The organism is Brevibacillus brevis, from assembly GCF_001039275.2.
Classification (GTDB): Bacteria; Bacillota; Bacilli; order Brevibacillales; family Brevibacillaceae; genus Brevibacillus; species Brevibacillus brevis_C.
The window spans coordinates 2227672-2285342 of sequence record NZ_CP030117.1; the positions used below are offsets into that span (position 1 = coordinate 2227672).

59 protein-coding genes and 1 other RNA gene (1 of these 60 running past the window's edge) are annotated in these 57671 nt (G+C 47.3%); 42 read left to right on the forward strand and 18 right to left on the reverse strand.

What is annotated here, in order from left to right; translation table 11 throughout:
* Nucleotides 1-148 precede the first annotated feature (148 nt).
* Both AB432_RS11255 and AB432_RS11260 read left to right on the forward strand, forming a co-directional pair.
* Nucleotides 149-790, forward strand: coding sequence for a deoxynucleoside kinase (locus tag AB432_RS11255; RefSeq protein WP_048035769.1), 642 nt, complete (start codon nt 149-151; stop codon nt 788-790).
* 42 nt (nt 791-832) lie between these two features.
* On the forward strand, nt 833-1525 hold the full coding sequence (locus AB432_RS11260; protein WP_048032347.1) for a deoxynucleoside kinase: 693 nt from the start codon (nt 833-835) through the stop codon (nt 1523-1525).
* 69 nt (nt 1526-1594) lie between these two features.
* On the opposite strand, the gene AB432_RS11265 is transcribed toward AB432_RS11260, so the two are convergent.
* Both AB432_RS11265 and AB432_RS11270 read right to left on the reverse strand, forming a co-directional pair.
* Complete coding sequence (locus AB432_RS11265) at nt 1595-2185, reverse strand: TetR/AcrR family transcriptional regulator (RefSeq protein ID WP_048032348.1); 591 nt, start codon at nt 2183-2185, stop codon at nt 1595-1597.
* Nucleotides 2186-2218: 33 nt separating this feature from the next.
* A complete protein-coding gene (locus tag AB432_RS11270) occupies nt 2219-2644 on the reverse strand; it encodes a VOC family protein (RefSeq protein ID WP_048032349.1) in 426 nt (141 codons plus the stop codon).
* Between the two features lie 176 nt (nt 2645-2820).
* On the opposite strand from AB432_RS11270, the gene AB432_RS11275 reads away from it, so the two are divergent.
* The 7 genes from AB432_RS11275 (at nt 2821) to AB432_RS11305 (ending at nt 6986) form a co-directional block, all read left to right on the forward strand.
* A complete protein-coding gene (locus tag AB432_RS11275) occupies nt 2821-3558 on the forward strand; it encodes a class I SAM-dependent methyltransferase (protein WP_048032350.1) in 738 nt (245 codons plus the stop codon).
* 76 nt (nt 3559-3634) lie between these two features.
* On the forward strand, nt 3635-3919 hold the full coding sequence (locus tag AB432_RS11280; protein WP_048032351.1) for a 4a-hydroxytetrahydrobiopterin dehydratase: 285 nt from the start codon (nt 3635-3637) through the stop codon (nt 3917-3919).
* Nucleotides 3920-4030: 111 nt separating this feature from the next.
* Nucleotides 4031-4351, forward strand: coding sequence for a hypothetical protein (locus AB432_RS11285; RefSeq protein WP_048032352.1), 321 nt, complete (start codon nt 4031-4033; stop codon nt 4349-4351).
* Nucleotides 4348-5112 (forward strand): DUF3109 family protein, encoded by a 765-nt coding sequence (locus AB432_RS11290; RefSeq protein WP_048032353.1) that lies wholly within the window; start codon nt 4348-4350, stop codon nt 5110-5112. Before AB432_RS11285 ends, AB432_RS11290 begins: the two co-directional genes overlap by 4 nt.
* A gap of 56 nt (nt 5113-5168) precedes the next feature.
* Nucleotides 5169-5678, forward strand: a complete 510-nt coding sequence (locus AB432_RS11295; RefSeq protein ID WP_048032354.1) for an acyl-CoA thioesterase — start codon at nt 5169-5171, stop codon at nt 5676-5678.
* A gap of 76 nt (nt 5679-5754) precedes the next feature.
* Nucleotides 5755-6675, forward strand: coding sequence for an aldo/keto reductase (locus AB432_RS11300; RefSeq protein ID WP_048032355.1), 921 nt, complete (start codon nt 5755-5757; stop codon nt 6673-6675).
* Between the two features lie 14 nt (nt 6676-6689).
* The gene (locus AB432_RS11305) at nt 6690-6986 is read left to right on the forward strand and encodes an RNA polymerase alpha subunit C-terminal domain-containing protein (RefSeq protein WP_048032356.1); all 297 of its coding nucleotides are present in this window, start codon (nt 6690-6692) and stop codon (nt 6984-6986) included.
* A gap of 60 nt (nt 6987-7046) precedes the next feature.
* On the opposite strand, the gene AB432_RS11310 is transcribed toward AB432_RS11305, so the two are convergent.
* The 3 genes from AB432_RS11310 to AB432_RS11325 all read right to left on the reverse strand — a co-directional run bounded on the left by AB432_RS11310 (nt 7047) and on the right by AB432_RS11325 (nt 10172).
* Nucleotides 7047-7487 carry a thiol-disulfide oxidoreductase DCC family protein gene (locus tag AB432_RS11310; RefSeq protein ID WP_017247820.1) on the reverse strand — a complete coding sequence of 147 codons (441 nt, stop codon included), beginning with the start codon at nt 7485-7487 and terminating at the stop codon, nt 7047-7049.
* A gap of 79 nt (nt 7488-7566) precedes the next feature.
* Nucleotides 7567-9081 (reverse strand): histidine ammonia-lyase, encoded by a 1515-nt coding sequence (gene hutH, locus AB432_RS11315; RefSeq protein WP_048032357.1) that lies wholly within the window; start codon nt 9079-9081, stop codon nt 7567-7569.
* 527 nt (nt 9082-9608) lie between these two features.
* A complete protein-coding gene (locus tag AB432_RS11325; protein WP_048032359.1) occupies nt 9609-10172 on the reverse strand; it encodes a hypothetical protein in 564 nt (187 codons plus the stop codon).
* 77 nt (nt 10173-10249) lie between these two features.
* Here AB432_RS11325 and AB432_RS11330 point away from each other — a divergent pair, with 77 nt between their 5' ends.
* Nucleotides 10250-10573, forward strand: a complete 324-nt coding sequence (locus tag AB432_RS11330) for a hypothetical protein (RefSeq protein WP_048032360.1) — start codon at nt 10250-10252, stop codon at nt 10571-10573.
* On the opposite strand, the gene uvsE is transcribed toward AB432_RS11330, so the two are convergent.
* A complete protein-coding gene (gene uvsE, locus AB432_RS11335) occupies nt 10532-11458 on the reverse strand; it encodes a UV DNA damage repair endonuclease UvsE (protein WP_048032361.1) in 927 nt (308 codons plus the stop codon). The two genes, AB432_RS11330 and uvsE, sit on opposite strands and share 42 nt — an antisense overlap.
* Nucleotides 11459-11711: 253 nt before the next feature.
* Between uvsE and AB432_RS11340 the strand changes: the two genes are divergently transcribed.
* The 9 genes from AB432_RS11340 to AB432_RS11375 all read left to right on the forward strand — a co-directional run bounded on the left by AB432_RS11340 (nt 11712) and on the right by AB432_RS11375 (nt 20931).
* Nucleotides 11712-14066, forward strand: coding sequence for a bifunctional diguanylate cyclase/phosphodiesterase (locus AB432_RS11340; protein ID WP_235617664.1), 2355 nt, complete (start codon nt 11712-11714; stop codon nt 14064-14066).
* Nucleotides 14067-14211: 145 nt separating this feature from the next.
* On the forward strand, nt 14212-14355 hold the full coding sequence (locus AB432_RS30710) for a hypothetical protein (protein ID WP_007724273.1): 144 nt from the start codon (nt 14212-14214) through the stop codon (nt 14353-14355).
* 4 nt (nt 14356-14359) lie between these two features.
* Nucleotides 14360-15892 carry an amino acid permease gene (locus AB432_RS11345; RefSeq protein WP_048032363.1) on the forward strand — a complete coding sequence of 511 codons (1533 nt, stop codon included), beginning with the start codon at nt 14360-14362 and terminating at the stop codon, nt 15890-15892.
* A gap of 158 nt (nt 15893-16050) precedes the next feature.
* Nucleotides 16051-16515 carry a hypothetical protein gene (locus AB432_RS11350; RefSeq protein WP_235617665.1) on the forward strand — a complete coding sequence of 155 codons (465 nt, stop codon included), beginning with the start codon at nt 16051-16053 and terminating at the stop codon, nt 16513-16515.
* 275 nt (nt 16516-16790) lie between these two features.
* Complete coding sequence (locus tag AB432_RS11355; RefSeq protein ID WP_048032365.1) at nt 16791-17966, forward strand: amidohydrolase; 1176 nt, start codon at nt 16791-16793, stop codon at nt 17964-17966.
* Between the two features lie 27 nt (nt 17967-17993).
* Nucleotides 17994-18824: a DUF3100 domain-containing protein gene (locus AB432_RS11360; RefSeq protein WP_048032366.1), complete on the forward strand. Its 831-nt coding sequence runs from the start codon at nt 17994-17996 to the stop codon at nt 18822-18824.
* Nucleotides 18821-19258 carry a hypothetical protein gene (locus tag AB432_RS11365; protein ID WP_048032367.1) on the forward strand — a complete coding sequence of 146 codons (438 nt, stop codon included), beginning with the start codon at nt 18821-18823 and terminating at the stop codon, nt 19256-19258. The genes AB432_RS11360 and AB432_RS11365 overlap by 4 nt, the downstream gene beginning before the upstream one ends.
* Nucleotides 19259-19352: 94 nt before the next feature.
* Nucleotides 19353-20141 (forward strand): ABC transporter ATP-binding protein, encoded by a 789-nt coding sequence (locus AB432_RS11370; RefSeq protein ID WP_048032368.1) that lies wholly within the window; start codon nt 19353-19355, stop codon nt 20139-20141.
* A 100-nt stretch (nt 20142-20241) separates the two neighbouring features.
* Nucleotides 20242-20931, forward strand: a complete 690-nt coding sequence (locus AB432_RS11375; protein ID WP_048032369.1) for an MBL fold metallo-hydrolase — start codon at nt 20242-20244, stop codon at nt 20929-20931.
* Nucleotides 20932-20983: 52 nt separating this feature from the next.
* On the opposite strand, the gene AB432_RS11380 is transcribed toward AB432_RS11375, so the two are convergent.
* The 3 genes from AB432_RS11380 to AB432_RS11390 form a co-directional block, all read right to left on the reverse strand.
* Nucleotides 20984-21637 (reverse strand): SurA N-terminal domain-containing protein, encoded by a 654-nt coding sequence (locus tag AB432_RS11380; protein WP_048032370.1) that lies wholly within the window; start codon nt 21635-21637, stop codon nt 20984-20986.
* 108 nt (nt 21638-21745) lie between these two features.
* The gene (locus AB432_RS11385; RefSeq protein ID WP_048032371.1) at nt 21746-22432 is read right to left on the reverse strand and encodes a tetratricopeptide repeat protein; all 687 of its coding nucleotides are present in this window, start codon (nt 22430-22432) and stop codon (nt 21746-21748) included.
* An 80-nt stretch (nt 22433-22512) separates the two neighbouring features.
* Nucleotides 22513-24474 (reverse strand): beta-propeller domain-containing protein, encoded by a 1962-nt coding sequence (locus AB432_RS11390; RefSeq protein WP_048032372.1) that lies wholly within the window; start codon nt 24472-24474, stop codon nt 22513-22515.
* A gap of 182 nt (nt 24475-24656) precedes the next feature.
* Between AB432_RS11390 and AB432_RS11395 the strand changes: the two genes are divergently transcribed.
* From AB432_RS11395 to AB432_RS11415, 5 genes are all read left to right on the forward strand, one after another.
* Nucleotides 24657-26192, forward strand: coding sequence for a fumarate hydratase (locus AB432_RS11395; RefSeq protein WP_048032373.1), 1536 nt, complete (start codon nt 24657-24659; stop codon nt 26190-26192).
* A 166-nt stretch (nt 26193-26358) separates the two neighbouring features.
* A complete protein-coding gene (locus AB432_RS11400) occupies nt 26359-27579 on the forward strand; it encodes a metal-dependent hydrolase family protein (RefSeq protein WP_048032374.1) in 1221 nt (406 codons plus the stop codon).
* Nucleotides 27580-27729: 150 nt separating this feature from the next.
* The gene (locus tag AB432_RS11405) at nt 27730-28071 is read left to right on the forward strand and encodes a LysM peptidoglycan-binding domain-containing protein (protein WP_048032375.1); all 342 of its coding nucleotides are present in this window, start codon (nt 27730-27732) and stop codon (nt 28069-28071) included.
* A 99-nt stretch (nt 28072-28170) separates the two neighbouring features.
* The gene (locus tag AB432_RS11410; protein WP_007724315.1) at nt 28171-28359 is read left to right on the forward strand and encodes a hypothetical protein; all 189 of its coding nucleotides are present in this window, start codon (nt 28171-28173) and stop codon (nt 28357-28359) included.
* A gap of 182 nt (nt 28360-28541) precedes the next feature.
* Complete coding sequence (locus tag AB432_RS11415) at nt 28542-29951, forward strand: MDR family MFS transporter (protein WP_053079569.1); 1410 nt, start codon at nt 28542-28544, stop codon at nt 29949-29951.
* Between the two features lie 2 nt (nt 29952-29953).
* Here the strand turns inward: AB432_RS11415 and AB432_RS11420 are convergent, their stop codons facing one another.
* Nucleotides 29954-30208, reverse strand: a complete 255-nt coding sequence (locus AB432_RS11420; protein ID WP_048032376.1) for an alpha/beta-type small acid-soluble spore protein — start codon at nt 30206-30208, stop codon at nt 29954-29956.
* Nucleotides 30209-30240: 32 nt separating this feature from the next.
* The gene (gene yfkAB, locus AB432_RS11425) at nt 30241-31356 is read right to left on the reverse strand and encodes a radical SAM/CxCxxxxC motif protein YfkAB (protein ID WP_048032377.1); all 1116 of its coding nucleotides are present in this window, start codon (nt 31354-31356) and stop codon (nt 30241-30243) included.
* A 76-nt stretch (nt 31357-31432) separates the two neighbouring features.
* Here yfkAB and AB432_RS11430 point away from each other — a divergent pair, with 76 nt between their 5' ends.
* Nucleotides 31433-32116 carry a DUF1385 domain-containing protein gene (locus tag AB432_RS11430; protein ID WP_048032378.1) on the forward strand — a complete coding sequence of 228 codons (684 nt, stop codon included), beginning with the start codon at nt 31433-31435 and terminating at the stop codon, nt 32114-32116.
* A 162-nt stretch (nt 32117-32278) separates the two neighbouring features.
* Complete coding sequence (locus AB432_RS11435; protein ID WP_048032379.1) at nt 32279-32998, forward strand: class I SAM-dependent methyltransferase; 720 nt, start codon at nt 32279-32281, stop codon at nt 32996-32998.
* A 54-nt stretch (nt 32999-33052) separates the two neighbouring features.
* Here AB432_RS11435 and AB432_RS11440 read toward each other — a convergent pair whose 3' ends face one another.
* Both AB432_RS11440 and AB432_RS11445 read right to left on the reverse strand, forming a co-directional pair.
* A complete protein-coding gene (locus AB432_RS11440) occupies nt 33053-33586 on the reverse strand; it encodes a gamma carbonic anhydrase (protein ID WP_048032380.1) in 534 nt (177 codons plus the stop codon).
* A 13-nt stretch (nt 33587-33599) separates the two neighbouring features.
* Nucleotides 33600-33908 (reverse strand): iron-sulfur cluster biosynthesis family protein, encoded by a 309-nt coding sequence (locus AB432_RS11445; RefSeq protein WP_048032381.1) that lies wholly within the window; start codon nt 33906-33908, stop codon nt 33600-33602.
* Nucleotides 33909-34024: 116 nt separating this feature from the next.
* Here AB432_RS11445 and rnpB point away from each other — a divergent pair.
* Nucleotides 34025-34414: RNase P RNA component class B (rnpB, locus tag AB432_RS11450), an RNA gene on the forward strand.
* A gap of 247 nt (nt 34415-34661) precedes the next feature.
* Here the strand turns inward: rnpB and AB432_RS11455 are convergent.
* Both AB432_RS11455 and AB432_RS11465 read right to left on the reverse strand, forming a co-directional pair.
* Complete coding sequence (locus tag AB432_RS11455; protein ID WP_048032383.1) at nt 34662-35702, reverse strand: NADH:flavin oxidoreductase; 1041 nt, start codon at nt 35700-35702, stop codon at nt 34662-34664.
* Nucleotides 35703-36181: 479 nt separating this feature from the next.
* Entirely contained in the window at nt 36182-36775 is a 594-nt protein-coding gene (locus tag AB432_RS11465; RefSeq protein ID WP_048032385.1) for a TetR/AcrR family transcriptional regulator, read from the reverse strand.
* Between AB432_RS11465 and AB432_RS30495 the strand changes: the two genes are divergently transcribed.
* From AB432_RS30495 to AB432_RS11495, 7 genes are all read left to right on the forward strand, one after another.
* Complete coding sequence (locus tag AB432_RS30495) at nt 36734-37216, forward strand: hypothetical protein (RefSeq protein ID WP_162630240.1); 483 nt, start codon at nt 36734-36736, stop codon at nt 37214-37216. The two genes, AB432_RS11465 and AB432_RS30495, sit on opposite strands and share 42 nt — an antisense overlap.
* Nucleotides 37217-37230: 14 nt before the next feature.
* Nucleotides 37231-39567, forward strand: a complete 2337-nt coding sequence (locus tag AB432_RS11470) for an S-layer homology domain-containing protein (protein WP_048032386.1) — start codon at nt 37231-37233, stop codon at nt 39565-39567.
* Between the two features lie 165 nt (nt 39568-39732).
* Nucleotides 39733-41247: a monooxygenase gene (locus AB432_RS11475; RefSeq protein ID WP_048032387.1), complete on the forward strand. Its 1515-nt coding sequence runs from the start codon at nt 39733-39735 to the stop codon at nt 41245-41247.
* Between the two features lie 93 nt (nt 41248-41340).
* Nucleotides 41341-41826: a MarR family transcriptional regulator gene (locus AB432_RS11480; protein ID WP_048032388.1), complete on the forward strand. Its 486-nt coding sequence runs from the start codon at nt 41341-41343 to the stop codon at nt 41824-41826.
* Nucleotides 41827-41979: 153 nt separating this feature from the next.
* Nucleotides 41980-42573 (forward strand): TetR/AcrR family transcriptional regulator, encoded by a 594-nt coding sequence (locus tag AB432_RS11485; protein WP_048032389.1) that lies wholly within the window; start codon nt 41980-41982, stop codon nt 42571-42573.
* A gap of 43 nt (nt 42574-42616) precedes the next feature.
* Nucleotides 42617-43792 (forward strand): DUF418 domain-containing protein, encoded by a 1176-nt coding sequence (locus AB432_RS11490; RefSeq protein WP_048032390.1) that lies wholly within the window; start codon nt 42617-42619, stop codon nt 43790-43792.
* Between the two features lie 93 nt (nt 43793-43885).
* Nucleotides 43886-45928, forward strand: coding sequence for a molybdopterin-containing oxidoreductase family protein (locus tag AB432_RS11495; protein ID WP_048032391.1), 2043 nt, complete (start codon nt 43886-43888; stop codon nt 45926-45928).
* Nucleotides 45929-46055: 127 nt separating this feature from the next.
* Here AB432_RS11495 and AB432_RS11500 read toward each other — a convergent pair whose 3' ends face one another.
* A complete protein-coding gene (locus tag AB432_RS11500) occupies nt 46056-46811 on the reverse strand; it encodes an alpha/beta fold hydrolase (RefSeq protein ID WP_048032392.1) in 756 nt (251 codons plus the stop codon).
* A gap of 146 nt (nt 46812-46957) precedes the next feature.
* Nucleotides 46958-48139, reverse strand: a complete 1182-nt coding sequence (locus AB432_RS11505) for a NupC/NupG family nucleoside CNT transporter (protein ID WP_048032393.1) — start codon at nt 48137-48139, stop codon at nt 46958-46960.
* Between the two features lie 207 nt (nt 48140-48346).
* Between AB432_RS11505 and AB432_RS11510 the strand changes: the two genes are divergently transcribed.
* Nucleotides 48347-48883 carry a DL-endopeptidase inhibitor IseA family protein gene (locus AB432_RS11510; protein WP_082195906.1) on the forward strand — a complete coding sequence of 179 codons (537 nt, stop codon included), beginning with the start codon at nt 48347-48349 and terminating at the stop codon, nt 48881-48883.
* 56 nt (nt 48884-48939) lie between these two features.
* On the opposite strand, the gene asnB is transcribed toward AB432_RS11510, so the two are convergent.
* Nucleotides 48940-50787: an asparagine synthase (glutamine-hydrolyzing) gene (gene asnB, locus AB432_RS11515; RefSeq protein WP_048032395.1), complete on the reverse strand. Its 1848-nt coding sequence runs from the start codon at nt 50785-50787 to the stop codon at nt 48940-48942.
* 131 nt (nt 50788-50918) lie between these two features.
* Between asnB and AB432_RS11520 the strand changes: the two genes are divergently transcribed.
* The 7 genes from AB432_RS11520 to AB432_RS11550 form a co-directional block, all read left to right on the forward strand.
* On the forward strand, nt 50919-52670 hold the full coding sequence (locus tag AB432_RS11520; protein ID WP_048032396.1) for a LytS/YhcK type 5TM receptor domain-containing protein: 1752 nt from the start codon (nt 50919-50921) through the stop codon (nt 52668-52670).
* Nucleotides 52670-53398, forward strand: a complete 729-nt coding sequence (locus tag AB432_RS11525; protein ID WP_048032397.1) for a LytR/AlgR family response regulator transcription factor — start codon at nt 52670-52672, stop codon at nt 53396-53398. Before AB432_RS11520 ends, AB432_RS11525 begins: the two co-directional genes overlap by 1 nt.
* A 148-nt stretch (nt 53399-53546) precedes the next feature.
* Nucleotides 53547-53894 (forward strand): DUF485 domain-containing protein, encoded by a 348-nt coding sequence (locus AB432_RS11530; protein ID WP_048032398.1) that lies wholly within the window; start codon nt 53547-53549, stop codon nt 53892-53894.
* The gene (locus AB432_RS11535) at nt 53894-55420 is read left to right on the forward strand and encodes a solute symporter family protein (protein ID WP_048032399.1); all 1527 of its coding nucleotides are present in this window, start codon (nt 53894-53896) and stop codon (nt 55418-55420) included. Before AB432_RS11530 ends, AB432_RS11535 begins: the two co-directional genes overlap by 1 nt.
* An 89-nt stretch (nt 55421-55509) precedes the next feature.
* Nucleotides 55510-57072, forward strand: coding sequence for a solute symporter family protein (locus AB432_RS11540; RefSeq protein ID WP_375154922.1), 1563 nt, complete (start codon nt 55510-55512; stop codon nt 57070-57072).
* A gap of 46 nt (nt 57073-57118) precedes the next feature.
* On the forward strand, nt 57119-57430 hold the full coding sequence (locus tag AB432_RS11545) for a hypothetical protein (protein ID WP_048032400.1): 312 nt from the start codon (nt 57119-57121) through the stop codon (nt 57428-57430).
* 31 nt (nt 57431-57461) lie between these two features.
* On the forward strand, nt 57462-57671 hold the 5' portion of the coding sequence (locus AB432_RS11550; RefSeq protein ID WP_235617666.1) for a patatin-like phospholipase family protein. Its footprint extends 726 nt past the window's final position; only the first 210 of its 936 coding nucleotides appear in the window; the start codon lies at nt 57462-57464; the stop codon falls past the right edge of the window.

Sequence of the window (57671 nt, forward strand, 5' to 3'; positions counted from 1 at the left end):
CAGACTGCTCTTTCTGAAGAGCAGTTTTTTAATAAAAGACAAGTACCAAACGATACCAAACGACACGATGCGAATGTTTTCGACAAACGCTTACATACGTGCTAGAATATGGGGTGCTCTCATTTTCTTGAAAGGAATCGAAGCATACATGAAGTCCATATTGATTACCGTTGAGGGACCTATTGGTATTGGGAAAACCTCTTTATCGCGGGAACTAAGCCGTGCATGCAACTTGCAACTACTGGAAGAGATCGTCTACGAAAACCCGTTCCTGGGTAAATTTTATGAAAATATTGCCGAATGGAGCTTTCAACTCGAGATGTTTTTCCTCTGCAATCGTTACAAGCAGTTGCAGGATATTCATTCAAAGTTCCTGAATCAAGGTATTTCCGTTGTTTCTGATTACAATATTTTCAAAAATACGATTTTTGCCAAACGGACGTTACAAGGAGATAACCTGCCAAAGTACCTCAAAATTTATGATATCCTAACAGAGGATTTGCCTCAGGCCCATTTGGTGATCTACATGACAGCTTCGATTGAGACCGTGATGAAGCGGATTGCGATGCGCGATCGCGAAATGGAGCGCAGCATGGATGTCACCTATATGGAGAACCTGATTGCTGATTACAACGAGTTTATGGAAGCATTTGAAAAACATCATCCGGATACGCCTGTCATCAAATTCGATTGTGACGATTTGGATTTCGTACATAGACCAGAAGATTTGAAGGTTGTACTGGATCGGATTGCACCACGGATTCAAGAGTTGATGGGACAAGAAGGTTAGGGAACAAAGGAAAAGTAAGCATGGGGATAAGGAGTTGCGTACATGTCTAGGTTTCAAAACAGCACGCTTCGTGAAAAATACGGGATACCGAACAACGCAGTGATTACGATCGGGGGGACGGTAGGGGTAGGAAAATCCACCTTTACACATGCCTTGGCAGATCAGCTCGGATTTCGTGTGTCGGTAGAAAAGGTTGACAATAACCCGTATTTGGGCCGTTACTATAACGATTTATCGCGTTGGGGCTTCCATTTGCAAATTTTCTTTTTGGCAGAACGCTTTAAGGAACAAAAACGGATGTTTGATTATGGTGGCGGTTTTGTCCAAGATCGCTCCATCTATGAGGATACCGGGATTTTTGCCCGTATGCTGTACGAGCAAGGCAACATGACAGAAGAAGATTACCGCACTTATACAGAACTTTTTGAAGCGATGGTCATGACACCTTACTTCCCGCATCCAGATATTTTGATCTATTTAGAGGGAAGCTTCGATGATATTATTGGCCGCGTAAAAGAGCGCGGGCGCCCAATGGAGCAACAAACGCCGGTGGATTACTGGCAGGATTTGTTTGGCCGCTATGATAGCTGGATTGCCTCCTTTACCTCCTGTCCAATTTTGCGGGTCAATATCAACGAATACGATGTTGTGGATGACCCATCTTCGGTAGAGAGCATTATTGCTCGGGCTGCTGAAAAAATTCGGCTTGGACGAGCTACCCGCTTTTCATCATAAAAACCCTTTACAATAACAGAGCACCCCTGCATTTTGCCGATAAGAGGCTAAAGCAGGGGTGCTTTGCTTTTATTTGGTGCGATATCCTTCCAAGAGAAGGGTCATTGCTGCTGAAATGTCCTTAAGGGACTTCTCATGATCAGGCGTCTCCGAAATCCAGAGCACCGCTTCATTCATCGCACCAGACAGCAAATGTGTCAGAGCATCGATCGAAACGGGACGTAGGTACCCTTGCTCCTGCATCGTTTGAAGCTGCTCCCTGAGATGGCGCATGGAGTTTTCCTCGTCCATTCGACGCCACGTTTCCCACCCGATGACAGATGGGCCATCGATAAGCAAAATCCGCTTGTTTCGATGTTCGACAGCCGAGGAGACAAAGGCCAAGCAACCCAAGATCAATTGTTGCCAAGGATCCTCACTTTTCGCAGCTTCTGCTTCTACGCGGGCTCCGATTTCTTGTTGGACAGAAGCCAGTACTGCCTCAAATAATCCTTCTTTGCTCCCAAAGTTATGGTACAGTGCGCCACGGGTCACCCCGGCTTGTTTCACAATGTCTTCCATGGCGGCATCCGCGTAGCCTTGCTTAGAGAACATCTCTCTTGCCACTTCGATCAGTTTTTGCATCGTCTGCTGTTTTTGCTCTGCTTTGGACAACTTCATACTGTAAGGTCTCCTTACTTATTTCATGCCAGATTATACAGGGTCAACATAACTTTCAGCAAATACTTCAGAAGGCGGGATTACTTTTATGATATCAAGTAAAATGCCGTTCGGATCGGATGTAATAAAATGCCGCTGACCGAATTCCTCGTCTCTAATGTCGAGATGGAGAGGAAGACCTGCTTTTACAATAAGTCTCTCGTATTCAGTGTCAACATCATCGACTTCGAAATTAAGGATAAGACCACCAGCTACTGGCTTTCGGAAACCCTGTGGAATCGTGTTGTGTGAAGGATCTAAGATGGCTAGCTCAAATGACGGGGTGCTGCTCTGATTTTGCAGGCTCACATACCAGTCTGCTTCGAAAATAATTTCAAATCCAAAGTGCTCTCGATAAAACTTCGCGCTAGCCTCCATTTGTTCTGTCAAGATGACAGGATAAAAGCTGTTCACTTTCATTATGGATCTCTCCCTCACGATTGGATGAGGTTAATTTTACATACATACAGTATGTATGTAAAGTCTTTTCTATATTTTTCAACAAAGCTTTCGTACACTTTGCCGCATGCAAATCGGCAACGGATAAACCCCGCTGTGGTATAATAAGAACATCTTGGAATTAAAGGGGCTCAGACATGGCAGAAGAATGGTTTGAACGCAGCTTTCGCGAAGATTATGTGCTTGTGTATCGTCATAGGGACGATTCGGCAGCAGATGGAGAGATCGCTAATCTGTTGGAAAGATTGCCGGTAAAGGACACAGGACGCGTACTTGATCTTTGCTGCGGGAGCGGGCGTCATTCGCGTGCGCTGGCTCGCCGGGGCTATGAAGTAGTTGGTGTGGATTTGTCGCCTGTTCTCTTACAGTTGGCTGAGGAACAAAACACCTATCCACAGCTAAGTTTTGCCCGCTGTGACATGCGCGACATTCCGTTTCACGATGAATTTGATATCGTGGTGAATTTGTTTACCAGCTTTGGTTATTTCTCCACAGATGAAGAAAATGCTAACGTTATTCGTAACATGGCACAAGCACTCAAAACAAAAGGTGAAGTAGTCATCGATTTCTTAAATGCAGCGTACGTTATCGATAATCTCGTGCCGCACTCTACAAAGGAAGTCAGTGGGATGTTGATTAAAGAAGAACGCTGGATTCAGGATGGATTTGTGAAAAAGCGGATACTGATTTCCGATGAATCGTCGAATGAACCGCGTGAGTATATGGAACAGGTTCGTTTGTTTTCTGCCCAGCAAATGATCTCGATGCTTACAGAGGCGGGATTCGAAAAAATTCAAGTATTTGGAAATTACCAATTTGAAGAATATGTGGCACATGAATCACCACGTATGATTTTTTATGCCGTGAAGCAATAGGGTGCGGATAACCTGTACGTCTCGTGAATATGATGGTGTAACAACCATTCATCGGGTAAAAGGGGGCATTGCTAAAATGAGCAAGCTGTCTTTGGAACAGGTCAAATTGTATCTGAGCAAGGTACCTGGCTGGAAGCTGGTAGAAGACCGAATGGCGCTATCACGCACGTACCACTGTCGTGACTTTTCCACTGCGGTCAGTTTCGTCAACCGAGTGGCAGAAATGCTTGAGCATGACAATCAGCACGTGGAAATTCATTTGGCAGGTGGAACGGTCACGTTTACGTTAGCCACCCGCGAGGCAAAAGGTTTAACCGGCAAAGATTTTGCGTTAGCCCAGACCATTAGCAAAGTAAGCTAACTGGCAGTAGAGAAATAACCGCTTCCCACATCGAAGCGGTATTTCTTTTTGGCTTTTTAAGAGCTACTTTGTTATGATGGGCAGTATGAACCATTTCGGAGGGATTACAAGATGGACATTCAACAACACGAGCAATTGATTCAACTGTTGGCGGAGTATAAAAATCAAAAAGTTACCGTGACTTTTACCCAATGGGATACCGATAGTGAAGAAGAGGAAGAGGTAACACAATTTCAGGCTCAACTCCTCGAAACCAAGCTGACTGACAATGAATTTGAAGAAAAAGATCTCCTCCTTGTGTTTACGACAGCAGAGGGTGAAGAAATGGAAATTCTGATGGAAATTCCGGGTGATGAAGTAGATTTGGCTAGCTATGAGGAAGGCCATTTGCGTATTTTTGGAACAGAAGCGGAGATTGTTTTGCAAAAATGAAAACGAAGCGAGCTTTTCGTTATGTAGGCACGCCCGATCCCATGTCTGATAAAGAGGCGTACCACTGCGAAAAATATATAAAGAAAAACAAGCATTCCTTGGTGAGAGCGGGACAATATTTGGTTGATGTTACAGCCCTCCAGGCCTTGTTTCACTTGGACTGTTGGAATTGCAGGATGGTTCATCGCGAGACCTGCTGTGAGGGTGGACAACCTTACGCGGTAGAAGAGTGGCAGATTCCCATCATGGAGGGGGAAATCCCCTCTATCTCTGCTGGACTCCAGGATGAGTCTGAACGCAATCATTGGCTTGCGCATGGGGTTTGGGATCGCAATGAGCCTCCAGGAACCATTCGCATGCGACATGGCAATTGTCTTTTTTATCAAGAAAACAATGGGCGTTACGGCTGTGCGATCCATGCTTATGCCGAGCAGGCTGGTCGTGAAGTAGAGCCTCTCAAGCCATTTAGCTGTCAACTGTATCCAATCGATTTGATTGAGACAGGGGAAGGGATTCTGCTAACGGCGGTTACCACCGAAACGTCCTCCTTTTCCAGATGGGGTACGGATTATTTGGAGCAGTTTTACTGTGCCAGTCCGGCCCGCCGAAAGCTTGCCACGCATATAGATGACAAGCTGTTTGCTTTAGACGGCTATCGCCCAGCCTATGAGTGGAATCTCCCTTTGTTACGTTACATTTTGCAAGAACATGCAGAGAGAATAGAAAGCATGCTTGCGAGCAGCTATCGATTGGAACGTTGAATGCCTTGTGATATGATGATGTATGCATCAAGTAGATTGATAAAGGAGCAACAGCGATGAACGTCAAGACAACTCAAGAATCTCGTACAATTCAGGCATCACTGGTTCAGCCATCTGATACAAATTACCATGGAACTATTTTTGGTGGTACGATGATGGCTTATATAGATGAGGTAGCTGCAATCGCTGCGATGCGACATTCGCGTCGCCCTGTTGTGACAGCATCGATTGACTCGATTGACTTTCTTGCTCCCGTCAAAATGGGACATTCCATCTGCCTGGAAGCATTTGTTTCCTCAACAGGCAGAACGTCTATGGAGGTTTTCGTAAAAGTCATCTCGGAAAATCTCCAAACTGGCAAGCGTATTTTGACCGCGACATCTTTTCTCACCTTTGTTGCCTTAGATGAGGAAGGGAATCCGACTGATGTACCAGCTATTTCCCCAGAAACAGAGGAAGAAGAGCGATTGATGGCCACTGCGGATGAGCGCAAGAAAATGCGCAAGGAACGAAAAGGGAATCTGCAAGATTTTGTGAGCCAATTGAACATCGAGAAAAGCATATAATTTTTTTTAGTCTACACCCTGAGCGAACATTCGTTCAGGGGATTCTCGTTTATCCATGATGAGGAGGAATCGGGCAATGAAGTACCGCAGATTAGGAAAAACAGACCTGAACGTATCCGTAATCGGTGTAGGAACCTGGCAATTTGGCGGGGAGTGGGGAATGGATTTCTCGCAAGAAGCGGTTGACCAGATTCTCGACAAAGCAAAGGATCTCGGCATCAACCTGATTGATACAGCGGAATGCTACGGAGATCATCTGTCCGAACAGCTTATCGGAGGATATTTGAAAAAAAGCCACCGGGAAGACTGGATTGTGGCGACAAAATTCGGACATCATTTTCATGACAAATTTTCTCGAACCAATCATTACGGAGCAACTGAAGTTCAGCAGCAATTGGAAAAATCGCTGCAAGCCTTGCAGACCGACTATATTGACTTGTACCAATTCCACTCGGGACCTGACGAGGCTTTTGACAATGATGACTTGTGGACCTACCTCGACAAGCAGGTGCAGGCAGGAACGATCCGTCATATCGGCCTCTCGATTGCGAAAAATGACAACATGCACCAAACATCCGCCGCTACTTCGGTAAATGCAAAAGCAATTCAAGTCGTGTACAATCGTTTGGATCAAAAGCCGGAAGAAGGTGTTTTTGCTTCTTGCCAGCAGCAGGACCTGGGTGTACTGGCTCGCGTTCCGTTGGCGAGTGGTTATTTGAGCGGAAAGTATAAGCCGGGTTCTGTATTCGGTGGAAACGATGTGCGACACCGACACGATCAGGAGCATGTCAACAAACTGTTGCTCCAAGTAGAAGAAATCAAGAAAAATGAAGTTCCAGAGGGTATGGATATGGCGCAGTGGGCATTGGCGTGGTGCCTTAAGCATCCGGCTGTCACGACCGTGATCCCCGGCAGCAAGAGCCCTGCGCAGGTAGAGGCAAATGCCAAAGCGGCTGACTATGTGAGCGATGAGCATCCACAAGCGACGTCGAAATAAAAAGGATACGTGCCATGACAACTTCCAAAAAAACGGTAAGAACTTGCGCGAATGGTCATTCATACGTGAAAAGCAGTGATTGTCCGACTTGTCCAATCTGTGAGCAAGAACGCAAACCGGACATAGGATTTCTTTCTCAGCTCTCTGCACCAGCAAGAAGGGCATTGGAACACAATGGAATCACAACTGTAGAACTGCTCGCTAGTTACAGCGAAAAAGAAATCCTGAAATATCATGGGATGGGGCCAGCATCTATGCCGAAGCTTCGGACAGCATTGAAGGAAAAGGGATTGTCATTCAAGAGCGAATGATTGGGCACATAGAATAAAAAAGGAGGAGCCGCGATAGGACAGCGACTTCTCCTTTTGCTTTTAATCCAAAAAGCGGGATCTGATCTGGGGGGTGGGAAGCATGCATTGTTCTGCTTTGCCCATCCACCGATAGCGATTTCTCGCGACCCAATCATAAATCGGATTGCGGACAGGTCTAGGGATGAGCCGAGCTACATTTGACAACAGAGGCCATCCACCTTGAAGCTTGCGGCCGACATGCAAGATCGCATCCGATTTTGTATATAGCTGTCCGTTGGCGATAAAGACCACGGATGACATGTCTTTTTCCTGATAGTTGTAATGAGACAAAATTTCCTGCGCTCTTTGTGACTGCAAGGAAGCAAAGTGAATGTGTCCATGCGGATCACGTTTCAAAATAAACTGCACGGCACCGTGGCATAGATGACAAACCCCATCAAACAGCAACAGGTACTCAGGATGGTCCAGTTCTCTGCCTGCTTTCATGAGACAGCCCTCCATACTTCAAGTGGTTTGGTCTAATTGCTTATCCTTAGCTCCATCATAACAAAGAAAGACAATGGTTCCCATACACAAACGATTATTCCGTCACAAACGCGAGTGTCCCTTGCTGGATCAGCTCTTCTGCCTTTACGAGATCAGGATACATTTCGCGGTCTTCATGCAGGCGGGGAATCACCCGGCGCAACTGCTCATAGGCTCTGGCTGTACCTGTCCCGAGATCTCCCGAGCCAAAATCGATAGCTTGTGCTGCTGCCAAATATTCAATAGCAAGCACCTTGCTGACATTCGATACAATCGTGCGAAGCTTGCGAGCAGAAGTCGTACCCATGCTGACATGGTCCTCCTGATTGGCAGATGACGGAATCGAATCGACCGATGCGGGATGGCAGAGCACTTTGTTTTCAGAAACAATGGAAGCGGCTACATATTGTGTAATCATAAATCCAGAATGGAGTCCGCCATTTTCGGTTAAGAATCCGGGAAGACCACTTAGCTGTGGATTGACGAGACGTTCGGTGCGTCTTTCGGAAATATTTGCAAGCTCAGCGATGGCAATGGCAAGAAAATCAGCTGCGAATGCCATTGGTTGACCATGGAAGTTCCCACCGGAGATGACGTCGCCTGTTTCCGTAAAAAGAATAGGGTTATCGGTGACGCTATTGCATTCGCGTGTAACCGTGGTCCATACATACTCGAGCGTATCACGAGTTGCACCATGTACTTGCGGGAGGCAACGAAGGCTGTAAGGATCTTGGACACGTAGCTCACCCTGCGCTGTGGTACGTTTGCTGCCGGATAAGTGCTGGAGCAAGCGCTTTGCTGATTCCTGCTGTCCTGGATGCGGGCGGACGAGATGGAGCTGGGGATCAAACGCTTTTGGAATTCCACGAAGCGCTTCAATCGTCATCGCCGCAATCAATTCAGCGCTTTCAAGCAGTACTCGCGAATCATACAAGGCGAGGCAAAGCTGTGCAGTCATTGCCTGTGTACCGTTAATAAGAGCGAGACCTTCTTTTGCCTCCAGTCGAATTGGGGAAAGACCCACTTCACTCAGGGCTTCTTTTCCAGATAGCCGCTTACCATTGACAAGCGCTTCACCTTTGCCGAGCATGACCAAAACCATATGAGCGAGAGGGGCTAGATCGCCGCTGGCACCAAGGGAGCCTTGCTGAGGAATAATTGGATGAACTCCTCGATTGCATAGTTCCACTAGCTGAAGTAATGTTTCTTCCCGAATTCCCGAATAGCCCTTTGCCAACGCATTGATGCGCAAAGCCATCATCGCACGAACAACTTCAACGGCATAAGGGTCGCCCATTCCGCAAGCATGACTCATAATCAAATTTTCTTGCAGCTTGCTTACGTCCTCATCCTGGATCATGACATCGGAGAATTTTCCGAAGCCAGTAGTGATTCCGTATACGACTTCCTGCTGGGATACCATTCTCTCCACCATAGCACGTGAAGCACGAACACGATGCAATGCTTCGTCGGTCAATTGAATGTGAGTGGCCTTTCTTGCAATGGAAACAACATCTTCGATACGCAATTGATCCCCATCTACTTTTACAACGTTTGCTTGCTGATTCATCTGTAATTTCCTCCTTTAGCAGAGCAGAGAACGAAAAGAGCGAGGGGTTAGGATATCATCTCCTAACCCCTCGCTCGAGAGCATGTATGTGATTGGATAAAAACGTGTAAGCCTGCATTCGTCGCGGCATACGTTCTTCCTCACTTTCGTTCATGTGCAACTGTCTGATTATTTTAGCTATTGCTATCATTGTATCAAATGCCTACGTGCAGTCAAGATGATCTTGTCACGGCTGCTTCCCTAGAGAGCAAAAAACGGGCTTAGTCCATTTTTTCAAACTGGGCGAGAGTCGTCTCTCGAGTTGGATAAATGTCATACCATGTACTGTGTTAGTTTATCCGAAAGGACGTGTAGAATTCCGTGGAAAAGCGACGTAAGATGCCGCCTATGCCTACCGCACTCCCAAGGCGTCCTAAAGAAATGCCGAAACCGCCTTCTTCAGCGATGCCATTGCCGTCTCCATCGATGCCGTCACCTATGAAGCCTTCTCCTGAAAAGCCCAAGTCGGAAAGTCCAATCAATCCGAATCATTCTATTCCTGCGCGCCCAATGCCACAAAAACCGATCATGCCTGCTCCCAATCTGGCTAACCCGAATGTGCCGAACGTGATGCCGCCAAATCGGATGCCAGCGAATCCAATGCCACCAAATCCGATGCCACCAAACCTCAAGCCGTCGAATCCAATGCCCATGCCCATGCCACCGAATCGGATGCCAGCAAACCCTATGCCTAACGCTTCACCGAATGTAAGGCCAAATGAGAGCCCAAACATGAAGCCAAATGTAAGGCCCAATGTGAGACCAAACGTGCGACCAAACGTGCGACCGAATGAGAGTCCAAACATGAGACCAAATGTCAGACCGAACGTAAGGCCAAACGAAAGTCCAAACATGAGGCCAAATGTTGGACCAAATGTAAGGCCAAATGTCAGACCAAATGTGCGGCCGAATGAAAGTCCAAACATGATGCCAAATTTAAGACCCAATATCAGACCAAATGTGCGGCCGAATGAAAGTCCAAACATGATGCCAAATCTTAGACCAAATATGAGACCGAATGTCAGGCCGAATGCGCGACCGAATGAGAACATAGGAAGAGATCTGGAGCTGTTCCTGTTCAAATTCCAATTCCATATGGACCGGATGCAGTATTTCCGCCACAAATGCGATGAGCATCGTGAAAATCGCCGCAAATACATGGAATACCGCAAACATTACAAGCATCATGAACGGAGAATGCACCATTATCATGACCGTTGCCAATTATGGAATGACGGTAGCAGTTCCTTTGGTCGAGGCTCATCATCTTCATCTTCGGGTGGCAGTAGCTCTTCCTCCGGATGCCATTGCGGACATAGACAGGGTCATAGACGAGGGCGTGGCTGCGGATGTTCATTTTGAAGCGCATGAGGAAGGACGCCAGCTCATTAAGCGGCGTCCTTTTCCATACTCAATTCGTAAATGCTTCAACCGCAACTCCTTTTTTCTTTAACTCGCGCCTCAATGTAAGAAGGGCATCATCTTTGTTTTTGCATTCCAATATGATGTCCACATTGTAATCCGCAAGCGCACTGACAAATGTAAGGAACGCCTCTGGATCAATATCGTCTGCATGGGCACGAAAATCATTCGCTGACTTAGGCGAGGACATATGCATCTTCGGCGTGCGCTCTCCCCAGGTTTGAATAATCCGGGGAAGGTATTCGGTCCAATCTTCGCCATCAGAATGGCAGTTGTGATGGTGAATATCGAGCACCATCGGCACACCGATCCGTTCGCACAGCTCCAATACCTCACGCATGGTAAAAGACATGTCATCGTTTTCCACGACTAAACGACGTTTGACGTTTTCAGGAAGCTGCTCGAAGTTGGATGCAAAACGCTCGAGAGAAGAGGCCTTGTCTTCGTATACGCCCCCCACGTGCGTCACCAAGACGGAATTATCGTCGAGCCCCAGTAAATCAAACACTTTTGCATGGTAGGAAAAATCGGCAATCGTCGATTCCAGCACAGAAGGCTTGTCGCTGTTCAATATGCTGTAATGTCCTGGATGAGCTGTCAAACGAATGCCATGATTGCGGATATAATTCCCTGCCTTTTGGAAGTCCCATGCGAATTCTTTTGCCCAATCCCATTGCGCTGCTACTGGATGAGTAGCCAGTGGCACAAATTCAGAAGGAAGTCGATACACAAAGATATGATTTTCTACATTATAAGCAAGCAAATCCATTAAATTGAAAAAGTTTGCCTGCATAACTTGCCGCAGCTTTTTTAACCGAGCTTGGGGATCTAATTTATTTACCTGGGCAACCGTCGTTTTTTTGTTTGGATTGTTTTTCGTCTTTACACTGATGCAGGCATAGCCCATACGGATCAAGGAAATCTCCCTCCTTTGCAGCAGCATTCCTTTGTAGTATCTCCAAAACGGGAACGTCGTCGGCTTCTTGCCAGAGAATTATAAAACGGATAAGATGGGAGAATGTCACAGGGACGTCGATGAACATTCCTTAAAAGCGCGGACGTTCTTCGTGAGTAGACTTCGGTAGAGGGTTTTGAAGGAGAATGTAATGAATAGTCTTGACCAATCCTATAGTATGACTCTGGTTTTTCTCTCCTATTTTATTTCAGCAATGTCGTCATACACAGCATTAGATCTAGGCGCACGTCTCCATTATGCAAAAGGCAGGGGACGTGTGTTTTGGTTATGTGCTGGAGCCGTTTCCATGGGGCTTGGTATTTGGGCTATGCATTTTGTTGCCATACTTGCCTTGCATCTGCCGATTGCCGTCCAGTATGATAACCTGATTGTATTTTTCTCGATTGTTTTGGCCGTTTTATCTTCAGCGCTTACGTTATGGATCGTGAGCGAGCAGTCCATGTCCAAAACGAGGGTAATAACAGGATCGGTTGTCATTGGGTCTGGTATCGCCGGAATGCATTATACAGGGATGGCAGCGATGATGATGAACGCCATTATTCTGTATGATTGGCTATGGTTTACCGTATCCATTTTTGTTGCCATCCTGGTTTCGATGGTTGCGTTGATTCTTACGTTTCAATTGCGTTCGGTAGACCCTGTAAAAGGTCTCTGGCGTAAAATTTTTGCAGGGCTGTTGATGGGGGCAGCCATTACCGGTATGCATTACACGGGTATGTACGCCACCACGTTCGTCGCTCACGAGCACCTGACAATCGCAGTGATCGCGCATGATGATTCGGGGCTGATCGCTACCATGATTGGCATTGTCATCGTGTTGATTCTGGTCGTGACCTTGGCTTCTGTATACGTGGACAAGCAATTCGCAGGGAAGACCATGCGTGTACTAGAAAGTGATCAGCGCTATAAATCGCTATTTGAGCACAATTACGACGGGGTGATCTTTTACTCGATCGATGGTAGCCAAAGCGTCATGAACCCTGCGGCGATGCGATTGACAAAGGAGCAGAGTCTGCCTCTCGAAAAATTAATGACGATGTGTGCTTCTGCAGATGCCGAGCTCATATCGACACATTTTACAAATGCAGTGCATGGTGAGGCGCACAACTACGAGATTACCTTGACCACAAGCGAGGGTCGCCAGCTTCATCTGAACATGACCCATACCCCCGTATTTGTCGATCAGCAGATTACGGGAGTCTTTATGATTGTGAGAGACATTACCAATAAGAAAGAATACGAGGCAAAAATCAATTATCTCGCTTTTCACGATTCGCTGACTGGTTTGCCAAATCGACGTTTTGTCGAACAGCAACTGGATCAGGTGATTATGGAGGCGCAAAAAACGGATCAGCACGTATACGTGTTGTTTCTGGATCTCGACCATTTTAAGCTGGTAAACGATTCCTTGGGGCATGATTTTGGTGACCTGTTACTTCAGGAAGCCTCCTTGCGTTTGCAGGATTGTGTGGGTAAAAAAGGAGCGGTGAGCAGGCTTGGCGGAGACGAATTCATGGTGATTCTTACGGATGTCACGGAAAAAGAAGTATCTTCCATGGCGAATGAAATCAACCAAAGGATTGAACAGGCATTTTTTATCCATGGGCACGAGTTGTACATAACGACGAGTATCGGGATTTCTCGATATCCAGAGGATGGGCAAGACAGAAGTATCTTGATGCGTAACGCAGATGCGGCGATGTATGCAGCCAAAGACAAAGGGAAGAACAGCTTCCACCTGTACGTACCGAATCTGGAGCAAGCAGTGAATGACAAAATGAATATTCAAAATGAATTGAATCGCGCTTTGGCCAGACAAGAATTTTTATTGCACTACCAGCCACAGGTAAGTGCCAAATCTGGCGTAATCGTTGGCGTAGAAGCGTTGATTCGTTGGGATCATCCTGAACGAGGCTTGCTTTTGCCAGACCAGTTCATCTCTGTTGCAGAAGAAACCGGGTTGATCGTACCGATTGGAGAATGGGTGCTGCGGACGGCCTGCAAACAGAACAAGCACTGGCAAGAACAGGGGCTCATGCCGCTTCGGGTAGCCGTTAATCTATCTGCACGTCAATTCCTCAAACAGGACTTTACCCAGATGGTAGCTGAGATTCTGGACCAAACAGGGTTGGCACCGGAATATCTGGAGCTGGAAATCACTGAGAGCAGCATGATCGATGTCCAACGCGCCACACAGGCACTGAAGGAACTGAAGCAATTAGGTGTGCACGTTGCGATTGACGACTTTGGAACGGGCTACAGTTCTCTCTATTATCTAAAAGAATTTCCGTTGAATCGGTTGAAAATAGATCGCTCGTTTGTGCGCGACATGATCGAACAGCCTTCCAATCAAGCTATCGTGTCCACGATTATTTCCATGGCCCATCATTTGCAACTGCATGTGATCGCCGAAGGGGTAGAGACAAAGGAGGAGCTTGCGTTTTTGCAGGAGCATCTGTGTGAAGAAGTGCAAGGCTATTTATTCAGCAGACCATTACCGAGTGAAGACGTAGCGTTTTATTTGCAAGCTCAAAAAGGTGCTAGTTAAACAAGCGGAGCAGCTCTCATGAGTTGCTCTTTTGTTTTGCATCGGCCAGCCAAATGAGGTGGTATAGCTGTCAAATTGGCACGTAAAATGTACTATTCCTGCGAACTTGTCAAGGAATTGCATCTAGGACGAAAGGAGGGAGAGAATGCTGGCTCTGGGTGTCATCTTATTGTTGTTTACCATTGGAGTTGCGATTGCCATTGGGTATCGGGCAAACGAAAGCGTCCGGCAATTTGACGAAAGCGCGCATGAGAGTTTTATCGGTTCCCAAGCAGAGAGGGAGGGATAACGAAATGCAGCAGGAAAAAGAACAGCAATTACTCGAGGACAAGAAAGACCTGAACAAGTTTGGTTATGCGCAAGAATTACTGAGGGATATGGGTGGCTTTTCGAACTTTGCGATCTCATTTTCGATTATCTCTATTTTGACAGGGGCAGTCTCTTTATACGGGCACGGTTTACTGTATGGCGGTTCTGGCATGATGGGCTTCGGATGGACGCTGGTAGCGTTATTCGTCATCCTGATTGCAGCATCGATGTCTGAACTCGCATCGGCGATCCCTACAGCCGGAGCGTTGTATCACTGGGCAGCAATTTTAGGTAGCAAACGGTGGGGCTGGTACACAGCCTGGATCAATCTCATCGGCCAAATCGGGATTGTCGCAGGCATCGACTATTCGTTCTCTTTGTTTGCAGACCCGCTGCTCGCGAGTGCGTTTGGTTATACCTCAACAGAAACGACCACGTTAATCCTGTTCGGGATCACACTCCTTTTGCACGGTACGTTTAACCACATTGGAATTCGACTCGTTGCCCGGTTAAATGACTTTTCCGCATGGTACCATATTGGCGTCGTCGTCATACTCGTCGGAAGCCTCGTCTTTTTCTCCCGTCATGATTTGCAACCGCTTGATTACCTCTTTCAGGTCGGTCAAACCTTTTCAGACAAACCGTACGCGATTGCTTTTTTAATTGGATTGTTACAAGCGCAGTGGACGTTTACTGGCTATGATGCATCGGCACATACAATTGAAGAAACGATTAACCCGCGGGTTCGTGCTGCTTGGGGAATTTATACGTCTGTGGCCTTTTCCTTTATTTTTGGATTTATCATGCTTGCTTTTGTCACCTTATCCATCAAAAATGCAGCCGCTGCGAGTGAAGCGGAAAATGCATTTATTTATGTGATTAGCGAAGCATTAGGCGGTACATTTGGTTCAGTTGTGCTGTGGCTCGTCACCTTTGCAATGTGGTTCTGTGGCTTGGCGTCGATTACTTCCTTTTCGCGAATGTTGTATGCGTTTTCACGAGACAAAGGAATGCCGTGGAGCCACCAGTGGGCAGAAATATCGACCAAGTACAGAACGCCGGCAAAAGCAATTTGGCTGGTTATCATTCTTTCCTTTGCGCTTGCCCTGTTCGATTACATCGTGAAAAGCATCAATCCGAACACGTCGTATACGACCTTGGCATTTTTAACGGCGGTAAGTGTCGTTGGGCTTTATGTCGCCTACGGGATTCCGTTGTACCTCAAGCTCCGGGCGGAATCACGAGGACTTTTTCAGCGGAAGCATTACGGTCCCTGGCATCTGGGGAATTGGAGTAAACCCATTAATGTGTTGAGCTTGATTTGGATTATTTTCATCTCGATTATGATGGTGATTCCACCCAATCAGACAGCGGGGTATGCCTTGATAGCCATGTTTTTGGTGCTGCTGATCATGGATTTGGCTTATTACCGGAAGCATTTCAAGGGCCCGCAAGCTGCGCTGGGCAATTCGGAGGAAGACATTAAACGTCAGGAAGCGAAATTTCGCGACTCTTAATGGAAAAGAAGTCCCATTTGATGAAATATGAAGAGCCTCCCTTATGTCAGTATTATTGGCATAGGGGCTTTTTTTTGTAGAAGGTGGTTTTGCATAACGAATAGCAGAGGACGAAAAGCTATCAGTAGGAAGGAAATAGAAAGACATATGGGAGGAACATGATGAAAAGAATGAGATGGGTGTTGCTTGCGATGGGAATCGCGCTGATGGCTCAAACAACGATGAGTTTGGTTCCACAGGTGAGTGGGTATGACGGCTATACGCGTGAAGGAAATTCCTCGAATCGGTATGAAGTCGCGGGTATTACAAATGCAGGCGCATTCGAAGCCTTTTTTGGAAAACTTCAAGAAGCGGTCAAAGTAAATGACAAGACAGAAGTAGCCAAGCATATAAGGTATCCACTACGTGTGAACAAAGACGGGAAAAGTCATTTTATCCCAGATGAACAGCGGTTTTTGGAAGAGTATGATCGAATCATCACGGAGAAGGTAAAGGAAGCGTTTTTACAGCAAAAGGTAACCGATACGTTCGTCAATGATCAAGGCGTGATGGTAGGGAATGGAGAAATGTGGCTGGGGCAATTTTCGAATCGATTTTTCGTTTTTGCAGTAAATGTAGAATAGGACAAGGGCTTTTCAGTAGAAAAGCCCCAATCTAGCAGTGTAGATGTTTTTATTGTTCCAAATAGTATATTTTACATGGACATTATCGATAGAAAATTCTAAAATAACAAATAAATAGACAGCTACAGATGTAGATTCGACAGCTTTGTCCTTGTGGAATGGACGTTTGTTATTTTCATCGTTCCGTGATAGAATTCACAAAACGATATTTTTTTTAGCTAAACTTAACTGATTCGGAAAACGTTGAGGGGAAAAGCAAAAAAAGGAGTGATTGTGTGAGTTTGGAAACGAAGAAATGGGCGGATGAAGTAGCTGAACAGGTAGTCTCATGGCGACGATACCTCCATCAGCATCCAGAATTGTCGTTTGAAGAAGAGAAGACGTCTCAATTTATTTACGAAACGTTGGAATCTTTCGGGAATTTAGAGCTTTCGCGTCCAACCAAAACGAGTGTAGTCGCTCGACTGATCGGATCACAGCCAGGAAAAGTTCTTGGTATTCGCGCTGACATTGATGCTCTCCCCATCCATGAAGAAAATGATGTGCCATATGCATCAGGAAAAGCTGGCGTGATGCACGCGTGCGGACATGATGGTCATACAGCGATGCTGTTGGGAGCCGCAAAAATTTTGTCCCAGTACAAGGATCAAATCAAAGGTGAGGTTCGATTCTTTTTCCAGCACGCCGAGGAGCTGCCGCCGGGTGGCGCTGCTGAAATCGTAAGAGCTGGTGCAGCGGACGGACTGGATTCGATTATCGGCATTCATTTGGCATCGTACATGCCTGTCGGGAAATTCGGTGTACTGTACGGGGCACTTACTTCATCGACAGATCGATTCGATATCAAGATTCAAGGAAAAGGCGGGCACTCCTCGCAACCGGAAGCATCCGTGGACCCGATCGTCATTGGGGCACAGGTTATTACTGGCCTACAACAAATTGTATCCCGCAATGTGAGTGCGTTAGATAAAGTCGTTATTTCGGTGACCATGCTGAATGCAGGGACAGCTTATAACATCATTCCGGATTCGATGACACTGACGGGCTCCACACGCTGCTTCGATGCGGAGATTCGCAAAAATATTCCGATGTGGATTGAACGGATTGTCAAAGGAATTACGGAAGCGCATGGCGCAAGTTATGAATTCACGTTCTCACATGGCTACACATCGGTTGTCAACGACAAGCAGGTGACCAAGCTGATGGAGGATACGATCATCGAGCGTTGGGGAGAAGAAGAGATTATTTACATTGATCCTTTGATGCCAGGTGAAGATTTCTCTGAGTATTTGAAAAAAGCTCCAGGCTGTTTTATTCAATTGGGTGCTGGCAATCCGGACAAAGGCTTTACGTATCCGCATCATCATCCACGCTTTGATTTTGATGAGGATGCAATGGTACGCGGCGTGGAATTGTTTGTGCGTGCAGCTCAAAAAGTAGTCATGGAGTAGAGCGAGATAGAATGAGGGGGATGTTGTATGGCAGAGGCACGCGTCAATGAGTACAAGCTGCATTTTCTCGTACTTGTTCTCGTCGCATTGACAGAATTTATCGGGACAAAGAAAATCAGTATTGGCATCGGGGTTATCGCTCTGTTTCCGATGCTCTACGCGCTCGTTTTAGGCGGGGCAATCAGTTGGCCTAAGTTTAAATTTTTGAGCGAAAAAGAAATGAACGTCGCAGCCAATATTTTGGGTGTCTCGTTTTTGATCTTTATTGCGAAGCTGGGAGCCAATATCGGTCCTGAGCTGCCTAAGCTTCTCGGTTCTGGTGTATCGTTGATCGTCCAAGAGATGGGACATATTGTAGGGACAATCGCATTTGGTCTGCCAATCGCATTGTGGCTAGGTCTGAAGCGTGAAGCAATTGGGGCGACTTATTCTCTCGACCGTGAGCCAAACTTGGCAATCATTGTTGATAAATTTGGAGCAAACTCTGCCGAAGCTCGTGGCGCACTGGGTGTATATATTTGCGGAACCTTGTTTGGTGCCATTTATATGTCGATTCTTGCAAGTATTTTAGGAAGCAGCGGGTTGTTTCACCCGATTTCTCTGGCGATGGGAGCCGCAGTTGGTTCCGGTAGCATGATGGCAGCAGCAACAGGCTCATTGGCTGTTATTTTCCCGGAAGCGCAAAAAGACATTGCCTTTTATTCCGGAGCGGCAAACTTGATGATGAGTATCGTCGGAACGTACGTATGTATCTTCTTTTCCTTGCCGGTCACACAAAAGCTGTACGCATGGCTTGAGCCTATCATTGGACGCAAAGGCGCTTCTTCTGCAGCAGAAGGGGGGAGAAAAAGCGCATGAATCAAATCTTGACGATTTTTATCATTGGCTTCATTGCTCTTATCGGTAACTGGATCGGTTATAAAGTACCATTCATGGAATCATTGCCAGGTATTTTGCTTCTGGCGGTCATTACATTGATCGGAATGGGCTTCACTCGCATTCTTCCGTTCAAATCTCCCGTCATTGTATGGATCTCTTTGTTTGCGATGCTTGCTACATCCCCGTTTTTTCCAGGGAACGAATATACGGCTGCAGCGATTGCCAAGATCAATCTGCTCGCATTGGCCACGCCGATTCTCGCGTATGCAGGTCTGTCACTCGGAAAAGACGTTCATCTATTCAAACAGCTTAGCTGGCGTATCGTTGTCGTGTCTCTCGTCGTCTTTACCGGCACGTTTCTGTTCGCTACGTTGTTTGCAGAGATTGTATTCAAGATTCAAGGCAAATTTTAACGAAACTGTTTTTGTGTTAGGGCCTCCGTGTGCTTCCATATGCCATGGAGGTTCTTTTCACATACAACTGTGAGAGTCAGGAGTGGAGAGAAGCATGATCATTGATGTGAGAAAAGTTACCTGGCAAAGAGATGAAACAACCATTCTGCGAGACATTGCCTGGCAAGTGAAAGACAAGGAGCATTGGTGTTTAGTCGGTTTAAATGGCTCCGGTAAAACCAGTCTGTTGAATATCATTTGTGGCTATGTGTGGCCGACAAAGGGGGAGGTTAGTGTATTAGGCAATCTTTACGGAACTGTCGACTTACGTGAGGTGCGTAAATCAATCGGTTGGGTAAGCACGGCGCTAATGGCACAGCTTCACGAGCATGAAACTGCACTCCGTGTCGTCTTGAGTGGGAGAGAGGCAACCATCGGCTTGTATTCCGTTCCAGAGGAGGCGGACATAGAGAGGGCGTCGGATTTACTCGATACATTTGGATGCCGTGCATTGAAAAACAGACGTTTTGCCGCTTTATCACAAGGGGAGAGACAAAAAATACTGATTGCTCGTGCATTGATGGCTTCCCCTCGATTACTTATCCTAGACGAGCCTTGTACAGGATTGGACTTGCTTTCAAGAGAACAGCTGTTGGCTATGATTGAACAAATCGCCAAGCAGCCAAACGGGCCTACTCTTATTTATGTCACCCATCACATTGAAGAAATTTTGCCTTGTTTCACGCATACCTTGCTGCTAAAAGCGGGGGAAGTAGACCAGGCTGGAAAAACAGATGAAGTCCTAACGGCAGAACGTCTGACAAGCTTTTTCGGTGTACCTGTTCACATTCAACGCTCGCAAGGAAGATCTTGGGTAAGCTTAGGGGAAGAGGCAACTGTTTGATCGTGTAGGATAAGTTTTGGGCACGAGTCAGCACGGTTGTGCATGATTGTGTATAATAACTATAAGAAATTGTATCTGGGAGGAGAGGAGAGATGGAGGCATGAACAATGTGATTGCACCAATCACAGACTCCACCTGGGCGATCATCACCTATGAGGAAGCGTGGAATAGCTACGTGAACAGCTATGTGATCAAACAAGGGAATGCCTTTGTATTGATTGATTCTCACCAGCGCAAGCAACGTTCATTTTTTCAACAGGCGTTGGAAGAGATCGGGGTCAAGCCGGAGCGAACGGAATATGTCTACTTCACTCATCGACATGCTGATCATATTGGAAATGCCGATATGTTCCCTTCTCGAAACAATTGGATTCACCTCGACGATTATTACGAACTGGACGATTTTTCACAGACGCTATTCGGCCATACGTTTACAGGTAGTGGGGGAGATCTGCCTTCCCTGCGTTTCCGACAGCTTTCTTTTCATACAGAAGGCTCCGTTGCCTTCTTTGATCCCCAGTCGAAAATATGCTTTGTTGGTGATCATTTGTGCTTTGAAAACACAGAACTCGGCCAAATCGTTGGCGGAGAAGTGGATTGTCGGAAAGCTTATCAAGAACACTTGCAGCAATGGGTAGCCCGTGAACCAGAGCGTGCGGTGGAGTTTACGGAGGGCTTGGAGATTTTGCAGGATTGGCCCATTGAGTATTTAGCCACTGGTCATGGTCCCATTCTTCAAGGCGATATCAAGGTGTTCCTGCAAGAGTTGATTGCGATTGCTCGTCCGTAACAAAAAAGACTTGTGCGCCACAACAGGCTGACACAAGTCTTTTTTGTACGATTTATTTTGAAGCAGGAAGTTCTGCTTTGTTCGCTTCTTTCTCTTGATCCTCTACTTTTTCAAATGCTTTGTCCAAAATTTGAACATTATGCTTTTGCTTAATTTCCTTGATCCACTTACTCATGTTGGAACGTTTGTTTTTATCTTTTACTTTCTCCGTTACCTTTGGACGTACTTGTTCCAGTGTGCCGTCAAGCTTTTCTTTGTTTTTCTCATAGTATTCCTTGATTTGCTCTTCCGTGATCGGGTAAGCTTTCTCGAACATCTTGTCTCTTAACATGATTAAACGTGATCTCTCACGCAATTCATCCTCGGTAATTTCTTCTTCAGTCAAATACTCCTGGAATTTCTCTGGACCCATTTTTTCTTTGATGGGGTTAATTTTTGCGTCCAGTTCCTGATCACTTACTGTGATCCCCTGTGCAATCGCTTCTTGTTTATACACTTCCTTCGTGATGAGATCAGACATCACGCTTTTCCCATCTTCTTTTTTCATAGCCTCATATACTTGATCTTTGGTAATAGAGACAGTTCCCACTTTAGCCAGTTCTTCTGTAGAGGGAGAAGCAGTTTCTTTTCCAGGTGTACAGCCCGCTATAGCGAGACCGAGTACAAGTGCTGAGGCAGCGAGTATAGATACATTGAATTTTTTCATGAAAAATACCTCACTTTCTTGATAGTAATACGACTGTGCATAGAGCAGCGTTACGGGGACCGGAAAATAAAAACCGCACACATAAAGCAATGTGCGGTCGTAAATCGATTAGCTGGCTTGTGTAGAGGCTTTTTTCCACTCTTCCAAGCGTTTTTCCAGTACGGTGTGATTCAGATGCAAAAGACTGGCTGATTTGTCCATCAACTGCTTGAGATGGGAAAGGGCCCGCTCGTAATTTCCTTTGGCAGCTTCAATCTCTGCCAAGCAGAAGAGCTTCCAGTCTTTTGCCGATCGTTTGCTTGCAATTAGCTGGTAAGCTTCTATTGCACTCTCGACTTCACCCAGGCGGGCGTGTGAGCAGGCAATAAGAGCTAAGGAATCAGTCATTCCCTGATCGCGCTGGTAAATACGAAACGCCACTTCCAATGATTCGTTGTATCGTTCGGATGAATAGTAAACGATCGCCAAGTTGTAAAACAAGTAGTGAATCATCGCTTGATTGAATAACGTGGGTCGTTCTTTGCAGACGTTGATTCCTTGAACGATATATTTTTCGGCCATTTCATAATTGCCAAGCATGATCTCATGGGTTGATTTATCCAGCATAGCGACAGCACGGGAACGGTTCTTCCGATAGGAAGCCTCCAGCCAGCGCAATCGAATATTCAAACGGCGTTTGAAAAGATTGGCCATGTACTGAAAGCGGAAGGGCCAGTGCAGGCGAATAAACATAACCAACAGCACAGCCGCAATCCCTGCCAGCGTTGATGTCAAATTAAAACTCAAATACTCCACGTAGTGACACCCTCTCTATTTACGCTGCATCTATTACCCCATCTTAGCACAGAACCTGTCCCCATGACAGAGCATTACCGCTATTTCGTCAATGGCAAGATATTCTCTTTTTTGGGGGCAGAGAGCTGCTGCGTTTTGACGTAATCATCGGAAACGGTATAGAGCGTGTTGCCAATCGTGAGTATCCGTTTAATGTTGCTGGTGCTGTCGTACCAGCCTTCGCCTGCTTTGGCGACATCTTCCTTGGTCAGATGGGTGATCTGATCGGTCAGTTGAAAACCTTTTTGCAAATCGAGCTGATAAACATAGGCACCCTGGAAAGTAAAGTGGCCGTACTCGCGCATATCGTTTTTGGCTTTTTGTTCAGCCGTTCGTTCATGGACGGATACAGGGAAGGCTAGCAGATTTTTTTCTTTGGAGAACAGCAGAGCCTTGTGATTATGCAACAGCTCGGAGTCTGTTCCTCTGTCCCCGATAACAGTCTTGAACTTTTCCTTCGGTTTCGTTACATCACTGACGTCAAAGAGAGCGATTTTCATCCCTTGGTAGTACGCCCAGTCTTTATCTGATTCTGCTTCTTTACCAAAACCGATGATATGGTTTTCATCATACGGGTGTAAATAGTCGCTGTAACCTGGAATTTTGAGGGCACCCAGTACGCTTGGCGCAGAAGGCTTCTTCAGATCGAGAACGAACAGCGGGTCGACTTTTTTGAAGGTGACCATGTAGGCACGATCACCCATGAAACGGACAGAGTAAATGCGTTCTCCTGGAGCGATGCCTTCTAGCTTGCCGAATACCTCGAGTTTGTTGTCCAGTACATACAAGTTGTTTTTCGACGTATGCTCATCGTCTCGCCACATGTTTCCGCTCGTGGTGGCAATGCGGAAATAACCGTCGTTTTCATCCATGGAAAACTGGTTCAGAATGAGACCAGGCACCGACCCTTTCCCCGTGTAGTGAATGTCTCCCTTGTTCATAGCAAAACGATAAATGGTTGTATCTAACTCAACGGGAGGGGCAATCAGAGGAGTTGTCACTCCTTTTTGTTTAACGGCTACTGGCTGGGCATTGTTCTGGGTGACGGCTACATACAGATTTTTGGTGGATGCATAGATGTTCTCGCCAGCACCAAGATACGTATGCAGTGACATCTTTTGTTTCGAATCTTCCAGATTCACACCAGCAACGATCAAATACTCTGGACGAAAGTGATCCGGGAAGTAACGAATCTCGTTGTAGGGAATGGTTTGGTATTGGTTATGATGGGCGCTGTCTTTATACGCTGGGCCTGGCACTTCTGCTTTCTCTTGCATAATTCGATACGTGTCCATGTAATGGTTGGCTGTCACGTACAAGCTCCCACCGATTTTGCGGGACGACATGTACTGACCTTCCAGCTCCAGTTGACGAATGAGCCGAGGCTGTTTTTTGTCCGTAATGTCGTAGATCATGGTTTTCACGGACTGCATGCCTTGGTAACGGGGAATGCCTCTTTTGGAAGCAGGACCAGGAGGATAGGAGATGGTCTCATCCGCTTGACCGATTACGATGAGTCTATGATCGTCTACGTACATTTCTTGCGGTACGAATTTTCCATTGTCGTAGCTGATACGGCTTGCGACCTTCATCTCGGTGGCAGGATTCGCTTTGATGATGCGCACTTCATTTTGCGTGGATTGATAAAGATAAGTTCCGTCTGATTTGACGATATCTGCTTCATCGACGCCCTGCACTTGGGTATTCGTTGTGGAAAAATCACCGCGCACAGCGCCGCCGGAAGTGTCCGCTGCTTTGTTGGCCGTGCTAGGTGCGGCTGCTGGTAAAGCGTTACTGGTTTCCATGGTGCCGTAATGGTAGCTGTCCACGTTTGATGATTGGATGAGCTTTTTCAGCTCCGCATAGGAACCGACTACTGGCAACTCTTCTGTAGATGCTGCGGCTTGAACGGTTGGTGCCACTACTGTACCCGTCGTGAACAGGAAGGGTATAGCGGTCACCACCAGCACGGAGGCGAGAAGCCCGGCAAAAGTTCGTTTCATTTTAATCCCCCTCGTATCTGCTTCTTACCAAAATTTTCTGTCGGTAATAAGACGATGCGTGTTTACGGAATGTTTCACACACTCTTTGGGCATCAATCTACGGACAGGTGGGGGAGCGTGTGCTATAATAATAGGCGGTTTATGCTACCATTTACACCACTACGTCAAAAGGGGCGTCATAGATGGAAAACTTGAAGCAAAGCATTCTGGAACTCATCACGGATACTTCTACGAATCTACCACCAGACGTGCGTCGTGCCGTCAATGCAGCTAAAGTGAAAGAGGATCTTGGCACACGTGCAGCGCTGTCGTTGTCTACGATTGCGCAAAACGTTGTCATGGCAGAAGAAAATGTTTCTCCGATCTGTCAAGATACGGGGATGCCTACATTCGAAGTGAAAACTCCGGTTGGAGTCAACCAGCTGATCATTAAACAAGCAATCAAAGAAATGATTGCAGAAGCAACCAAAACAGGTAAGCTGCGTTCCAACTCCGTAGACTCCTTGACGGGTGCAAACACAGGAGACAACCTCGGACCAGGTACTCCTGTCATTCACTTCGAGCAATGGGAAGAGGATGAAATCGAGATCAAGCTAATTCTCAAAGGCGGCGGCTGTGAGAACAAGAACATCCAATACTCCCTGCCCTGTGAGCTCGAAGGCCTGGGCAAAGTGGGCCGCAACCTGGATGGCATTCGCAAGTGCATTTTGCACGCCGTCTACCAAGCACAAGGACAAGGCTGTAGTGCCGGCTTCATCGGCGTAGGAATCGGTGGCGATCGCACCTCCGGTTATGCACTGGCGAAGCATCAATTGTTCCGCAAAGTAGACGATGTCAATCCAATTGCTGATTTGGCTGCATTGGAAGACTACATCATGGAAACAGCAAACCAACTCGGAATCGGAACCATGGGCTTTGGTGGTAACTCGACTCTTTTGGGCTGTAAAATCGGCGTGGAAAATCGCCTGCCAGCAAGCTTTTTCGTATCCGTTGCGTACAACTGCTGGGCATTCCGCCGTCAAGGTGTTCGCCTGAATCCGGAGACTGGCGAAATCCTCCGTTACCTCTATAAAGACGAAGAAGTAGCGATGGACTTGTCCCCGGTAGCAGCTACGGACGATGCGGGCGAAAAGCGCAGAGAGGTTGTTCTCGAAGCGCCAATCTCTGAAGAACAAATCCGCAGCCTGCGAGTGGGCGATGTGGTTATTATCAACGGTGAAATGCACACAGGACGCGACGCCCTGCACAGCTACCTGATGGATCATGACTGTCCAGTGGACCTGAACGGTGGCATCATCTACCATTGCGGTCCAGTCATGCTGAAGGACGAAGCAGGCGACTGGCATGTAAAAGCGGCTGGTCCGACTACCTCCATTCGCGAGGAGCCGTACCAAGGCGAAATCATCAAGAAATTCGGAATCCGTGCCGTTATCGGAAAAGGCGGAATGGGTGCGAAAACCCTGAAAGCATTGAACGAGCATGGCGCTGTTTACTTAAATGCAATTGGTGGAGCGGCCCAGTATTATGCAGAATGCTTGGAAAAAGTAGAAGGTGTCGACTTCATGGAATTCGGTATTCCAGAAGCGATGTGGCACCTGCGCGTAAAAGGCTTCGCAGCAATCGTCACCATGGATTCTCATGGCAACAGCTTGCATGCGGATGTGGAAAAGTCATCTGCAGAGAAATTGGCTCAGTTTGCAGCACCTGTATTTAAATAAGGAATGTAATACGAAAGCCTCTGGCGCACTTCACGTGCTGCCGGAGGCTTTTTTTTTCAAACTAGGCGGGAGAGGAGAAGGAAATAGTTGGATAGATGATGAACTTTCGAGGAACTAACCACGATTGCGGACAGATGGATTTTCATTTTTGACAGGGGGGACAGGAATGAAATGGTTGATTGCTGATCGCGTCATTATCGGAGATGGAGAGCATGTAATCGAACAAGGCGCTGTCGGGATTGATGAGCGAGGAAAGATTGTAACAGTAGGGAAAGAATCGGAGCTTACAGATTCGATTTCGGAAGGAGAGGTAAAGCGGTACAGCGGATGCTCCATTTTGCCAGGTTTGATCGATTTACATGTTCACATCGGGTATTGGTGGAGCAAACCAGACTCGGCTGAGTATCGCAACAACGATGGACTCGTGGCTTTACTTGCGACAGCGAACTTGAAAGAGGCACTTTCTTTGGGGGTCACGACGATCCGTGATGTTGCAGCACCGGATGGATTGTGCAGTACACTGAAGCTGGCAGCCAAGAACAAGTTCATTGTTTCCCCTCGTCTTTTTCAGGTAAACCAGGGGATTATTATGACCGGGGGGCACGGCTGGCAATTAGAGGGTGCCCTGCGAGAAGCAAATGGTCCGTGGGAAGTACGCACAGCCGTGCGTGAACAAGTGAGGGCAGGGGCAGACTGGATCAAGCTCATGACGAGCCATCGGACACCAACGCCGGAGTTTACACAAGAGGAGCTGGATGCGGCGGTTGATGAATCGCATCGCTTGGGACGGAAATGCTGTGTGCATGCCTCGCTCCAACCCGCGATACAGATGGCGATTGATGCGGGATTTGATACGATCGAGCACGCGACGTTTATGACCGTTGAACAGGCAGAGCAGATGAAAGAAAAAGGATTGGTATGGGTACCGACCATGGTCACCTTCTTCCAGATTGCTGATTATTACAAGCATATTTGGAATGAACAGCAACAGGCGAATCAAGGCATATTGAGCGAAGGGCTTATGGAGCAGGGAGCCTTTTTCATCGAATCGGAAAAGGCGTACCGGGAGAACTTTGCACGATTGATAAATACAGGTGTAAAGATCGCTACGGGTACGGATATCGTATTGGAAGGCTATCCGATTACGCCTGTGGCAGAGGAGATCAAGCTGATGGTGGAGCTGGGGATGGAGCCAATTCGGGCGATCCAGGCTGCTACTCAAAACGCTGCTGAGGTGCTGGACCAAGGGAGTAAGATCGGTACGCTAGCGCCGGGTTATTTTGCAGATCTGCTTGTGGTAAAAGGGGACCCTTTACAAGAGATAGAGGCATTGAAGCAAGTAGAGGAAGTGTTTCTTGAGGGTGTGACTGTCTATTCAAAGTGCTGATGGGGCTGAGCCTTGCTCTTTCAGGTTTGTAACGGCGTTTGTACTGGGTGTTTGACTATTCTTTGCCAAAATGGGTATTGGTTTATTGCGCGTGTACCAGGGCGGGCATAGGTTAATAACGAATGATCACAGAAAAAAGGAGTGAGATTCGTGAACTATGTAGTCCGTTCGGGAGATACGCTGAACAGCATTGCGGCTCGTTTTGGTGTATCCGTTCAGGAATTGATCCGCGTGAATAATATTGCCTATCCCTATTACATTTACGTTGGTCAAAATTTGTACATCCCGATTACTCCGACACCAGCTCCTGGTGGAGATGTCGAGCGTCGCTTGAATCGACTGGAGAATCGAGTAGATGCGCTTCGCGAAGACTATCGCAGGCTGGATAATCGGGTAGATCGGTTGGAGAACCGTGTCACTCGTCTGGAGCGGGCCATTACGCCGACACAACCTCCACGCCCACGGCCAACTGGCACGCCTCGTCCACGCTAAGCTGCTGGATAGAGGGCCGAATAATTTTCCACACTTCGCCATTTCCTCTTCGCCTGATCCTGCATAAAGTGATACGAGAGGATTAAGAGGAGGTGCGCCATGCTAGGGTTAAATGGAAAAAACGTCCGACACCATTTCATGGGCGTCTATGGAAAAGTGGTACAGATTCGGGAACTGGTGGATGTGATTGACCAAGTTTTTGACTCTGTAAACAAAGTGGGCGACATAGGAAAGGCGATGCTTGGACCTCGTAAGGCAAGTGCCAAAAAGCTCGATAAGTTGAGATGAATGGCAAAACAAAAAAACCGCGTCCGTAAAGGAGGCGGTTTTTATTTATAGTTTATTCATGGTTCTTAGGGGCAGACTCTATCATCAGAATAACTCATCAGAAAGAAAAAGTCTACTCTTTTTCCGGAAATTCCCTTATATTTTTGGAGCTGTTATCAACTGACTTCAAAAAGGGGAGTGCGATGGAGATGGAAAAGGAAAAGCGCCGCGTGGGGTTAATTACGGGTGGAGTGCTGATGGGGTTAGTCTTGTCAGCGTTGGATCAGACGATTGTCTCAACAGCCATGCCGACAATCACGAAAGAACTGGGAGGTCTATCTCTTTATAGCTGGGTGTTCGCTATTTATATGCTCACATCGACCACGAGCATGCCCATTTATGGGAAAATGGCGGACTTGTTTGGACCGAGAAAAATGTATTTGATCGGGTTGTTTCTGTTTCTCTTAGGATCTCTCCTGTGCGGCATGGCGAATTCCATGACGAGTCTGATTACAGCGAGAGGAGTTCAAGGTTTGGGCGCTGGGGCATTAATGCCGGTTGCATTCATCATTGTAGGTGAACTGTATCCACCCGAAAAGAGAGGCAAACTTCAAGGCCTTTTCGGAGCTGTCTTTGCCATGACGAGTATACTCGGTCCCTCGTTGGGAGGAATTCTTGTGGAGCTTTTGCCATGGGGATGGATTTTCTTTATCAACCTTCCCATCGGTATCGCTGCCTTTTTGATCATTGCTCTAGCCTTTCGTGATCTGCGGCACTACGAAAAGAAGCCAGTGATTGATTGGTATGGGGCGATTAGTTTGAGTGCAGCCATCATTCTCATCCTACTGTCCCTTGTCATGGAGGAGACGGAATACAAGATTGGGTTAGGGGGAGCGGGTATTCTACTTATCGGCTTGTTCATCTGGATTGAAACCAAAGCAAAGGAGCCCCTGCTTCCGCTGTCCCTATTTCGCATTCCGGCCATTGGATATGGCAATCTCGTAGGATTCTTTGTGAGTGCTGCTTTGTTCGGTGCAATCGCATATATCCCTCTGTTCGTCCAAGGAGTATATGGTGCGAGCCCCTCAGAAGCTGGATTCCTTTTAGTGCCACTCATGCTGTCCGCAGCGATTTCTTCGACGGTTGGGGGAAGATGGATGGCAAAAGCTTCATTTCGGGCGATTCTGATTCCCAGCTTACTCATCATGGCGACAGGCTTTTTCCTTCTAAGCACGATTGATGTAGAGACAACCAACACACAGCTCGCAAGCTACATGATTGTCACAGGTCTAGGCATGGGGGCAATCTATCCAGCACTCGGTACAGCAGCACACTGCGCCGTTAAACCGCAAGATCGGGGCGTTGCCATGTCGACATCGCAATTATTTCGTTCCCTTGGGGGGACGATTGGAATTAGTGTGTTTGGGACCATCGTAGAATGGCAGATGCGGGTAGGAATGGTGTTTAGTGACGCTTTGCACGGCGTCTTTATTACTGGATTGATTCTAATTGGAATCAGCCTGATGGCCAGTGTCCTACTCGGCAATATTCGATTGCTCGACAAAGACCCCCGCTATTCGCATCCATCGAATAACGGGGGTCCCAAACAATAGGATTACGGTTTTTTATTCATGCCTTCCATGGCCATCCGTACCATCTCTCTGACCATACTGCCGCCCAAGCGTCCTCCGATTCGACCAGCATCGTGAGAGGTTAACTGTCCATTGTAGCCGTGCTGCAACGGAACATGAATTTCTTCTGCGACCTCGAATTTGGCCTGAGCGGGATCAGCAACGTGTGCAACCTGTGCTTTGAGCGCGTCCAGTCCTTTTCTCGCCTCGGGGACGAGAGGGCGTTTGCGTCTGCTCATGGTAGATCACCTCACGCCCTAGTGTGCCCCGATTAGACGAGTGCTTTGCGCAGAGTAAAATCAGTTTCCTGATAGTAAGTATTAGCAACGAGCAGATTAGGTCCTGCACATCCAGCAGCAGGGCAGAAGCAATTGATCTTCTGATTCAGCGTGTGTTCTTGCCATTTTTCAAACATCGCCTGGAGCTGATCAGTTTGAATATTGCCCAATGGCTCTACATCTCCGAAATCGGTCACGATGACATCGCCGGTGAAAATGTTGATGTTAAGACGATTGCGACCATCTGGATCATTGCGAGTCGTCACATTTTTCGCAGAGCGCAGTCTGCTGATCAATTCCCTGTCTGCTGCTTCAGGACTGCAAGCGAAAAACGGAAGCGTCCCGAAAAGCATCCACAAATCTTCATTGCGTACATCGAGCATCCGATGAATGGCTTGACGGAGCTCATCGAGTGAAAGGACATCCAGATCACGGGCAAAATCACTCGCATACATCGGGTGTACCTCATGGCGCTTGCTGCCCATCTCCTGAATCTGACGGTGGAGCGTATCGAGCTTTGTCCATGTGCGATGATTCAGCATTGTCTCGGCTGAGACAAATACACCTGCTTCTGAAAGCTTTCGCGCATTTTCCATCATCTCTTGAAATTGTGCTTCCGCTCTTTTGATTGAAACCGGCTGCCGTGCTTTTGCGTAAACAATATCATGGAATTCTTCAGGAGTAGACCAGTTCCACGAAATATGCATGACGTCGATGTAAGGCAGGATCAACTCATACCGAGAAAACGGCATGGACATGTTGGAGTTGATTTGCGTCCGCAGCCCACGATCTGCTGCATATTGTAGAATAGGCGCGATCACAGTTTTCACGGTGCGCTCGCTGTACATCGGTTCTCCGCCTGTTATACTGATAGTAAGTAGATCTTTTGCTTCATCGAGACGACGAAGTATGAGATCGACAGGGAGAGCGGGATCGTCTTTGTATCGCAATGTATCACCAACCGCGCAATGCTCACAGCGGAGATTGCACAGATTCGTTACAGTAAACTCGACGCTGGTAAGTTTATAGGCGGGGGGTGTCGCATTGAACAACGGCTCCCATGGATCGTGTAAAGGTGTTAATGGTGTAGTTGGAACCATGCGGATCAATTGTGGAAACCTCCTTCATTCTGCGTACAACAACCTATTATAACGACATTAGGGCGGAAGGAGAATAGCTAACGAGATGATTATGGGGATGTCATTTGGACGCGGTGTGCTTTTTCATGATCGAAATGTGCTGGCATGCGCGGAAGTAAAAGACGGCGTGATTCATATGTGGGCGGAAAAAATCACATTGAAAACGATAGGGAAGCTCTGGTATCGAATATTTTTCTCCTTTCCGTGGTACTATCAATTGTTTCATCTCCTGCTCGCTAGTTATGTACTGGCAGCGATCGTGAAGCCTGATTGGGCCATCCTCGATCCAATGTGGGTAGCTGTATACATCGCGGGCTTTCACTTCGTTTTTCCGAAAATGATGAAAAAATTTCACGGCGCGGAACATAAAGTGTTTAGCTATGGGGGTAAGAAGTCGCTAGCAGCATTGAAAGAGATTCAACGGGCAAATATCGTGAATGACGGCTGCTCGACGAATCTGGTCGTGTGGTTTTTTACGGGGTTCATTTTATCTGTATTCTTTTTACCCTTGGAATGGAGCGTCGCATGCGGGGTAGCTGGATTGCTTGTTGGCATGCTCGGGGATCGCTACGTGCGCAAATATTTCGGCTTTCTTTACAAGCTGTCGGCTTTCTTTCAAAAATACAGCACGACCAAAGAACCGGATCGGCTCCACTTAGAGACAGCGATCCGCTCGTATATGCTGTTTGAACACATTCGCGAGGTAGATCGATTGCAGAATGCTTCGTAAGGTAAAGCGGTGTTTCCATTATGGATACGCCGCTTTTTTTGTTCCATGCACAGGTTAGTTGCGTCATTGAATCCTGAAAAGTATTTTGGTAATATTTGCTCAATTCTTTCCTTTTCCTTTGAAAAGGATCGAGGAATATGAGATGAGGAGAGCTGAGACGAGATGAGAAAAGAACAGGATGCAGGGGTGTACGAGCAAGTGGGAGTGGCTATGACATGCCGTTCCTATCAAGAGTATGTGGATATGTTTTCGCTCACGGAGGAAATCTTGACGAAGGGACCGATCTTGGATGTCGGGGCAGGAGCGTCCTCCTTTACAGCAGAGGCATGTCAACAAGGACGAGAGGCAATCGCAGTCGATCCGCTTTACGAAATGAAGCCTGAAGAGATTGATACGAAGGGGAAGCGAGAGATCGAGGAATCGACACAAAAGCTGGCTGGAATTGCACATACACTTCTTTGGGAATATTACGGCTCGCTTGGTCAGCATCAGCAAAATAGAGAAAGGTCACTGAAGAAATTCATTGCCGCGTATCGTGCCGATGAAGGCATCGGTAAAAGATACGTCTCAGGCTTGCTGCCGGAATTGCCTTTTGCAAACGATCAATTTTCACTGGTGCTTGGCAGTCATTTTTTGTTTTTGTACCACCAACAGTTCGATGAGCAATTTCACCTGGACGCGATCAATGAATTACTTCGTGTTTGTCAGCCTGGTGGTCAAATCAGACTCTATCCGTTAATCGGATTGGATCGTAAGCCATATAGCAAGCTGCCACAGCTCATGGAAGAAATACAACGGTTCGGCCACACTTCCAGTCTGCAACCGACGAGCTTCCGGTTTTTAGTGGGCGCAACGCATTATTTAGAAATTCGCAAATCATAAAAAACAGGGAGGATAGAAGGGGCATAGGCGCCCTCTACCTCCCTGTTCTTTTTCCTACTCCCGTTCTAGCGGGGTTTCTTCCAGTTGGCGATACATCTTTCCTTTATCTACATACGATTGGCGAATGCGTACGAATTCCTTCAAGTCTGCCTCATTAAGTTCGCGTTTTACTTTGGCTGGATTGCCGACAACAAGCGAGCGAGGTGGTACCTTCATGCCTGGAGGAACAAGTGCACCCGCCGCAACCATCGCTTCTTCCCCGATTTCCGCACGATCCAACACAATCGCGCCCATTCCGATCAATGCACCGCGTCGTACCACGCAGCTATGTAAAACGGCATTATGTCCAACGGTCACCTCGTCTTCGAGGATCAACGGGTTGTTGGGGCTTTGATGCAGGGTGCTATTGTCTTGCACGCTGACACGTTTGCCAATGATGGTCGGAGCGATGTCCCCGCGGATCACGGTGTTGTACCAAATAGAAGAATCCTCGCCGATTTCGACATCGCCAGAAACGACGGAGCCTTTTGCCAGGAAAACAGTAGGGTGAATCTTTGGTTTGATGTTTTCAAATGATAAGAGCAGCATAGTAACCTCCTAATCAATGTGTAAGCGAGCAATCTGTTTGCATCGGGCGCGGATGGAAAATAGAGAAGCGGCCAGTTGCAGGGTCGCAGTCGATGACGGTTCCGGAAAGCTTGTCTATCTCATGCGTTTGATAAAAGAAATGAATCCCACCTATATTTTGGGCAATATCGTGTTTGTCCGCTTCCGTAATGGCGATGCTATATGAATAGCTGCCACAACCCGTCGTAGTCGGGACGAGTCTGATTCCGAGCTGTTCAGCATCCGATTCTTCCGCGATCATTTGTGCAAGACGTACTGCCGCAGTTGGAGTAATGGTTATCATCGTTATACCTCCTCGTAGCCATTTCTATTGTACTACAAATGGACCTTCCAAATCCTGCTTGTTGACCATGCAGGAGGCATGTGATAGAGTAAATGTTACTGATTCTGATGTGCAGGAAATGTGGGTAGTCGCTGCCGCAATCGTTTTAACGATTGGTGGTAGAGGAAAGTCCAGGCTCGCCCAGGCTGAGATGCCTGGAGTGTTCGTACCTGGTGCAAGCCAGGGCAGTGAGGTGCTGAGCCTTGCTGACGGCGTGGAAAGGGCTCTCTCTGAGGCCCGAGTACGCTGAAAGTGCCACAGAAACGTAGCTTTTCTGGCGACAGAAAAGATGGAACGCGGTAAACCCTGCGAGCGAGAAACCCAAATTAGGTAGGGGAACCGTCCTGAAGGAATCAAACGGAAAGGACGGATGGTATCTTCGGATGCCATAGATAGATGGCTACCGCTCTTGGTGCGAGGGATTGCCCCGCTTGAAGCACGGGAGAGACAGAACCTGGCTTATAGCATTTCCTGCTGGAATGAAACGTAAAACCACCTGAGGTTCAGGTGGTTTTTTTACGTTCTGCGACATATCTGTCTAGTGATAATAAAAATGAAATAGCGGCGGCCTGGGCTTGAAATAAAAAGTCCTAAACTGCCTTTGTCTTCCTGTGTGAAGCGGGAGCTGATACTTGATTCCCGAACGTTTTCGTGAGTTGAATGTCGGTGCCATAACGCAAAAACACCGGGTAAACTCCGGTGTTTTTGCGGAACTTAATACAAAGTTTTCACTGCTTCGGCCGTAAAGGGGAGCAACTCGTCGAGTCGGCCGTCGCGAATCTTGCTTGCCCATGCGGGATCGGCCAATAATGCCCTACCTATAGCCACTAGATCGAATTCTCCACGCTCCAGCCTTTCGATCAGCCCGTCGATATTGGTGATATTTGAGCCCTTACCTTCTGTAAAGAAACTCATAAATTCAGTTTCCAGGCCGACCGATCCGACCGTAATCGTCGGTTTTCCCGTCAACTTTTTGACCCATCCGGCCAGATTCAAATCGGAGCCTTCGAACTCGTGCTCCCAGAAACGGCGGGTGGAGCAGTGGAACACATCGACGCCAGCCCCGGTTAACGGCTCCAAGAGCTGCTCCAGTTCAGCTGGCGTTGCCGCCAATTTCGCCGTATAGTCGCCCGACTTCCATTGTGAGATACGAAGGACGATCGGGAAGTCCGGACCGACAGCACGGCGGCAAGCTTCGATGACTTCTACTGCAAAGCGGGTGCGCTTCACAATGTCGCCGCCATAACGATCGGTGCGCTGGTTCGTTTTCTCCCAGAAAAATTGGTCGATCAAATATCCGTGGGCTCCGTGAAGCTCGATGCCGTCGAAGCCAAGCCGTTTGGCATTAGCTGCCGCTTGAGCGAATGCCTGAACGATGGCGGCGATCTCCGTTTCCGTATAATTGTCAACTTGGCCACGGGCTCCCATATGCCAAATCTGCGGGATGATCCGTCCGCCCGCCACGTGAACCTCAGACAACACGTTCGCCCAACCGTTTAATGCGGCTTCGCCATAGAAATGCGGTATATTTGGTTGATTGGACGAATCCGGATGATCGATAATTGTGCCTTCTGTCACGATGAGGCCGATGCCGTTCTCCGCCCTGCGGCGGTAATAGGCCGCCACATCAGGGCCGGGCACGCCTTCCGGAGAGAATTGACGAGTCATCGGCGCCATCACGATGCGATTGGATAGCTGAAGATTTCCGATTGAGAACGATTGGAATAAGGATTGAACGGATTGCGAATATGTCATAAGAACCTCCTTTAGTTTTTTTCTTGACTATCGAGTCAAGAATATAACAAAAAAATGAGCCTTCATGGCGTAAAAAAGCTACATCTTTGATTTTCCCCAGTTGCTCCTTTATAATTCCTAAGCCCCACCTCCTTTATCGCATTGTTGACTATGTAGTCAATAACATCGCAAAAAAAAGCATCCCACTCTGAATCAAACGTCTCGCCCGCCTGGACGGGAGATGTTCGAGCAATCTCGGCTCTGCGGATCATAGCCGAAATCGACCGAGACATGCTCCCGCCTCCCACTCCACTTTTGAGCATTCTAACGGACGCACCAAGCAGCATTTATCACGAAAAAAGGGCAACTGAGTCCATTAGAAGTGAGAAGGGGCGAAATTGCCGCCGAAAACGGATACGGTATCCGTTAGTCACGGCGCTCCAGTAATGCAATCGCTTTTTAACCCGCACCCCGCAGCTTTCGGCTCGGATGGCCTGACTCTAGCGAGCGTTCTCCGAAATCATCAGCGCAAATGACGTACGCAAAACCGTTGCGATCTGCTCCCGGGAAGCGCCCGACTTCTCCATGACCTTCGCCCCGCTAAGCACGTTGTTCAAGTAAACCGCCAGCTCCTTGCTGGACTGTCGTGCAGAAATGAGCCCTTGCTTCTGGCCGTCGCGAATGATCTTTTCGAGAATACGTTCGACCTGATCAAACATCAGCATTACTTCGCGGTTGACTTCCGGGTCGTCATCTCCGAATTCCAATGCGGAATTGACCATGAGACATCCCCGGCGCAATGTTTCATCGTTCTGATACAGCGTAGAGTCGCAGATAGCCTCCAGCTTCTTCAATGGCGACACCTCCTGAGAGGCTAGCTCTTCCAGCATGGCTATGCTCCGTTCGCGATACAGTGCCAACGCCTTTAGGAACAAATCCCGCTTGTCCTTGAACACACAATACAAGCTTTGCTTTTTCACTTGCGTCGTGCGAGTCAAATCGTCATAGGAAGTCGACTTGAAGCCTTTCGCCCAGAACACTTCCATGGACTGTTGAAGCGCACGATCAACATCAAATTCTCTTGGTCTACTCATAAGCGCATCTTATCAATTGTTGACCGTGAAGTCAACAATTTGACTCGGTTACGACGTTTGCCGTTTGCCGTTTGGCGTAACGCCAACGTGCCCTCATGTCTGCTGCTGCAAACGGGATTGAAATTGGGCGTTTCGGACACTGAACGGATTTGTTCTGGTCGTCGTGAGCAAGATTTTATTGCAGTTGACGGTCGACCCTTCCAGTTGCGGTTCTGTTCAGAAGCAATTGGGTATCGACTTAAGGTTGTTCAATCAAGACTCGGGTGGTTTGAAGAACAGTGGAATGATTTACCGCGAACAAGCTTTGAAACTTTTTCGGAAGTCTTGTCGTCTAAAAAGAGCATTCGGCCGAAGAAAACAGTTCTACTGTGGACTATTCCATCATTTCTTCAAATGGGAGAGTTTGCTGGAGAGAATGAACTGATAACACTGTTACATTGATGGAGGGGTTTATTTTGCAAAAAGCAAAGAATCGAGCAAGCAGGGATTTCAAAAAATTAGTAGCGACAGCGGTTCTGGCAGGATCGCTTGCATTGCCGGGTACCGGATGGGCCGCTACGGCACTGCCATTCTCCGACATTGGAGGAAACGTAAATAAAGACGCGATTCTGAAATTGAATTATGCCGGTGTATTAAAAGGATATACCGATGGCACTTTCAAACCGTATAAAGAAGTGACGAGAGCAGAGTTCGCCAAAGTAGCTGTGCTGGCACTCGGGTACACAGATGCGCAAGCAAAGTTACTGCAAGGAAAGACCGTATTTAAAGATCTGCCAACAGATCACTGGGCAACAGGATACATTAATCTTGCGGTATCCCAGGGCATCATCAAGGGATATCCAGATGGAACCTTCAAACCGAACAACAATGTGAAAATTGCGGAAGCGTTGACTGTTTACGTTCAGGGCTTGAAGATTGACGTTCGTCCATCAGCCTCAAGCGAGTGGTACATACCGTACTTGCTAGAAGCCGACAGAGCAGGTATCTACGATGCAAAAGAAACACCGACAGCAGCAGCTCCGCGTGATATCGTCGCGAAGTATACCGATCGCTTTATGGAAACGCCTGTATACGCAAATGGCGCATACTACGACAAAAATGGCAATGCAAAAGGAACCAATCAGAAGCTGCCAGTAGTGAAGGGCACAGTTGCTTCGTATGACAAGTCTGGCAAAAAGCTGAAACTAGTCGGACAAAACAAAGAAATCGAACTGGCTGATTCCGCGCAAGTATACGGCAATCTGGTCGTAGGTGCGCAAGTAGAATACATGACGAAAAACGACCGTGTGTCTTTCCTCACCGTTGTTACTTCTGACTCCGAAATTGTCGAAGGAATCGTGAAGACTGGTCTTAATTTTACAACGGCTGTAGGCGACGAAAAGAAATTCAAGGCAATCGTCAATGGAAGAGAAGTCGTTTTGGAAGTAGAAGATGGCGTAAATGTAAGCCGTTCTCATATCGGCCAAAAGTTTGTGGCAGTCGTTGGCGATAATGGCAAGATCAAGTCCATCACGATTAGCGACAACACGACAAAAGGAATTGTGGAAAAAGTATCTTCCGTGAGCGGTTCTAACTCGAAGAAAGAGCTGAGAGTAGACGGCACGACCTATACTCTGGATTCCAAAGCAACGGTCAAAGGCAAGGCGCATCCAGAGGCGAAAGCAACAAGTGCTTCGTTCTCTGACATCGAAAAAGATGACTTGGTCGAGCTGACACTCAACGTGGACGGCAAAGTATCTGAGCTTGTTTACACGAAGCTGAGCTTCACAGATACGATCACCGTGGATACAGACAAAAACTTGATTCGCGTTGGCGGCGTCAGTTACGAGGTGCATGAAGATACAGAGTTGTTCGTAGACGAAGACGAAGTAGATGAGCTGGATGAGTTGGCGAGCGGCCAAATTGCAGTGCTTACGTTTGACAAAAATGGAAATCTGATCAAAGTAGAGCAGGGTGTAGGTGCAGCTACGAACAAGCTGGTCTCGGACACAACCGCGTATGCAGCAGGAAAACTGGCAACTGTGAAAATCGACGGGAAAACCTACGATATCTTGACCAACGCGAAGCTGACTGTCGATGGCAGCTCCGTATCACCAACGACGGTTAAAACTGATCAGTTTAATGACCACCGCATCCTTACGTGGAAATACAACGTCGGCACGAATGACATTGTGGAGCTGACTTTGGAAAAGCAAACCGTAAAAGGATACGTGACGAAAAAATCCGGTTCCAAAATTACTGTGAACGGGAAAGTGTATGAGCTCTTGTCAGGCGTCACGATTGACAGCGATGCAGCATCCAACGACAAAGAGTACACGCTGACACTCAACAACGCTGGTAAAGTAAAGGCCGTTACAGGTGCGCCTAAGAAAGTAAGCGGCGTGGTTGACGCTGTTGAGGTTCGTAACGATGACGGCAAGGTGACTTCCGCGAAAGTAGAGGTTAACGGCAAGACATACGATGTAACGGATGAGGATGCGATTGAAGACGTCGATCAATTTGAGTACGTGACATTGACCCTTGATCGTGATGGTGATGTCATTGCTGCTTCCATCAGTGGAAAGCTGGCGAAGGAAAACGTGAGTTTCGTCGGAATTGAATCCCGCGTGAACAAAGATAAATACGTATTCTTCAATGACGTATCGACGAGCTTGAAGATGACAGAAGACGCGAAGATCAAATACTACAACGGTAATGACTTGAAAGAAAGCGATCTTTCCTCTAAGGACAAAGTGGATTTGTGGACAAATGATCAAGGTCATGTTTATGTTATTGTCGTAGCCAAACGATAAGAATATAGAAAAAGGCGATCTCTTGCTCGATTCGAGAAGGGGTCGCCTTTTTTCATTTGTTGGCATAGTCTTTAAAAAGTGTTTCATTGAAAATCGTTTTCAATGAAAAGAAGAAGTGATATATTAATATTGTTTCGCGCAAAACAAAAAGAGGGAGTGGTTTCGATGCAGGTTGATTATGAAGTGATTATTGTTGGGGGTGGACCAGTTGGCATGATGGTGGCTGGAGAGCTGGCGTTGGCTAAAGTGAAGGTGTGCCTGCTTGAGCGCTTAAAGGAAACAACCCCGTTTTCACGGGCGCTCACTGTACATCCGCGCACACTGGAAATCCTGGATTTGCGCGGGCTAAAAGCCAAATTACTTGATAGAGGTAAGCCGATTAAGACAGGGCATTTTGCTGCGCTTGATACACGCTTGGATTTTTCTGTCTTAGATTCTTCGTCCAACTACACACTGATTATTCCCCAACATGAAACAGAGAAGATACTAGAGGAGTGGGCAAAAAGTCTGGGGGTGGAAATACGCAGGGAAGTGGAAGTAATGGCCGTACACCAAGATCAGCACGGGGTTGAGGTTGAGGCTGTCGGGCCGAATGGAAAGGCTGTGCTGACGGCACGCTATGTGGTCGGTGCAGATGGCGCTGCCAGTATTGTCCGCAAGCAGGCAGGCATTCCGTTTGTCGGTAAGAATGCGACTTTTACGGCTATGCAAGGGGATGTTGTTTTAAAAAATCCGCCCGAATCGGGAGCTCCTTCCTACTTTAATGAACAAGGTTTGGTCATGATTGTGCCCTTGCCAAAAGGGATGCATCGGGTGGTGCTGATCGATCCGGAGCGAATGGCCATACCAAAAGAAGAACCAGTTTCACTGGAGGAACTGCGGGCTAGCTTGCTGCGCATTCTTGGAGACGATTTTGGAATTTCCGATCCGTTTTGGATGACTCGTTTTGGTAATTCGACCTTGCAAGCTCAGCGTTATCGGGAAGGACGGATTTTCCTGGCGGGAGATGCGGCGCATATTCATTTTCCAGCCGGAGGACAGGGGATGAACGTTGGCTTGCAAGAGGCAATCAACCTGGGTTGGAAGCTGGCGGCCCATTTAAAAGGCTGGGCACCGGATTGGCTGTTGGACAGCTATCATACGGAGCGTTCCCCCATCACTACCGCATTGCTAACGAATACACAGGTGCAATCGCTTCTGTTCGGTAGTTCGGAATTCTCCCCATCCGTCATAGCTTTGAGGAATATGGTGTCCGACCTGCTGCAAATACCCGAGGCAAATTATCTGCTGGCTACCCAAATCTCTGCGTTCAATGTCGAGTATGAACCGGATGGGGAGACGCAGCCGCATGTATTGAACGGTCGACGTTTTACAGAGTTGAATCTGCGTCTGGAGAACGGTGAGTGTCAGAATGCATATGAGCTTTTTCATTCTGGTTCATTCCTCTTGCTACATTTCGACTCGGATGAACGATTAGGCGATGCTCTCGATTGGTCGAAATACAAGCATGTCCATGTAGTTCGCGCTTCGCTTGCTAAGGGAGCTACTGATTGGCATGACGTGCATACAGCGTTGATTCGACCGGATGGATATGTCGCATGGGCGGTTTCTCAGGCGGAGTCTAATCCGATGGAAGCGATTCGGAAAGGAATCTCCCACTGGTGCGGACATATTGATTGAAACAAGATTGTTTTGTGAAAAACAAAATGAAATTGTTTTCCTCGAAACAATCAGTATATAATGGAGAGGAGATGGTTATCTAGGAGACATGATATGCAAAGCACAGAACTTTCCAAGCAGAGGATCATGCAGCTTTACATACAGCTAGTCACGCAGCAAGAGCGGCGAGAAAGCAAATTGACTGCGCGAATGGCAGAAGAGATGCAGAAGCTGGAATCCGAGATGGGGATGAAGCTAAACCTTACCCTATCCGAAATTCATTTCATTGCCTGTATCGGGGATTATGGTCCGATCAATGTCACCACGATTTCGGAAAAAGTCAACTTAACGAAAGGGTCCATTACCCGGATCAGCAAAAAGTTATGGAAGCTTGATTTAATTAAAAGGCAACAACTGATTGATAATAAGAAAGAAGTGTACTATCGGCTAACTGCAAAGGGACAAAAGCTGCATAAGATTCATCACCAGATGCATCAGGATATTGAACAGCGATTTAAGAGCTTTCTGGATAAATACACACCGGAGCAATTAGCATTTTCACGCGAACTGATGGAGGACTTACTGGATTGGGATTTCTAAAATCGTAGACAAAGGGGGCGCCATCACAGTGATGGGGCCCTTTTCATTGTCTCGGGATGTTCTTGACAAATGAAATCATACTACATACAATTTGACTGACCGATCAAATTTTTGGTTAATTGATCAAAAATGACCCACAGGAGTGTAGTAGCAATGACTGATTCTTTTATTGCAGAGGCTAGAAGAGAGCAGATTGTACTTGCTTGTATTGATACATTGGAAGAGGTTGGCTATCACAACTTAAGCTTAACGAAGGTAGCAAAGAGAGCCAGGATTAGCACAGGGCTTATCTCTTATCACTTTCATGACAAGCTTGATCTCATGAATCATACCTTACTGTTTCTGGTAGCGAAGCAACTTGATTTTATTCGTGGGAACGTTGGGTTATCGCAGTCCGCAACGAAAAAACTGGAAGCTTTTATAGAGGCACATCTGGCTTATCAAGAAACCCATTATAAACATACGATTGCCTTGATTGAGATTGTGTTTACGGCTCGTAATGAAAATGGGGTGCCTTATTACAGAATGGAAGACGAACAGGAAGAGGACGGACTTAGAAAGATGTTAGTGGATATTCTCGAGGAAGGCCAACAGAATGGGGAATTTACTTCATCTTTTCAAACGGATATAGTCGCATCCATTATTATCGGGGCGATCGAAGAAAGAATGCTTAAAGTGAATTCATCTATACCCATGGAGCAATACGCCGTTGAGCTCGTAAAAATGGTGAAGAAGCTCATTGTTTAACGATACCGTTGAACTTTTGTCAACAAACACAGGAGAGGATCGTATGTCTGTTTTACCTCATATGAAAACGGCGGAGACAAAAAAACGTGCCGTTTCATTAGATCTTGCCAGGGGCGCTATGTTACTACTTATTGCTCTCGCGCATGCCCCGCTGTATCTGTACGCTTTGGAACCCGGGATCGTTCACAGGATGGAAAGTCAGAATTTCTTTGATCAGGTTGTGAATCTTTTTGGCATGTTCATCATTGATAACAGAGCGAGAGCGATGTTTGCTGTTTTATTCGGTTATGGTTTGGTACTGGCTTTTGATAGTCAAATGGCGAAAGGAAAAAGAGAAAAAGAAGCCTTACAGGTGGTCCGGAGGCGTTCCTGGTATTTGATAGTATTTGGAGCCGTTTTAGTGGTGATCATTGGCGGTCAAGATATTTTAATGGCCTACGGGGTAGCTGGACTTCTCGTCAGTTGGCTGTTAACACATGAAATCAAGACGCTGATCCGAACCTTTATTGGTATCACGTTATTGTATATCATCGCAAATCCGATAATGTGGGGCTTCACGATGGAATCCATCGGAGATTATGGGTTTCCTCCAGAGGTGTTAGCTACAGACACCTATCTTAGCACGCTGATACTTAGTTTGACTTATTTTCCGTTTATCCCTATTTTTATTCATGGTATGTTCCCGATTCTTCCTTCTGTTTTGCTGGGTATGTGGATTGCCAACTATCAATTATTAACCAAGCCAGAGCAACAGTTACGAACACTTACTTTCCTAACAACGATGGGCTTAGCTGTTTCTATACTAGGAGCATTGCCTTTAAGCTTTATTGGGAACATATGGAGCCCGAGCTTTTTTCTCGCTGGTTTCGTTTATGGATTCCACATTTTAACCGGAATTGCTGGAGGATTAGCTTATGCGGCTTTCTTTGGAATCATTGGGGCAAAGGTAAAAAAAGCGGGGCCTGTCCTTCAGTCGATTATGGCTTTAGGAAAACGTTCTTTAACCTTCTTTGTATGGAATGAGGCGATGCTTGTTCTTTTCTTGTCACCAGTAGCACTTGATTTAGGGGGACGCGTTAGTAACGGAATGGCTGCTTTGATTGCCGTGGGTATATGGAGTCTTTCACTGCTATTGGCTACGATTTTAGAAAAATATAAGCTGAACGGACCATTGGAATTCGTAATGAGACGAATGGTACATAAAAATAAAAATACGTAACTTCTCGTTGCAGCAGGGGTAGTGCCTTCTTTTTTCAATCGATTATAATAGCGTATAAAAGCTAGTTACTGTTATGAGAAAGAGGGAACCTCCATGACTTATACAACCCAGGAAAACGGTGTTTTTCCAGCAGTCTGTTCACTTGATTGCCCGGACCAATGTGGATTGCTCCTTCATAAACAGGCGGGGAAAATCGTCAAAATTGAAGGGGACCCGAACCATCCGGTGACGAAGGGGAATATTTGCAACAAAGTCCGGAACATGACAGAGCGCATTTACGATCCCAAGCGACTCACGCATCCGTTGAAGCGTATTGGCAAAAAAGGGAGCGGGGAGTTCGTTCAAATCAGTTGGGAGGAAGCCATCACTACCATAACCGAACGCTGGCGTGCCTTGATCGACTCAGATGGTCCCGAGAGCATTTTGCCTTACAGCTTTTACGGAAACATGGGGCGGATTAGTGTGGAAGGAATGGATCGCCGTTTTTTCTATCGTATGGGGGCCAGTCAGCTTGACCGAACGATATGCAACAGTGCAGGGGCTGTAGGGTACAGCTACACGATGGGCGGAGCCTTTGGAACAGATCCGGAAGACACCGTTCATTCCAAGCTGTTTATCATGTGGGGGATCAATACGGTTAGCACGAACATGCATCAAGTGGTGTTTGCGGAACAGGCTCGAAAAAATGGGGCGAAGATCGTCGTGATTGATGTCCATAAAAATCAGACGGGTCGATGGGCTGATTGGTTTATCCCGATTTTACCTGGAACAGACACGGCTTTGGCATTGGGCATCATGCATGTGCTTTTTGCTGAAAACTTGGTAGATTCAGCCTTTATGGAAAAGTATACAGTAGGACATGAAGAGCTCAAGGAGCATGTACGCACCTACGATCCTGCTACTGTATCTGCCATAACGGGTGTCCCTGTCGATGATATTTACAAATTGGCGAGAATGTATGGCAACACATCTCCTTCCTTTATTCGCATTGGAAATGGCATTCAGCATCACGACAATGGCGGAATGTGTGTAAGGACGATTGCTTGTCTTCCGGCCCTGACAGGGCAGTGGCTCGTTAAAGGCGGTGGGGCCAATAAAGGGAATAAAGGTTTCTTGGAGCACAATAAGCTTGCTGTGCAGCGACCAGATTTGCTGGACAATAAACAGACGAGAGTCATCAATATGAATGAACTTGGAAAAGCGTTGCTCGATACAGAACCGCCGGTCAAATCGCTCTTCGTCTATACGAGCAATCCAGCCATTGTTGCACCGGATGGAAACAAAGTTCGGGAAGGCTTGGCGAGAGAGGACTTGTTCACGGTCGTACACGACTTATTTTTGACGGAGACGGCTCTCTATGCCGATATCGTTTTGCCAGCGACGTCTTCTTATGAAAATACGGATTTTTACACGTCCTATTGGCATCATTACATTCAACTCCAGCAACCAGTGATCGCCCCATTTGGAGAGAGCAAGTCCAACACGGAAGTTTTCCGTTTGCTGGCTGCTGCCATGGGATATGACGAACCTGTTTTTCAAGACAGTGATGCAGAGATGGTCAGACAGGCGTTGGAGGGGCACGGCAATCCTCATCTGGAAGGAATCACGTATGAAACTTTGGTCGAAAAACAATATGCCAAAGCCAATCTGGAACCTTTCTTTTTGGAACACCTGCCCACCCCAAGTGGTAAAATTGAGCTTTTCTCGCAAGCAATGGCAAAACGAGGGCTGCCCCCATTACCAACGTACACGCCATTGGTGAATGATGGGGATTTCCCGTATTTATTTGTCCCGGGGCCCAATCACAATTATTTGAACTCCACGTTCTCGAATAATGAAAAACATCAGAAGATGGAAAAAATACCACGTTTGCATATGAATGTGGCAGATGCGTCTGTATCAGGCATAAGTGACGGAGATACGGTCCGCATATGGAATGAGCGGGGAGAATGCGAGCTGGTTGTATCGATAGGAGAAAATGTTTTACCGGGAGTGGTGGTCAGTCAAGGCTTGTGGGCTGATGCTCCTCACTCAAAGCATCATGTAAATGCGCTGACCCCGGATCGCATCGCGGACATGGGGGGAGGAGCTACCTTTTTTTCCGGACGTGTCGATGTAGAAAAGGTCATACTATAAAAATCAGCGAGTGTCTCGATTGTAGCCGGACACTCGCTGGTTACTTTTATTACCCGAAAGGATAGCAAGGGTTATAGTGAGGGAGTTGTCCAATGATCATAGTTGCTGTAAAACTAATTCATCTTAATTATTTTTGAGCTTTACACAAAAGGAGCATGTCTTTAATGATATCTACGACAACATTTGGCTGATCAATATGAATGGCATGTCCAGCATTTTCAACGATGATATGCTTGCTGCGGGTTGATAATTTCGTAAGCTCTTTATGTAAGTGGACCCAAGCAGCCATAGATTCGGGATTATGATGAGGTTGTAATGTACCCGATACGACAATGAGTGGCTTGTTGCCAAGTGATTTAGAATTTCGAGCTTGTTCAAAGCTTTCTTCCATCTCTTGAATAGAACCTTCAAGAACAAACTGACTATAGTACGCTGCTTGAACTTCTTCAGAGAACAAAGGAACCATGACTTTATTTTGATCTTCATGACATGGATCTAATAAAATCACTCCGGCAACCTCTTCTGGGAATGTACTTGCATATAGTCGAACATTCAATCCTCCAAAAGAGTGCCCGACCAAAACGTAAGGGGGAGACACGTTTGCTTTCTGAAGCAAGCTTCTAAGATTCTCAATGATTTGCTGACTATGACGAGGTCTTTTATCACTTTCACTTTCCCCTATACCTGCTCGGTCATAAATGAACATCCTAGTATGCTTTGAAATGTCACCACCAATCGAACTCCAGTAGTTCAATGTACACCCATAACCAGAATCAAAAACCACCGTCGGAAAATCACGTATTTCACCAAAATATTTGAAACATAGTCTAACTCCACCGATGTCGAGCTTTTGACTCGGTTCATTTATTCCAATGTCACTCATTTTATCTCCTCCAAATATTTTTTTATTTGGTTCATTTCCACAAACCATGCAATCATCCTTTTTTTGTAATAGAACTTTAGCTATACCCTTTGCATACAAAAAAGTGTCCCTACTGCACATAGCAGAGGGACACTTTCTTATGTCACTTACAGGACGAAGCTGACGACGACACCAGACAAAAGACTAACCAGTGTGGCACCGAACAACAGCTTCAACCCAAAGCGAGCGACTACATTGGATTGTTTCTCATTCAGCCCTTTCACCGCACCAGCGATAATGCCGATGGAGGAGAAGTTCGCGAACGAAACGAGGAAGACAGAGAGAATTCCTACTGTACGTGGGCTCAGTTCAGATACGACTTTGCCCAGCTCGATCATGGCCACAAACTCGTTCGTTACGAGCTTCGTCGCCATGATACTACCAGCCGTCATCGCTTCCGCAAAAGGAATGCCCATCAGGATGGCAAAAGGAGCGAAGACGAAGCCAAGCATTTCTTGGAATGTCCAGCCGAAAATCATGCCGAACAAGCTATTCACAGCCGCGATCAAGGCAACAAAACCGAGCAGCATTGCGCCAACGACTACGGCTACCTTGAAGCCGTCCATGATGTACTCGACGAGCATTTCGAAAAAGGACTGCTTTTCATTGTTTTGAATCTCCAGTAAATCTTCTTCTTCGTTCACTGTATAAGGGTTGACGATCGATGCGATAATAAAGCCGCCAAACAAGTTCAAGAATAGGGCCGTGACAACGTATTTTGGCTCAATCATCGTCATGTACGCACCGACAATCGACATCGAAACAGTGGACATGGCTGACGCGCAAAGCGTATACAGACGGTGCTCCGGCAAGGAGCCGAGCTGCTTTTTCACAGTGATGAAGACTTCATTTTGGCCGACAATAGCAGAAGCGACAGCGTTGTAAGACTCCAGCTTACCCATGCCGTTAATTTTGCTCAGAACAAAGCCAATTGCCTTCATGATAATCGGTAAAATCTTGAAGTGCCGCAAAATACCGATGAGGACTGAAATGAAGACGATTGGGAGCAATACACCAAGGAAAAAGGACATTTGTCCGTCGTTTGCCAGATTGCCAAATACGAAATTGATCCCTTCCGCAGCAAAAGCAAGAAGCTTTTCAAACGATTTGGAAATGGCTGAAACGAATATAAACCCAAACTTGGTATGCAGAAGAAGAAAGGCAAGCAAAAATTGCAGAGCAATCATGACGATGATCGGTTTGTATTTGACCTGTTTACGTCCATTGCTCCCTAACAATGCTAACCCGATCACGATGAGTAAGCCAGCGATGGGAATGATGAAATTCATTACAACCTCCGAGAAATTAAATAGTACTAAACTTAAAGGGCAAAAAAACGCACTTCCCGACAGGAGAAGTGAAAGCGGTTTATATTCTATCATCTCGATAATATGATTGCAATTTATATGTATGTTCAGAATTGTTGTCCGTTACGTTTGAAACGCTGAAATCGGGCGTACTAGCATAAGCCCACCACCATACGGTTTATGGAGGAGGTGAAATCCTTGGATGAGTTGCAGAGGCTCAAGCAGTTTATCACATCAGCAGAGCATGTCTGGACTCAGATCGCGAATTCGCCGAGAGGAAAGCCTGTGTATACCGTAAACGGTGTGGATTACACGCCATTGCCCGAAAAATACAACACAAAACGAAAAATCTCCCGTATTTTCCGCCGGTATTGGGGGAAGCAATTGACGGAAGTGATGATTCGGAATCTCCATTTGCGGATGCTGAAAGGAAAGCTCTGTGTTCCTTATCGTGACATCCCACCTTTTCCTGCAACCGTGTTGTCGTTGCAGATAAAAGTGAATCAGCCGGATCATCGGACCGTGGCTGCGATACTGAGCGGGGGAGGGAAAAAAACAAGAGTCGACTACCGTTTGATCCGAGTCGGCGCAACCAAAACGTTCACGATCATGAAACGCTCAGGCGAGCAGTTTGATCTGAGATATCAATCTATTGCTACCATACCCCTCAACCCGAAGGCACAACCCGTACGTAGAACCAAGCAACGGGGAAGAACCAAAAAGTAACGAAAAGCTCCTCAATTCCCCCGAATCATAAGGGGCGAGGAGCTTTTGTAATGTCGTTAGGCACGAATGGAAACACGGTATTCCCGCAGCCAATAATCCAATTGGCCGAGATAGGCGAACAATTGGGGTGTACTCATGAGCTGACCGAAAAACGGAATGCTCGAAGCCTGTGCATCTGACTCGGCAATTTTTCGAATCGTTGGAACATCTACCAGTTGAAGCAGTGGAGAGGAAGAGTCGTTTAATATGTCCAGCAGCCAAGAGCGAACAGCTTCCGTATAGGCGGGATTATGTGTTTTCGGGTACGGGCTTTTCTTGCGATACAAAACCTCATCAGGCAAGATTCCTTCCATGGCTTTTCGCAAAATTCCTTTTTCCCGATTCCCATGCGTCTTCATATCCCATGGGATGTTCCAGACGTATTCCACGATGCGGTGGTCACAGAACGGGACGCGCGCTTCCAGACTGGCCGCCATACTCATTCGGTCTTTGCGATCCAACAGCGTGTTCATGAACCACGTTATATTCAAATAAAACATTTCCCGTCGGCGAGCTTCCATTGGATCTTCGCCTGGAAGATGTGGAACTTCATCGAGAGATTCCTCATATCGCATGGCAACGTATTCCTCGGGTTTGACCCAATCGCGAAGATCAGGGGATAGCCAGGAGGCACGTTGTTTCGTTGCTCTCGACCAGGGGAACGTCCCGGCATTCAGCAGTTCCTCGCGATGAAACCACGGGTACCCACCAAATACTTCATCGGCGCATTCTCCAGAGAGGACGACGGTCGTCTCTTTTTTAATTTCTCGGCAAAACAGGTAAAGGGACGCATCCACATCAGCCATCCCCGGCAAGTCGCGGGCGAGTGTCGCTGTTTTCAGGGATTCAATTAAATCGTCTGTGTCGAACTCAATCGTATGGTGCTGGGTTCCGAGAAACTTTGTAACGAGCTGCACATATGGTTCATCCTCATTCGGTTGAAAAGTACTTGCCTTGAAATGTTTTCGGTTGTCTACGTAATCAATGGAGTAGCTGTGCAGGGTTCCGCGGCCTGTTTTTTGAAAATGATCTGCCGCAATCGCTGTTATAATGCTCGAGTCTAACCCGCCTGATAAGAGGGTCGAAACGGGAACATCCGCAACCAATTGGCGTTCAATCGAATCTGTGACTAACTCCCTGACACGTTCTGCTGTCGTCTCCAGGTCATCTGTATGTGGGTGGCTTTCGAGCTGCCAGTAGCGTTTTTGCATGACACCATCACGCGTCACCAACAGATAAGCGCCGGGCCGAACCTCATGTACGTTGTGAAAAACACCATGGCCAGGCGTACGAGCGGGACTGATTCCGAAAACCTCCGCCAAGCCTTCACGAGAGAGCTCTGGTTTGACATCGGGGTGAGCGAGCAAGGCTTTGAGCTCGGAGGCAAACAGAAAGGAACTGCCTCTTTGTGCATAAAACAACGGCTTAACCCCCATACGGTCACGGCCGACAAACAATCTTTGTTCGCGTTCGTCCCAGATCGCAAAAGCAAAGATGCCGTTTAGCTTTGACAGACAATCTGGCCCCCACTCCAAATACGTGTGCAAAAGTACCTCCGTATCCGAGTGAGATTGAAAGGTATGTCCGCAAGCAAGCAGTTCTGCTCGCAAATCCTCGGTATTATACAATTCACCATTGTAAATCATGGTGCAGGCATGTTCGTTTTTGAGAGCCGACATAGGCTGCTGTCCGCCAGCAGGGTCTACGACCACAAGGCGACGATGACCGAGGGCCGCACGAGGAGTCAGCCAAAAGCCTTCTGCATCAGGGCCTCGATCCTTGAGGCATTGGGTCATTTTTTGCAGCACATCACGTTCACCAGATAAGTCCTTTTCCCAATCAATCCATCCTACAATTCCACACATGATATGATCACCCTTCTCCTGAAGCATTGCACACACAGCGTATGCAATCAGCCTAGCGAGGTTGTCTGTCCAGCAGGGAATTGCGGGTAATATGCGGAATTTATAGAAGATTTAAACTAAGGGAGGCTGCGGTGGACAATCTCACGTTATTGCTCATTGAAAGAATGGGTATTCTTTTGACGCTAGCATTTATTTTGACAAGGACACCGTTGTTTCGCCAGCTTTTAGACCGTGAATTGCACGTAGGGACGTCAATCGCATTTTCGGTCATGTTCGGGTTGTTTGGGATTGCGGGTACATATGCAGGAGTGGTCGTGCAAGGGGAGAGCTATCTTCCTGCATTTTGGATATTTCGTTTGTCACATGACGAAATTATCGCCAACTCTACTTTGGTAGGGGTCGTCATTGGTGGTTTGCTCGGCGGGCCTTTCGTTGGTCTGGGGGCAGGTGTCATTGCTGGGCTTCATGTCTTTCAATTGGGAGGATTCGCCGCAGCATCAATGGGCTTGTCGATCCCGATCACGGGGTTGCTGGCAGGATATGTAGCACGTTTTTTCTCGCAGGAGCGGGTTATTTCTCCGTCCAAAGCCATGTTCATCGGCATGTTCGCACCTATTATTCAGATGTCGCTTTTATTGATCATGGCGGATGTGCCTGAGTTGGCGCGAACGATGGTCAATGTGATTGGGATTCCGATGGTGCTGACGAACAGTGTTTCGATTGCGATTTTTACGACGATGATCCGGGTGGCCTTGCAAGAGGCAGAACGTTCGGCTGCCATTGAGGCGGAGCGTTCTTTTACGATAGCGGAAAGAATTTTGCCACACCTGAAAAGGGGGCTCACACCGCAAACGGCTCAGTCAGCAGCCCTTGTCTTACAAAAAGAAACGAAAGCAGCAGCCGTTGCGGTAACGGATCGAGAACGGCTTCTAGCACACGTTGGAGTGGGGGCAGATCATCATCATCCGGGAGAAGCGCTCCATAGTGAGCTCGATAAGCGGGCTCTGTATAGCGGTGGAATTGACAAGGGATTGACGCGCGAGAGCGTCGGGTGCAAGCGCAAAAATTGCAACCTGCATGCAGCGATTCTCGTGCCGATTAAAGAGGGGGACAGCGTCGTTGGTCTGATCAAACTCTATTATCGGAGGCCACAACAAATCGGAAAAGTCCAGGAAGCACTAGCAAAAGGGCTGGGCAACCTAATCTCCAATCAATTGACCCTATCTCTCACGGAGCAAATGAAAGGATTAATGAAGGATGCAGAGTTGCGAATGCTTCAGGCACAGATTCATCCTCACTTTTTGTTCAACACATTGAATTCCATTGTGACCTTGATACGAATTGATCCGCAGCTAGCTCGGCATATGACCATTCAGCTTGGCGTGTTCATGCGATTCAACCTGAAGCTCACAGCGAGTCCCCTTGTCACCGTGAGACAGGAGCTGGATCACCTGCATGCTTATTTGGAAATTATCAAAATCAGATTTTCCGAGCAATTCGCCGTTCGCACCATCATTGATGCGGGGGTAGAGGAAGCCCTTATTCCTCCTGGCACGTTGCAGCCGTTATTTGAGAATTGCATTCAGCATGGGGTTCGCGACATCACGAACGGCGGTGAGATCATCCTTCATGTGAAACGGCAGGATGTGCACGTTGTTTTTCAAATCGAAGATAATGGCGAAGGCTTTCCCGACAACTTGTTGCCAGTTCTGGGAAAGGTGCCAATGGAGAGTAAGGAGGGCAACGGAATTGGCATCCATAATGTCAACCGGCGTCTGATCAGCTTGTGCGGACAAGATGCCCAACTTCATTTTGCCAATAAACAAGAAGGTGGCAGTACGATTACCTTTACCATTCCGATTACAAAAGAGGTGAGTGCCTGATGCCAATACGCGTCATGATTGCAGAAGACGAGCGACTAGCACGCGAAGAACTGAGTTATTTATTACTACAAGAAGGAGACGTAGAACTGTTGCCCTATGCCACCAACGGGCGAGAGCTGTTGGAAATGGTCGATGTGCACGAACCGGATGTCGTCTTCCTCGATATGAAAATGCCTGAGCTGGAAGGGGCACAGGCAGCAAGAATGCTCGCATCACGCAAGCAGCATCCCCTGATCGTTTTTTGTACCGCGTACGAGGAATTTGCTATCGATGCGTTTAAGCTGTACGCCGTCGATTATTTGTTGAAGCCTACAGAGCCGAAGCGGCTGGTCGAAACGATGCAACGGATACGCGAGCGTCTGGTCAAGCCGAAAGCAGACCCTGTCCAGCCAAAACGAACCAAGCTGTTGGTAGAAGACAATAGTAGATTAGTCGTCATTGATCCAGCGACGATTGTATATGCAGTACGGGAGGAGCGATATGTGCAAATCGTCACCCAAACAGCAACCTACGCGACGCGGATGACTCTGACACAACTGGCGGATAAGCTTTTCGCATACGACTTTTTTCGTACCCACAAAAGCTATCTGGTCAATCTTCACTTCGTAAGCGAGCTCGAACCATGGTTCAACGGAGCCTACAATCTGATTTTGAAGGGAGAAGGAAGACCACGTATTCCCGTATCCCGGACCTCCGCCAAGGATTTGCTCAAACGTCTCGAGGAGTAAACCTGTTACTCAAGATTTGCAGATCGTGGTTAAAAATCTGCCACTGACACACTCTCCCCGACATCTTACGCAGAAAAATACACGGGTAGAAAAGGATTCTCTACAATGTAGGAAGCGCTTACATTTTGTAGATGAGGGGGAGGTTCCCATGGGCAAATCCGCTTCGGCAAAAAAAGCCGAGGATAAGAAGAAGGACGCTGTTGATTATGCCGCAGTGATTCAGTCAGCCACTTTTAGAGAGCTCTTGAGAAGAAAAAAAGCGTTTATTTTGCCATCTTCTATTTTTTTCTTCGTATTTTACTTTACCCTTCCGATTTTAACCTCCTACTTCACCGTATTGAATCAACCAGCGTTTGGAGCTATTTCGTGGGCGTGGGTATTTGCCTTTGCTCAGTTCGTCATGACATGGGGTCTCTGTATCCTGTACACCAGGCGGGCAGAGCAGTTTGATCAACTCGTAGAGAAAATCAAACAAGAGGCAGGTGGAAGGGGCTAATGAACGTTACTGCATTTTTACTCTTTCTTGTCATTGTTCTTTTGACACTTGTCATCACCTTTTACGCTTCAAAAAAGACGAACACGACTAGTGAGTTTTATACCGCCGGAGGAGGCTTGACGGGTTGGCAAAACGGCCTTGCGATTGCGGGAGATTACATGTCGGCTGCTTCCTTCCTTGGGATCGCAGGGATGATTGCGTTGAGCGGGTTTGATGGCTTCTTCTACAGTATCGGTTTTCTTGTCGCGTATCTCGTTGTGCTCTACTTGGTAGCAGAGCCTTTGCGTAATTTAGGAAAATACACGATGGCTGATATGATAGCCGCCCGTTTTGACAATAAAAAGGTTCGTGGTGTCGCCGCTCTCAATTCGATTGCCATCTCGATTTTTTACATGATCGCGCAATTGGTCGGAGCAGGTGCCTTGATCAAGCTACTCTTGGGGCTGGATTACACGACCTCCGTATTAATCGTAGGGGCATTGATGACGATCTACGTCGTGTTCGGTGGGATGACGGCAACCTCGTGGGTGCAAATCGTCAAAGCGGTTTTGTTGATGGTCGGGACATTCATCATCTCCATGATGGTTTTCGCCAAATTCGATTTTAATCTCTTGAAAATGTTCGAGCAAATGAAGACGGCGACACCATTGGGAGACCAATTCCTCAATCCTGGCAACAAGTTTAAAGTGGGGCTCGATACTATTTCACTGAATCTCGCGCTTGTGCTAGGAACAGCGGGATTGCCGCATATTTTGATTCGTTTCTTCACCGTTAAGGATGCCACAACAGCTCGCAAATCGGTCGTGTACGCGACATGGATCATTGGCGCCTTCTATGTCATGACGATCTTCCTCGGCTTCGGTGCAGCAGCGTTTGTCGGTGCGGGGAATATGGACCCTGCGGGCAACATGGGAGCACCACTTTTAGCGCAAGCATTAGGCGGGAACTTCTTATTCGCCTTCGTATCTGCGGTTGCCTTCGCTACCATTCTCGCAGTAGTGGCCGGGCTGGTGCTTACTGCTGCTTCTGCCTTCGCACACGACTTTTACGGACATGTATTACGCCAAGGAAAAGCAACAGAAAAGGAGCAAATGAAGATGGCCAAATGGGCATCTGTCGGAGTCTCGATTGTCTCTATCTTGCTCGCCTTGTTTGCGCAAAATCTGAACGTGGCTTTCCTTGTTGCCCTGGCTTTCGCAGTAGCGGCGAGTGCAAATCTACCAGTGATCTTGTTCACGATCTTCTGGAAAAGGTTCAATACGGCAGGAGCAATCAGCGGGATGCTTGTCGGTCTGTTCAGCTCTCTCATTCTGGTTGCGCTGAGTCCGAACGTTTGGAATCCTGTAGCTGGAAAAGCCATTTTGATCGGCGAAGCACTGTTCCCGTTGCCGAATCCGGGCATTGTCTCGATCCCGTTAGGATTTTTGGCAGCATGGATCGGGACCTTGTTGTCCAGCTCCCGTGATGATAAGAAGTACGATGAAATTTTGGTGAAAGCGAATACAGGAATGAAAGATTCAGCGTAGAAACAGTAAACGTAGGAAGCTCATGCCACGAAGAGAAGGCTGGGGTTAACCCCTGGTCTTTTTTTCATTTTTGCAAGAAGGGAGAGGTATTGTCCGTGACGACGATCATCTTTTTCCTTGCCGTCATTATCGGAACGATGGCCATCACTTATTCGGCTGCCAAACAGACGGGGACGACGAAAGACTTCTATGCAGCAGGAAATCGCTTGAACGGATTACAAAATGGCATTGCCATTGCAGGCGATTACATGAGTGCTGCCTCGTTTTTGGGGATTGCGGGAACGATTGCGATGTACGGCTTTGATGGGTTCGTGTATGCGATTGGCTTTTTTGTCTCTTATCTGATTATTTTGTTTTTAGTTGCCGAGCCGTTGCATAATTTGGGACGCTATACGTTGGCAGACGCGATTGCCGTCAGGTTTGACAGTCTTTGGCTGCGTGGCGTTGTTGCTTGTACGACTCTATTAATTACGATTTTTTACATGCTGGCGCAATTAGTTGGGGCAGGTGCCCTCATTCATTATTTATTGGGAGTTCGTTACGATACGGCTGTCCTGATTGTCGGGAGCCTAATGACATTTTACGTGGTGTTCGGCGGGATGGTAGCGACCTCCTGGGTTCAGATTATTAAAGCAATTTTGCTCCTGACAGGGACATTGATCCTAAGTCTGATTGTGCTTGCCCGTTTTGATTGGAGCTTCTCCGAAATGTTTTCACATGTGAGTACGATTACCCCTCTTCAGGAACAGTTTTTACAGCCGGGTAATCAACTTCATGATCCGCTGGAAACGATCTCTTTGCATTTGGCTTTGATTCTCGGTACCGCTGGGCTCCCTCATATTATCTCCCGGTTGTTCACTGTCAAGGATGCAAAGACGACTCGTAATTCGATTTACACCGCAACTTGGGTCATCGGCGCTTTTTATTTGATGACGATCTTTCTCGGATTCGGAGCGAGTACGTTTGTAGGCTACGAGGCATTGAAAAATGTAGGCTTCGGGGGGAATCTGACGGTCACGCTCTTGGCGGATGCTCTTGGTGGAGAGTTTTTGATGGCGTATATTGCTGCCGTTGCCTTCGCGACGATATTGGCAGTCGTGACAGGACTCGTGCTCTCCGCCTCTTCTGCGTTCGCGCATGACGTCTACAGTCATCTGATCAGGCGAGGGGTGGCATCGGAAAAAGAACAGGTCACCATGGCAAAGCTATCGTCAGTTGCAGTGGGCGTAATCTCCATTTGGCTGGCTATCGGTGCAGAAAAAATGAACGTGGCGATTCTCGTTGCGCTTACGTTTGCCGTAGCAGCATCCTCCAATTTGCCACTGCTGTTGTTTACGTTGTATTGGAAGCGGTTTACCGTGCGGGGAGCGATTTGTGGTGTCCTGACAGGGTTAACGGCATCGGTAGTCCTTGTCATTTTAGGACCGACTGTTATGCATCCCTTAACTGGACTTATTCGTGTGGAGCCTCTATTTCCACTGACGAATCCTGGGTTGGTCTCCATACCACTCGGCTTTTTAGGGGCGGTGGTCGGAACACTACTGGATCGGCCTGATCCTGATGCCGAGAAGAAGTACCAACGCGTACTGTTTCAGGCGCTGACGGGAATCCGAGTCCCCCCTGCAAAGAAAACGGAACAAGAATCTGCATAAAGCCTCTTCACGTGCCCCACTCTAGGAGTAGAAGGAGGAGGGGTAAGTGGGTACGACCAAAGAGTCAGACGCTTTATCACATGACCAGCCAGATGTCTATGAACGCGCAAGGCTGGCACTGGATGATCTGATTGAAGAGCTATGCGAAGCACTGGAAGCGGAAGATACCGAATCCTTTAAGCGAAAAGGCTATGAGATGATCGGGAGTTACTTTCGAGAGCCTGTCAATACCGGGGAATTAACCTTGATCTATGCGGTGGTGCTTGCCGATATCCTCTATAAGCTGGAGTTGACACAGCAAGGGGAAAACGTAGCAATGGTCCGTGATGAGTACAGTATGATGAAAAAAGACGATTGAGTGGCGACCCCGTTTGAGGGTCGTTTTTTGATTGGCACGATTCCGCCCTGCATGTTTCGTTGGGCAACCATTCATACTACGGGTAAATGACATCAAATGGGTGATTGGTATGGAAAAGGTTGGACTCGTTTTGCAGGGAGGGGGAAGCCGTGGGATTTATACCGCTGGCGTTCTGGATTACTTCATGGAGCAGGAGCTTTACATCCCGTATGTGATTGCCGTGTCAGCAGGTGCGTGCAAT

What these genes read in the sequence shown, in the direction of transcription:
- AB432_RS11255 (WP_048035769.1), top strand. Translation starts at nt 149, where the DNA reads ATGAAGTCCATATTGATTACCGTTGAGGGACCTATTGGTATTGGGAAA.
- AB432_RS11260 (WP_048032347.1), top strand. Translation starts at nt 833, where the DNA reads ATGTCTAGGTTTCAAAACAGCACGCTTCGTGAAAAATACGGGATACCG.
- AB432_RS11265 (WP_048032348.1), bottom strand. Translation starts at nt 2,185, where the DNA reads ATGAAGTTGTCCAAAGCAGAGCAAAAACAGCAGACGATGCAAAAACTG.
- AB432_RS11270 (WP_048032349.1), bottom strand. Translation starts at nt 2,644, where the DNA reads ATGAAAGTGAACAGCTTTTATCCTGTCATCTTGACAGAACAAATGGAG.
- AB432_RS11275 (WP_048032350.1), top strand. Translation starts at nt 2,821, where the DNA reads ATGGCAGAAGAATGGTTTGAACGCAGCTTTCGCGAAGATTATGTGCTT.
- AB432_RS11280 (WP_048032351.1), top strand. Translation starts at nt 3,635, where the DNA reads ATGAGCAAGCTGTCTTTGGAACAGGTCAAATTGTATCTGAGCAAGGTA.
- AB432_RS11285 (WP_048032352.1), top strand. Translation starts at nt 4,031, where the DNA reads ATGGACATTCAACAACACGAGCAATTGATTCAACTGTTGGCGGAGTAT.
- AB432_RS11290 (WP_048032353.1), top strand. Translation starts at nt 4,348, where the DNA reads ATGAAAACGAAGCGAGCTTTTCGTTATGTAGGCACGCCCGATCCCATG.
- AB432_RS11295 (WP_048032354.1), top strand. Translation starts at nt 5,169, where the DNA reads ATGAACGTCAAGACAACTCAAGAATCTCGTACAATTCAGGCATCACTG.
- AB432_RS11300 (WP_048032355.1), top strand. Translation starts at nt 5,755, where the DNA reads ATGAAGTACCGCAGATTAGGAAAAACAGACCTGAACGTATCCGTAATC.
- AB432_RS11305 (WP_048032356.1), top strand. Translation starts at nt 6,690, where the DNA reads ATGACAACTTCCAAAAAAACGGTAAGAACTTGCGCGAATGGTCATTCA.
- AB432_RS11310 (WP_017247820.1), bottom strand. Translation starts at nt 7,487, where the DNA reads ATGGAGGGCTGTCTCATGAAAGCAGGCAGAGAACTGGACCATCCTGAG.
- hutH (WP_048032357.1), bottom strand. Translation starts at nt 9,081, where the DNA reads ATGAATCAGCAAGCAAACGTTGTAAAAGTAGATGGGGATCAATTGCGT.
- AB432_RS11325 (WP_048032359.1), bottom strand. Translation starts at nt 10,172, where the DNA reads ATGTTCTCATTCGGTCGCGCATTCGGCCTGACATTCGGTCTCATATTT.
- AB432_RS11330 (WP_048032360.1), top strand. Translation starts at nt 10,250, where the DNA reads ATGAGCATCGTGAAAATCGCCGCAAATACATGGAATACCGCAAACATT.
- AB432_RS11340 (WP_235617664.1), top strand. Translation starts at nt 11,712, where the DNA reads ATGTCGTCATACACAGCATTAGATCTAGGCGCACGTCTCCATTATGCA.
- AB432_RS30710 (WP_007724273.1), top strand. Translation starts at nt 14,212, where the DNA reads ATGCTGGCTCTGGGTGTCATCTTATTGTTGTTTACCATTGGAGTTGCG.
- AB432_RS11345 (WP_048032363.1), top strand. Translation starts at nt 14,360, where the DNA reads ATGCAGCAGGAAAAAGAACAGCAATTACTCGAGGACAAGAAAGACCTG.
- AB432_RS11350 (WP_235617665.1), top strand. Translation starts at nt 16,051, where the DNA reads ATGATGAAAAGAATGAGATGGGTGTTGCTTGCGATGGGAATCGCGCTG.
- AB432_RS11360 (WP_048032366.1), top strand. Translation starts at nt 17,994, where the DNA reads ATGGCAGAGGCACGCGTCAATGAGTACAAGCTGCATTTTCTCGTACTT.
- AB432_RS11365 (WP_048032367.1), top strand. Translation starts at nt 18,821, where the DNA reads ATGAATCAAATCTTGACGATTTTTATCATTGGCTTCATTGCTCTTATC.
- AB432_RS11370 (WP_048032368.1), top strand. Translation starts at nt 19,353, where the DNA reads ATGATCATTGATGTGAGAAAAGTTACCTGGCAAAGAGATGAAACAACC.
- AB432_RS11375 (WP_048032369.1), top strand. Translation starts at nt 20,242, where the DNA reads ATGAACAATGTGATTGCACCAATCACAGACTCCACCTGGGCGATCATC.
- AB432_RS11380 (WP_048032370.1), bottom strand. Translation starts at nt 21,637, where the DNA reads ATGAAAAAATTCAATGTATCTATACTCGCTGCCTCAGCACTTGTACTC.
- AB432_RS11390 (WP_048032372.1), bottom strand. Translation starts at nt 24,474, where the DNA reads ATGAAACGAACTTTTGCCGGGCTTCTCGCCTCCGTGCTGGTGGTGACC.
- AB432_RS11395 (WP_048032373.1), top strand. Translation starts at nt 24,657, where the DNA reads ATGGAAAACTTGAAGCAAAGCATTCTGGAACTCATCACGGATACTTCT.
- AB432_RS11400 (WP_048032374.1), top strand. Translation starts at nt 26,359, where the DNA reads ATGAAATGGTTGATTGCTGATCGCGTCATTATCGGAGATGGAGAGCAT.
- AB432_RS11410 (WP_007724315.1), top strand. Translation starts at nt 28,171, where the DNA reads ATGCTAGGGTTAAATGGAAAAAACGTCCGACACCATTTCATGGGCGTC.
- AB432_RS11415 (WP_053079569.1), top strand. Translation starts at nt 28,542, where the DNA reads ATGGAGATGGAAAAGGAAAAGCGCCGCGTGGGGTTAATTACGGGTGGA.
- AB432_RS11420 (WP_048032376.1), bottom strand. Translation starts at nt 30,208, where the DNA reads ATGAGCAGACGCAAACGCCCTCTCGTCCCCGAGGCGAGAAAAGGACTG.
- AB432_RS11430 (WP_048032378.1), top strand. Translation starts at nt 31,433, where the DNA reads ATGATTATGGGGATGTCATTTGGACGCGGTGTGCTTTTTCATGATCGA.
- AB432_RS11435 (WP_048032379.1), top strand. Translation starts at nt 32,279, where the DNA reads ATGAGAAAAGAACAGGATGCAGGGGTGTACGAGCAAGTGGGAGTGGCT.
- AB432_RS11440 (WP_048032380.1), bottom strand. Translation starts at nt 33,586, where the DNA reads ATGCTGCTCTTATCATTTGAAAACATCAAACCAAAGATTCACCCTACT.
- AB432_RS11445 (WP_048032381.1), bottom strand. Translation starts at nt 33,908, where the DNA reads ATGATAACCATTACTCCAACTGCGGCAGTACGTCTTGCACAAATGATC.
- AB432_RS11455 (WP_048032383.1), bottom strand. Translation starts at nt 35,702, where the DNA reads ATGACATATTCGCAATCCGTTCAATCCTTATTCCAATCGTTCTCAATC.
- AB432_RS11465 (WP_048032385.1), bottom strand. Translation starts at nt 36,775, where the DNA reads ATGAGTAGACCAAGAGAATTTGATGTTGATCGTGCGCTTCAACAGTCC.
- AB432_RS11475 (WP_048032387.1), top strand. Translation starts at nt 39,733, where the DNA reads ATGCAGGTTGATTATGAAGTGATTATTGTTGGGGGTGGACCAGTTGGC.
- AB432_RS11480 (WP_048032388.1), top strand. Translation starts at nt 41,341, where the DNA reads ATGCAAAGCACAGAACTTTCCAAGCAGAGGATCATGCAGCTTTACATA.
- AB432_RS11485 (WP_048032389.1), top strand. Translation starts at nt 41,980, where the DNA reads ATGACTGATTCTTTTATTGCAGAGGCTAGAAGAGAGCAGATTGTACTT.
- AB432_RS11490 (WP_048032390.1), top strand. Translation starts at nt 42,617, where the DNA reads ATGTCTGTTTTACCTCATATGAAAACGGCGGAGACAAAAAAACGTGCC.
- AB432_RS11495 (WP_048032391.1), top strand. Translation starts at nt 43,886, where the DNA reads ATGACTTATACAACCCAGGAAAACGGTGTTTTTCCAGCAGTCTGTTCA.
- AB432_RS11500 (WP_048032392.1), bottom strand. Translation starts at nt 46,811, where the DNA reads ATGAGTGACATTGGAATAAATGAACCGAGTCAAAAGCTCGACATCGGT.
- AB432_RS11505 (WP_048032393.1), bottom strand. Translation starts at nt 48,139, where the DNA reads ATGAATTTCATCATTCCCATCGCTGGCTTACTCATCGTGATCGGGTTA.
- asnB (WP_048032395.1), bottom strand. Translation starts at nt 50,787, where the DNA reads ATGTGTGGAATTGTAGGATGGATTGATTGGGAAAAGGACTTATCTGGT.
- AB432_RS11525 (WP_048032397.1), top strand. Translation starts at nt 52,670, where the DNA reads ATGCCAATACGCGTCATGATTGCAGAAGACGAGCGACTAGCACGCGAA.
- AB432_RS11530 (WP_048032398.1), top strand. Translation starts at nt 53,547, where the DNA reads ATGGGCAAATCCGCTTCGGCAAAAAAAGCCGAGGATAAGAAGAAGGAC.
- AB432_RS11535 (WP_048032399.1), top strand. Translation starts at nt 53,894, where the DNA reads ATGAACGTTACTGCATTTTTACTCTTTCTTGTCATTGTTCTTTTGACA.